59 protein-coding genes and 1 tRNA gene (2 of these 60 only partly in view) are annotated in these 54,994 nt (G+C 65.2%); 39 read left to right on the top strand and 21 right to left on the bottom strand.

Annotation, left to right across the window (positions count from 1 at the left end):
* A protein-coding gene (locus AC1ROK_RS10905) for a TetR/AcrR family transcriptional regulator C-terminal domain-containing protein (protein ID WP_492846709.1) crosses the window boundary here: on the top strand, positions 1–12 show its 3' end. Its footprint begins 627 nt before the window's first position; the window shows 12 of its 639 coding nt (coding positions 628–639); its start codon lies beyond the left edge, outside the window; it ends in the stop codon at positions 10–12.
* A gap of 44 nt (positions 13–56) precedes the next feature.
* Positions 57–1,076 (top strand): ketol-acid reductoisomerase, encoded by a 1,020-nt coding sequence (ilvC, locus tag AC1ROK_RS10900; protein ID WP_492846707.1) that lies wholly within the window; start codon positions 57–59, stop codon positions 1,074–1,076.
* Positions 1,077–1,293: 217 nt separating this feature from the next.
* On the opposite strand, the gene AC1ROK_RS10895 is transcribed toward ilvC, so the two are convergent.
* From AC1ROK_RS10895 to AC1ROK_RS10880, 4 genes are all read right to left on the bottom strand, one after another.
* Complete coding sequence (locus AC1ROK_RS10895; RefSeq protein WP_492846705.1) at positions 1,294–1,926, bottom strand: LysE family translocator; 633 nt, start codon at positions 1,924–1,926, stop codon at positions 1,294–1,296.
* Between the two features lie 62 nt (positions 1,927–1,988).
* Positions 1,989–2,471 carry a DUF1003 domain-containing protein gene (locus tag AC1ROK_RS10890; RefSeq protein ID WP_492846703.1) on the bottom strand — a complete coding sequence of 161 codons (483 nt, stop codon included), beginning with the start codon at positions 2,469–2,471 and terminating at the stop codon, positions 1,989–1,991.
* 207 nt (positions 2,472–2,678) lie between these two features.
* Entirely contained in the window at positions 2,679–2,849 is a 171-nt protein-coding gene (locus tag AC1ROK_RS10885) for a YjiS-like domain-containing protein (protein ID WP_082528055.1), read from the bottom strand.
* A 150-nt stretch (positions 2,850–2,999) separates the two neighbouring features.
* Positions 3,000–3,146, bottom strand: coding sequence for a hypothetical protein (locus tag AC1ROK_RS10880; protein WP_492846701.1), 147 nt, complete (start codon positions 3,144–3,146; stop codon positions 3,000–3,002).
* A gap of 102 nt (positions 3,147–3,248) precedes the next feature.
* Between AC1ROK_RS10880 and AC1ROK_RS10875 the strand changes: the two genes are divergently transcribed.
* On the top strand, positions 3,249–3,722 hold the full coding sequence (locus tag AC1ROK_RS10875; protein WP_492846699.1) for a GFA family protein: 474 nt from the start codon (positions 3,249–3,251) through the stop codon (positions 3,720–3,722).
* On the opposite strand, the gene AC1ROK_RS10870 is transcribed toward AC1ROK_RS10875, so the two are convergent.
* The gene (locus AC1ROK_RS10870) at positions 3,719–4,459 is read right to left on the bottom strand and encodes a DUF8692 domain-containing protein (RefSeq protein WP_492846697.1); all 741 of its coding nucleotides are present in this window, start codon (positions 4,457–4,459) and stop codon (positions 3,719–3,721) included. The two genes, AC1ROK_RS10875 and AC1ROK_RS10870, sit on opposite strands and share 4 nt — an antisense overlap.
* A gap of 199 nt (positions 4,460–4,658) precedes the next feature.
* Here AC1ROK_RS10870 and AC1ROK_RS10865 point away from each other — a divergent pair, with 199 nt between their 5' ends.
* The 12 genes from AC1ROK_RS10865 (at position 4,659) to AC1ROK_RS10810 (ending at position 13,824) form a co-directional block, all read left to right on the top strand.
* Positions 4,659–5,156, top strand: a complete 498-nt coding sequence (locus AC1ROK_RS10865) for a heme-degrading domain-containing protein (RefSeq protein ID WP_492846695.1) — start codon at positions 4,659–4,661, stop codon at positions 5,154–5,156.
* Positions 5,157–5,231: 75 nt separating this feature from the next.
* On the top strand, positions 5,232–6,119 hold the full coding sequence (locus tag AC1ROK_RS10860; protein WP_492846693.1) for a PhzF family phenazine biosynthesis protein: 888 nt from the start codon (positions 5,232–5,234) through the stop codon (positions 6,117–6,119).
* An 82-nt stretch (positions 6,120–6,201) separates the two neighbouring features.
* A complete protein-coding gene (locus AC1ROK_RS10855) occupies positions 6,202–7,200 on the top strand; it encodes an aldo/keto reductase (protein WP_492846691.1) in 999 nt (332 codons plus the stop codon).
* Positions 7,200–7,778, top strand: a complete 579-nt coding sequence (locus AC1ROK_RS10850) for a TetR/AcrR family transcriptional regulator (protein ID WP_492846689.1) — start codon at positions 7,200–7,202, stop codon at positions 7,776–7,778. The genes AC1ROK_RS10855 and AC1ROK_RS10850 overlap by 1 nt, the downstream gene beginning before the upstream one ends.
* Positions 7,779–7,895: 117 nt before the next feature.
* Positions 7,896–8,321, top strand: a complete 426-nt coding sequence (locus AC1ROK_RS10845; RefSeq protein ID WP_492846687.1) for a hypothetical protein — start codon at positions 7,896–7,898, stop codon at positions 8,319–8,321.
* A gap of 7 nt (positions 8,322–8,328) precedes the next feature.
* Entirely contained in the window at positions 8,329–8,733 is a 405-nt protein-coding gene (locus tag AC1ROK_RS10840; RefSeq protein WP_492846685.1) for a hypothetical protein, read from the top strand.
* Entirely contained in the window at positions 8,733–9,110 is a 378-nt protein-coding gene (locus AC1ROK_RS10835) for a VOC family protein (RefSeq protein ID WP_492846683.1), read from the top strand. The genes AC1ROK_RS10840 and AC1ROK_RS10835 overlap by 1 nt, the downstream gene beginning before the upstream one ends.
* Before the next feature lie 97 nt (positions 9,111–9,207).
* Positions 9,208–9,333 carry a hypothetical protein gene (locus tag AC1ROK_RS10830; protein ID WP_274532685.1) on the top strand — a complete coding sequence of 42 codons (126 nt, stop codon included), beginning with the start codon at positions 9,208–9,210 and terminating at the stop codon, positions 9,331–9,333.
* 114 nt (positions 9,334–9,447) lie between these two features.
* Positions 9,448–11,043, top strand: coding sequence for a 2-isopropylmalate synthase (locus tag AC1ROK_RS10825; RefSeq protein ID WP_492846679.1), 1,596 nt, complete (start codon positions 9,448–9,450; stop codon positions 11,041–11,043).
* A 114-nt stretch (positions 11,044–11,157) separates the two neighbouring features.
* Positions 11,158–11,610, top strand: a complete 453-nt coding sequence (locus AC1ROK_RS10820; protein WP_492846677.1) for a GNAT family N-acetyltransferase — start codon at positions 11,158–11,160, stop codon at positions 11,608–11,610.
* Positions 11,611–11,640: 30 nt separating this feature from the next.
* Positions 11,641–12,597, top strand: a complete 957-nt coding sequence (locus tag AC1ROK_RS10815; protein WP_492846675.1) for an endonuclease/exonuclease/phosphatase family protein — start codon at positions 11,641–11,643, stop codon at positions 12,595–12,597.
* Positions 12,598–12,879: 282 nt separating this feature from the next.
* The gene (locus AC1ROK_RS10810; RefSeq protein WP_492846674.1) at positions 12,880–13,824 is read left to right on the top strand and encodes a glycosyltransferase family 61 protein; all 945 of its coding nucleotides are present in this window, start codon (positions 12,880–12,882) and stop codon (positions 13,822–13,824) included.
* On the opposite strand, the gene ocd is transcribed toward AC1ROK_RS10810, so the two are convergent.
* Together ocd and rocF are read right to left on the bottom strand one after the other, a co-directional pair.
* A complete protein-coding gene (gene ocd / locus AC1ROK_RS10805; RefSeq protein WP_492846672.1) occupies positions 13,716–14,828 on the bottom strand; it encodes an ornithine cyclodeaminase in 1,113 nt (370 codons plus the stop codon). The two genes, AC1ROK_RS10810 and ocd, sit on opposite strands and share 109 nt — an antisense overlap.
* 43 nt (positions 14,829–14,871) lie before the next feature.
* Positions 14,872–15,822 carry an arginase gene (gene rocF, locus AC1ROK_RS10800; protein ID WP_492846670.1) on the bottom strand — a complete coding sequence of 317 codons (951 nt, stop codon included), beginning with the start codon at positions 15,820–15,822 and terminating at the stop codon, positions 14,872–14,874.
* A gap of 112 nt (positions 15,823–15,934) precedes the next feature.
* On the opposite strand from rocF, the gene AC1ROK_RS10795 reads away from it, so the two are divergent.
* Positions 15,935–16,384, top strand: coding sequence for an Lrp/AsnC family transcriptional regulator (locus tag AC1ROK_RS10795; RefSeq protein ID WP_492846668.1), 450 nt, complete (start codon positions 15,935–15,937; stop codon positions 16,382–16,384).
* Between the two features lie 84 nt (positions 16,385–16,468).
* Here AC1ROK_RS10795 and AC1ROK_RS10790 read toward each other — a convergent pair whose 3' ends face one another.
* The 3 genes from AC1ROK_RS10790 to AC1ROK_RS10780 form a co-directional block, all read right to left on the bottom strand.
* Positions 16,469–17,380, bottom strand: a complete 912-nt coding sequence (locus tag AC1ROK_RS10790) for a S8/S53 family peptidase (protein WP_492846666.1) — start codon at positions 17,378–17,380, stop codon at positions 16,469–16,471.
* An 18-nt stretch (positions 17,381–17,398) separates the two neighbouring features.
* Positions 17,399–18,025 (bottom strand): hypothetical protein, encoded by a 627-nt coding sequence (locus AC1ROK_RS10785; RefSeq protein ID WP_492846665.1) that lies wholly within the window; start codon positions 18,023–18,025, stop codon positions 17,399–17,401.
* A 119-nt stretch (positions 18,026–18,144) separates the two neighbouring features.
* A complete protein-coding gene (locus AC1ROK_RS10780; RefSeq protein WP_492846663.1) occupies positions 18,145–19,245 on the bottom strand; it encodes a pyridoxal phosphate-dependent aminotransferase in 1,101 nt (366 codons plus the stop codon).
* Positions 19,246–19,405: 160 nt separating this feature from the next.
* Here AC1ROK_RS10780 and msrA point away from each other — a divergent pair, with 160 nt between their 5' ends.
* The gene (gene msrA, locus AC1ROK_RS10775) at positions 19,406–20,050 is read left to right on the top strand and encodes a peptide-methionine (S)-S-oxide reductase MsrA (RefSeq protein ID WP_492846661.1); all 645 of its coding nucleotides are present in this window, start codon (positions 19,406–19,408) and stop codon (positions 20,048–20,050) included.
* A gap of 73 nt (positions 20,051–20,123) precedes the next feature.
* On the opposite strand, the gene AC1ROK_RS10770 is transcribed toward msrA, so the two are convergent.
* On the bottom strand, positions 20,124–20,993 hold the full coding sequence (locus AC1ROK_RS10770; RefSeq protein ID WP_492846659.1) for a mechanosensitive ion channel family protein: 870 nt from the start codon (positions 20,991–20,993) through the stop codon (positions 20,124–20,126).
* Positions 20,994–21,119: 126 nt separating this feature from the next.
* On the opposite strand from AC1ROK_RS10770, the gene AC1ROK_RS10765 reads away from it, so the two are divergent.
* The 4 genes from AC1ROK_RS10765 (at position 21,120) to AC1ROK_RS10750 (ending at position 24,760) form a co-directional block, all read left to right on the top strand.
* Positions 21,120–21,195: transfer RNA gene (locus tag AC1ROK_RS10765), tRNA-Lys, on the top strand.
* Positions 21,196–21,467: 272 nt separating this feature from the next.
* Entirely contained in the window at positions 21,468–22,169 is a 702-nt protein-coding gene (locus AC1ROK_RS10760; RefSeq protein WP_492846657.1) for a TerC family protein, read from the top strand.
* Positions 22,170–22,277: 108 nt separating this feature from the next.
* Entirely contained in the window at positions 22,278–23,435 is a 1,158-nt protein-coding gene (locus AC1ROK_RS10755) for a lipid II:glycine glycyltransferase FemX (RefSeq protein WP_492846655.1), read from the top strand.
* A complete protein-coding gene (locus tag AC1ROK_RS10750) occupies positions 23,432–24,760 on the top strand; it encodes a lipopolysaccharide biosynthesis protein (RefSeq protein WP_492846653.1) in 1,329 nt (442 codons plus the stop codon). The genes AC1ROK_RS10755 and AC1ROK_RS10750 overlap by 4 nt, the downstream gene beginning before the upstream one ends.
* 26 nt (positions 24,761–24,786) lie before the next feature.
* On the opposite strand, the gene AC1ROK_RS10745 is transcribed toward AC1ROK_RS10750, so the two are convergent.
* Positions 24,787–25,353, bottom strand: a complete 567-nt coding sequence (locus AC1ROK_RS10745; protein ID WP_069910506.1) for a hypothetical protein — start codon at positions 25,351–25,353, stop codon at positions 24,787–24,789.
* Between the two features lie 175 nt (positions 25,354–25,528).
* Here AC1ROK_RS10745 and acs point away from each other — a divergent pair, with 175 nt between their 5' ends.
* The 8 genes from acs (at position 25,529) to AC1ROK_RS10705 (ending at position 34,373) form a co-directional block, all read left to right on the top strand.
* Complete coding sequence (gene acs / locus AC1ROK_RS10740) at positions 25,529–27,472, top strand: acetate--CoA ligase (RefSeq protein WP_492846651.1); 1,944 nt, start codon at positions 25,529–25,531, stop codon at positions 27,470–27,472.
* A 226-nt stretch (positions 27,473–27,698) separates the two neighbouring features.
* Positions 27,699–28,802 (top strand): glycoside hydrolase family 3 protein, encoded by a 1,104-nt coding sequence (locus AC1ROK_RS10735; protein ID WP_492846649.1) that lies wholly within the window; start codon positions 27,699–27,701, stop codon positions 28,800–28,802.
* A complete protein-coding gene (locus AC1ROK_RS10730) occupies positions 28,786–29,286 on the top strand; it encodes a cupin domain-containing protein (protein ID WP_492846647.1) in 501 nt (166 codons plus the stop codon). Before AC1ROK_RS10735 ends, AC1ROK_RS10730 begins: the two co-directional genes overlap by 17 nt.
* A 136-nt stretch (positions 29,287–29,422) precedes the next feature.
* Positions 29,423–30,238: a UDP-2,3-diacylglucosamine diphosphatase gene (locus tag AC1ROK_RS10725; RefSeq protein ID WP_492846645.1), complete on the top strand. Its 816-nt coding sequence runs from the start codon at positions 29,423–29,425 to the stop codon at positions 30,236–30,238.
* Between the two features lie 146 nt (positions 30,239–30,384).
* The gene (locus AC1ROK_RS10720) at positions 30,385–31,410 is read left to right on the top strand and encodes a glycosyltransferase family 4 protein (RefSeq protein ID WP_492846643.1); all 1,026 of its coding nucleotides are present in this window, start codon (positions 30,385–30,387) and stop codon (positions 31,408–31,410) included.
* 104 nt (positions 31,411–31,514) lie between these two features.
* Entirely contained in the window at positions 31,515–32,732 is a 1,218-nt protein-coding gene (locus tag AC1ROK_RS10715; RefSeq protein ID WP_492846641.1) for an MFS transporter, read from the top strand.
* 8 nt (positions 32,733–32,740) lie between these two features.
* Complete coding sequence (locus tag AC1ROK_RS10710) at positions 32,741–33,940, top strand: MFS transporter (protein ID WP_492846639.1); 1,200 nt, start codon at positions 32,741–32,743, stop codon at positions 33,938–33,940.
* A 52-nt stretch (positions 33,941–33,992) separates the two neighbouring features.
* The gene (locus AC1ROK_RS10705; RefSeq protein WP_492846637.1) at positions 33,993–34,373 is read left to right on the top strand and encodes a cupin domain-containing protein; all 381 of its coding nucleotides are present in this window, start codon (positions 33,993–33,995) and stop codon (positions 34,371–34,373) included.
* Between the two features lie 61 nt (positions 34,374–34,434).
* On the opposite strand, the gene AC1ROK_RS10700 is transcribed toward AC1ROK_RS10705, so the two are convergent.
* Positions 34,435–39,726: an apolipoprotein A-IV repeat region-like domain-containing protein gene (locus tag AC1ROK_RS10700; RefSeq protein ID WP_492846635.1), complete on the bottom strand. Its 5,292-nt coding sequence runs from the start codon at positions 39,724–39,726 to the stop codon at positions 34,435–34,437.
* A 410-nt stretch (positions 39,727–40,136) separates the two neighbouring features.
* Between AC1ROK_RS10700 and AC1ROK_RS10695 the strand changes: the two genes are divergently transcribed.
* From AC1ROK_RS10695 to AC1ROK_RS10660, 8 genes are all read left to right on the top strand, one after another.
* Positions 40,137–40,457: an Hpt domain-containing protein gene (locus AC1ROK_RS10695; protein WP_492846634.1), complete on the top strand. Its 321-nt coding sequence runs from the start codon at positions 40,137–40,139 to the stop codon at positions 40,455–40,457.
* A gap of 88 nt (positions 40,458–40,545) precedes the next feature.
* On the top strand, positions 40,546–40,866 hold the full coding sequence (locus tag AC1ROK_RS10690; RefSeq protein ID WP_492846632.1) for a 2Fe-2S iron-sulfur cluster-binding protein: 321 nt from the start codon (positions 40,546–40,548) through the stop codon (positions 40,864–40,866).
* A 197-nt stretch (positions 40,867–41,063) separates the two neighbouring features.
* Positions 41,064–42,455, top strand: a complete 1,392-nt coding sequence (gene cysG / locus AC1ROK_RS10685; protein WP_492846630.1) for a siroheme synthase CysG — start codon at positions 41,064–41,066, stop codon at positions 42,453–42,455.
* A gap of 8 nt (positions 42,456–42,463) precedes the next feature.
* On the top strand, positions 42,464–42,769 hold the full coding sequence (locus AC1ROK_RS10680) for a DUF2849 domain-containing protein (RefSeq protein WP_492846628.1): 306 nt from the start codon (positions 42,464–42,466) through the stop codon (positions 42,767–42,769).
* The gene (locus AC1ROK_RS10675) at positions 42,756–44,414 is read left to right on the top strand and encodes a nitrite/sulfite reductase (protein WP_492846626.1); all 1,659 of its coding nucleotides are present in this window, start codon (positions 42,756–42,758) and stop codon (positions 44,412–44,414) included. Before AC1ROK_RS10680 ends, AC1ROK_RS10675 begins: the two co-directional genes overlap by 14 nt.
* Before the next feature lie 38 nt (positions 44,415–44,452).
* Entirely contained in the window at positions 44,453–45,736 is a 1,284-nt protein-coding gene (locus AC1ROK_RS10670; RefSeq protein WP_492846624.1) for a phosphoadenylyl-sulfate reductase, read from the top strand.
* A 124-nt stretch (positions 45,737–45,860) separates the two neighbouring features.
* A complete protein-coding gene (locus AC1ROK_RS10665) occupies positions 45,861–46,886 on the top strand; it encodes an NAD(P)/FAD-dependent oxidoreductase (RefSeq protein ID WP_492846622.1) in 1,026 nt (341 codons plus the stop codon).
* A 3-nt stretch (positions 46,887–46,889) separates the two neighbouring features.
* On the top strand, positions 46,890–47,222 hold the full coding sequence (locus AC1ROK_RS10660; protein ID WP_055878313.1) for a 2Fe-2S iron-sulfur cluster-binding protein: 333 nt from the start codon (positions 46,890–46,892) through the stop codon (positions 47,220–47,222).
* A 112-nt stretch (positions 47,223–47,334) separates the two neighbouring features.
* On the opposite strand, the gene AC1ROK_RS10655 is transcribed toward AC1ROK_RS10660, so the two are convergent.
* Positions 47,335–47,805 (bottom strand): SH3 domain-containing protein, encoded by a 471-nt coding sequence (locus AC1ROK_RS10655; protein WP_492846620.1) that lies wholly within the window; start codon positions 47,803–47,805, stop codon positions 47,335–47,337.
* Between the two features lie 151 nt (positions 47,806–47,956).
* On the bottom strand, positions 47,957–48,556 hold the full coding sequence (locus AC1ROK_RS10650; protein WP_492846618.1) for an NADPH-dependent FMN reductase: 600 nt from the start codon (positions 48,554–48,556) through the stop codon (positions 47,957–47,959).
* Between the two features lie 131 nt (positions 48,557–48,687).
* Here AC1ROK_RS10650 and AC1ROK_RS10645 point away from each other — a divergent pair, with 131 nt between their 5' ends.
* Entirely contained in the window at positions 48,688–49,161 is a 474-nt protein-coding gene (locus tag AC1ROK_RS10645; protein WP_492846616.1) for a winged helix-turn-helix transcriptional regulator, read from the top strand.
* Here AC1ROK_RS10645 and AC1ROK_RS10640 read toward each other — a convergent pair whose 3' ends face one another.
* The gene (locus tag AC1ROK_RS10640; RefSeq protein WP_492846614.1) at positions 49,162–50,034 is read right to left on the bottom strand and encodes an EamA family transporter; all 873 of its coding nucleotides are present in this window, start codon (positions 50,032–50,034) and stop codon (positions 49,162–49,164) included. It lies immediately after the preceding gene.
* 346 nt (positions 50,035–50,380) lie between these two features.
* On the opposite strand from AC1ROK_RS10640, the gene AC1ROK_RS10635 reads away from it, so the two are divergent.
* Positions 50,381–50,932, top strand: coding sequence for a DUF2269 family protein (locus AC1ROK_RS10635; RefSeq protein ID WP_492846612.1), 552 nt, complete (start codon positions 50,381–50,383; stop codon positions 50,930–50,932).
* A gap of 152 nt (positions 50,933–51,084) precedes the next feature.
* Here AC1ROK_RS10635 and AC1ROK_RS10630 read toward each other — a convergent pair whose 3' ends face one another.
* The 5 genes from AC1ROK_RS10630 to AC1ROK_RS10610 all read right to left on the bottom strand — a co-directional run.
* Entirely contained in the window at positions 51,085–51,447 is a 363-nt protein-coding gene (locus AC1ROK_RS10630) for a YciI family protein (protein WP_492846610.1), read from the bottom strand.
* Between the two features lie 180 nt (positions 51,448–51,627).
* Positions 51,628–52,215 (bottom strand): NADPH-dependent FMN reductase, encoded by a 588-nt coding sequence (locus AC1ROK_RS10625; RefSeq protein WP_492846608.1) that lies wholly within the window; start codon positions 52,213–52,215, stop codon positions 51,628–51,630.
* 155 nt (positions 52,216–52,370) lie between these two features.
* Complete coding sequence (locus tag AC1ROK_RS10620; RefSeq protein ID WP_492846606.1) at positions 52,371–53,207, bottom strand: alpha/beta hydrolase family protein; 837 nt, start codon at positions 53,205–53,207, stop codon at positions 52,371–52,373.
* A 113-nt stretch (positions 53,208–53,320) separates the two neighbouring features.
* Positions 53,321–54,343 (bottom strand): YcjF family protein, encoded by a 1,023-nt coding sequence (locus AC1ROK_RS10615; RefSeq protein WP_492846604.1) that lies wholly within the window; start codon positions 54,341–54,343, stop codon positions 53,321–53,323.
* Positions 54,340–54,994, bottom strand: the 3' portion of a protein-coding gene (locus tag AC1ROK_RS10610) for a YcjX family GTP-binding protein (protein ID WP_492846602.1). Its footprint extends 800 nt past the window's final position; the window shows 655 of its 1,455 coding nt (coding positions 801–1,455); its start codon lies off the right edge, out of view; it ends in the stop codon at positions 54,340–54,342. The genes AC1ROK_RS10615 and AC1ROK_RS10610 overlap by 4 nt, the downstream gene beginning before the upstream one ends.

Raw genomic sequence — 54,994 nt, 5'->3', positions numbered from 1 at the left:
CAGACCGCGTGACCTCAATCGGGCGCAACCGCCCAACGCACAAAAGGGAGACTTCCATGCGCGTCTATTACGATCGGGATGCCGATCTCAACATCATCAAATCCAAGAAGGTCGCGATCGTCGGCTATGGCTCGCAGGGCCATGCGCACACGCTGAACCTGCGCGATTCCGGCGTGAAGGACATCGTCGTGGCGCTGCGTCCGAACTCCCCTTCGGCCAAGAAGGCCGAGGGCGAGGGCCTCAAGGTCATGTCCGTCGCCGATGCCGCCAAGTGGGCCGACGTCATCATGATGTTGACCCCTGATGAACTGCAGGCCGACATCTACAAGAAGGACATCGAGCCCAACATTCGTGACGGCGCCGCGATTGCCTTCGCGCACGGCCTCAACGTGCACTTCAACCTGATCGAGCCCAAGAAGACCGTCGACGTGATCATGATCGCGCCGAAGGGCCCGGGCCACACCGTGCGCGGCGAATACCAGAAGGGCGGCGGCGTGCCGTGCCTGATCGCCGTCCATCAGGACGCCTCGGGCAATGCCCAGGACATCGCGCTGGCCTACGCCTCGGGCGTCGGCGGCGGCCGTTCGGGCATCATCGAGACCAACTTCCGCGAGGAATGTGAGACCGATCTGTTCGGTGAGCAGGTCGTGCTCTGCGGCGGCCTGGTCGAACTGATCCGCGCCGGTTTCGAGACGCTGGTGGAAGCCGGCTACGCTCCGGAAATGGCCTATTTTGAGTGCCTGCACGAAGTGAAGCTGATCGTCGACCTGATCTACCAGGGTGGCATCGCCAACATGAACTACTCGATCTCGAACACCGCCGAGTGGGGCGAGTACGTCTCGGGTCCGCGCATCATCACCTCGGAGACCAAGGCCGAGATGAAGCGCGTCCTCAAGGACATCCAGTCCGGCAAGTTCACCTCCGAGTGGATGCAGGAATACAAGGGCGGCGCTTCGCGCTTCAAGGCGACCCGTCGCCTCGCCGACGAGCATCAGATCGAGGAAGTCGGCGAGAAGCTCCGCGGCATGATGCCGTGGATCAAGGCCGGCGCCCTGGTCGACAAGGCCAAGAACTAAGCAATCCAAGTATCCTTCGCAGGATGTATGCGCAGAGGGGCCTCCGGGCCCCTTTGTCGTTTCTGGGTGTTTGACCGAGGAACAGCCCAGCCACGATGTCATCCCTGCGAAAGCAGGGAGCCATTCATCCACTTGCGCTGGGGGCCCCTGCTTTCGCTGGGATGACGGCCGGTGGGGCGGGCAGAAGAGCTAGCGACGACGTGCGGCCCTGTTGGATCTACCGGCTGGTGTCCGTGGCCATGCGAATGGCGAGCAAGCCGAGCACCGTGCCCATCAGCCAGCGCTGCAGGCGGGCCCAGAACGGCCGGCCGGTGAGGAACAACGCCACCGTCCCCGCAGTGATGATGAAGGTCGCATTGACCGTCATGCTCACCGCAATCTGTGTTGCACCAAGCACCAAGGTCTGGCCGAGCACATTGCCGGCCGATTTGTCGATGAACTGCGGCAGCAGCGACAGATAGAGCGCCGCAACCTTGGGGTTCAAGAGGCTGGTGAACAGTCCCATCGCATAGAGCCGCTTCGGCGAATCCGGCGCCAGTGCGCGCAGCTCGAACGGCGAATGCCCGCCGGGCCGCAGCGCATTCCAGGCCAGCCAACCGAGGTAAAGCGCCCCGGCGATGCGGATCGCGTCATAGGCGAACGGCACCGCGAACAGCAGGGCAGTCAGGCCGAGTGCTGCCGCGAGCATGTAGATGATGAAGCCCGTAGCAACGCCGAGCAGCGAAATCAGCCCGGCGGCACGACCCTGCGCTATCGAGCGCGAGACCAGATAGGCCATGTTCGGGCCGGGTGCGATGACCATGGCGAACGCGACGCCGGCGAAGCCGAGAAGGGTGGTGAACGAGGGCACGATGGATCCACGATTGGCTATGCACCTCCATGCCACGGCCTATGAACTTGTGCCAGCGCCGCCTACGGCTTGCCATCGCCCTTCCCGATGCGCTCCCGGGTAAGCAGTTCGAGCAGGCCGACCAGCCGGGTGATGTCCTCCTGTCGGAGCAGGTCGATCTTTTCGTGCAGCGCCTCGATATCGAGTTCGGCCCGCAGGTTCACGTCGTAATCGAGTTGCGCCTTCTGGCGGTCGATGTCGGACTGTCGGTTCTGCGCCATCATCAGGATGGGGGCGGTGAAGGCGGCCTGGAAGCTCAGCACCAGATTGAGCAGGATGAACGGGTAGGGGTCCCAGTGCTGGATCCAGGCGACGACGTTCAAGACGATCCACAGCACCAGGATCGCCGACTGCGCCATGATGAAACGCCACGAGCCGACGATGGCCGCGATGCGGTCGGCCAGATACTCGCCATAGGTGCGCGGCAGCACGATCGGCTTGGCGTGCCTGAGGGTGAAGGCCCGCGCGGCCTCGGCCGTCGGATGGTGGGGTTTTGGATCGCTCATCTGTCGCCTCGTCGGCCAGTTCCGACGACAGGTGTAGCAGTTTCGCCTCGACGCTCCGAGTATCGTGCGGACCATCGGGCTGCTGCGGCCGGACGCTTGTGAGCCGGGGCTAGCGCCGCCGTGGCGCAAGACGGCGCTCCAGAAACAAGAAGGGCTCCGGCGGTGTCGCTCGGAGCCCTTCAGTTTGGTATATCGCCTAGTGCGAGGTCACTCATGGCCGCGGGAAGGCGTGCTGTGATGGCGGCCGGCGCGCATTGCGGCGAGGTCGCCGCGAGTGAGGCCGATATCACGCAGCAGATGGTCGTCGAACTTCATCAGGTCGGTGAAGACCCGCTTACGCTCTGCACGACGGAACATGGACGTCAGGCTGAAAGCCATTTTGTCATCTCGTCAGTTTGGGTGGTGCCGGGATCGGCGGAGCGGGCTTATGCCCACAAGGCGATGAATGCCTGATGAACCGTTTTGGCCCTGGAGCGCTTTCAGGAAAAGTTGCACACTTTTCCGGTTCGAAAGCGCGCCAAACCAACCCTAGCGGGACTTGCGGCCGAACCAGGTCTTCTGCTTCCTGAGGTCTGCGCGCGTCAGCCCGATATCGGCCAGCAGGCGGTCTTCGATCTGCTGGTTGGGCGTACGGGAACGCAGGTGGTCGGATAGCAGCAGCAGCTCGGGGATCATGGTTCGATTTCCTTGTCTGGGTGCCGGCTCGTCCGGCGTTGCGGCGCTCAATGACAAAGGCCGGTTGAACCGGTTCTGAACGAAGGATTCAGGGAGAGACCAATGTCTGAGATCGCGTTGCCGGTATTCCCGGTGGAAGGCGGCTGCGTCTGCGGCGCGGTGCGCTATCGGATCACCGGCGCGCCACTTGCGGTCTACAACTGCCACTGCCGCGACTGCCAGCGCCTGAGCGGCGCCACGCACTCCATGTCGATGCCGATCGCGCGCGAGCGGCTCGAGCATCTGCGCGGCGAACTGGTCGCGTACGACAAGCCGGCCGACAGCGGCCGGACCGTACGGATGCTCGGTTGCGCCAACTGTGGCACCAAGCTCTGGAACGAACCGTTGGCTTCGCCCGCGATGTCCGTGGTCAAGCCCGGTACCCTAGACGATCCCAGCTGGGCCATCCCGATCGGCAACATCTGGATCGCCAGCCGGTTGCCATGGGCAGTGATCGACGAGTTGCAGGTCAACTTCCCTGGCCAGCCCCTCGACCGCCAGCCGCTCTATGACGCCTGGAGCGCGGCGACGGCCTAGCGCATCCGCAGGAGCCAGCCCTGCCGCTCGCGATGCGCATGCAGCAGCAGCGCTGTGAGGAACAATGAGACCCCGAAGATCTCAAGGGTTTCCTCGAGCACGACTATCGCCACGTATTGCGGTGCATTGACGCCACCCGCTTCGAACACCGGACCTCCGAGCATCTCCAGCCCGACGGCCCCAAGAACATACACTGCGCCAGAGGCGAGAAACAAAGCCCGCGAGGCACCCGGCAGCCGGACGATGAACCTCGCCAGCAGAACGGCCACGAACACCAGCACCGGCAGGGCGACCAACACCCAGCCGAAGGCGAAAAATCCGGTCGTGTGAAGTGCGTCCTTCAGCTTGCTGCCGATGGTCTCGTGGATCGTCGCTATTTCATCGACGGACATGAACATGAAGCCAATGGCCAGCACCAACCACCCCATCCACTGCTTGGACCTCGCCGCAATGGCGTGCCATGCCTCAAGAAACAGAAGCACGCTGCACAACAACAGCTGCATCGATGAGTACCAGGTGGGAATAGTCGCTTCGTCGTCGAGGCGTAGGAGCTTGAGGGAGAAGTCTTGGCTTGGCATGCCCGAGGCGAAGGCAAGGAGCTCCCTGATCACACCGCCTGTAATGATTGCGACGCTGGCGCACCAGATCAACAGAACGGCGCCGTAGAGTGGAATGGCGGTATCTGTAGGTGAGGTCGAGTGTTCGTCCGGTGTTCGCCCTGTGCTTGCTGTGGTCATCACGGCACCAATCCTTTGATAGTCAACGACTACGATGACGGCGGGTGGTGGTCAAATGGCAGGTTTTTTGGTGGCAGGTATTCTGCGTGATGAATGACCTGCGGTTTTGCCTTCTGCCTCAACCCGTCCCTGCTGAGAGCGGCTTGCCGCCACGCCACACCGTTGGCTATACCGCCCGCAACCACAGGGAGCGGACGGCATGGCTACGGCAGACGACATCGCCAAGATCATCGAGCAGGAGCGGGGGCTCGAGTTCAGCGAGTTCAACGAGAACGTAGCGTTCTCGATCGGCGTAAGGGTGCGGGAGCGCGCCTTGCGCGAGAGGCTCGGGCTGGTGGTTGACGTTCGCACCTGGGATCGGCAGATGTTCTACGCCGCCATGCCCGGGACCACAGCCGACAACCCGAACTGGGTGCGCCGCAAGATCAACACCGTGCAGCGCCTGCTCAAGTCGAGCTATCGCGTGGCGCTGGAGCAGAACCGCGAAGATCGGTTGTTCGCTCCGAATCGAGCGCTCGACGGTGCGGACTTCGTCCTCGCCGGCGGCGCTTTTCCGATCCGCATGAAGGGCTTCGGTCCCATCGGCTGTGTCACCATTTCCGGACTGCACGAGCGCGATGACCACCAGGTTGGAGTGGACGCCGTGGCCGAGGAACTCGGGCTCGACAAGGCGGCTTTCGCGCTCGCCAAGATTTAGTTCGAGGCGTCGCGGAGGCGGCTTGACACTGTGGACGGGGCTGCCGCAACTGCTGCCCGGTTGCGGAGCCCGATCATGAAACTCAACTACGTGCTGCTTGATGTCTTCACCACCGAGCGGCTGCAGGGCAATCCCCTGGCCGTCGTGCTCAAGGCCGACGGTTTGCTCGACGATCGGATGCAGGCAATCGCTGCCGAGTTCAATCTGTCCGAGACGGTGTTCATCCAGAAGGCACAGTCCGAGCGCCACGCCGCGGCCGTGCGCATCTTCACTCCGACCGTGGAGCTCCCATTCGCCGGGCACCCGACCGTGGGCGCCGCTGTCGTGCTCGGATTGCAGAATCGCAGTACCGCCGTGCGGCTCGAGGAGAAGGTCGGCGTCATCACCTGCGTGATCGAGCGCGTCGAAAAGGACGTCGGGCTCGCTCGGTTTGCGCTGCCCCGGCTGCCCGAGGAGGTTGGCAAGGCGCCATCCGCAGAAGCCATTGCTGCCACGCTCGGGCTCGACGCTGGCGATATCGGCTGCGGTCCTTACCAGCCGGCCCTGTTCTCGGCCGGTGTGCCGTACTATTTGCTACCGGTCCGCGATGCGGCGGCGCTGAAGCGTGTCCGCCTCGAGCGGCGCGGCTGGGATCAGACCTATCCGGAGGGACGCGGCTCCATCTACGTCTTCACCCAGACGCCGGAAGAACGCGGCAACGACTTCGCGGCGCGCATGTTTTCTCCCGGCATGGGCCACGTAGAGGATCCGGCGACCGGCTCGGCCGCGGCTGCGCTTATCGGCCTGGTGGCGCGCTACGCCGATAATGGCCAGCACGAGTACCGCCTGCGGCAGGGGCACGAGATGGGCCGCCCCAGCCTCATCATGCTGCAATTGCGGAAGGACGAGGACAAGCTCACTCATGGCGGCATCGGCGGTCACGCTGTGATCGTCGGGGAAGGGACGCTCAACCTCGGGGATTAGCGCCTTACAAATATCAGGTGACAGACTTGCAATTCTGTCAGTCGTTGGCCACATGAGCAGTCTCACCACAAGGAGACTGGTCATGGATCATCGTACGCTTGGAACATCGGGCCCCGTCGTTTCCGCCCTCGGCCTTGGCGCCATGGGGATGTCGGGCGCCTATGGGCCGTCCGATCGCAGCGAGAGCATCGCCACCGTGCATGCCGCGCTCGAGGCCGGCGTCACTCTGCTCGACACCGGCGATTTCTACGGCATGGGCCATAACGAGATGCTGCTCGGCGAGGCGTTAAAGGGCCGGCGCGACAACGCCGTGCTCAGCGTCAAGTTCGGCGCGCAGCGCGGCCCGGACGGGCAGTGGTTCGGCTTCGATGGCCGGCCGTCAGCGGTGAAGACCGCGCTCGCCTACACGCTCGAGCGCCTTGGCGTCGAGCACATCGACATCTACCGGCCGGCGCGGCTCGATCCGAACGTGCCGATCGAAGAGACGGTCGGTGCCGTCAAGGACATGATCGACGCTGGCTATGTTCGCCACCTCGGTCTCTCCGAGGTCGGGCCGGAGACGATCCGCCGCGCCAATGCGGTGCACCCGGTGGTCGACCTGCAGATCGAGTACTCGCTGATCTCGCGCAATCTCGAGCGGGCGATCCTGCCGGTGACGCGGGAACTCGGTATCGGCATCACCGCTTATGGCGTGTTGTCGCGCGGCCTGATCAGTGGCCACTGGAGCAAGGATGGTCTCGCGGCCGGCGATTTCCGCGGTCACAGTCCGCGTTTCAGCGCCGAGAATGTCGATCACAACCTGCAACTGGTCGAAAGGCTGCGCGATATCGCAGCCGGCAAGGGCATCAGCGTCGCTCAGCTGGCGATCGCCTGGGTGCTGGCGCAGGGTGGGGACATCGTCCCGGTGATCGGTGCACGCCGCCGGGATCGGTTGACCGAAGCGCTTGGTGCGCTCGATGTGGTGTTGACGGAGGCCGATCTGTCGGCCATCGAAGGAGCGGTGCCACCGAACGCCGCGCGCGGTGAGCGCTACCTGCCGGCGCAGATGGCAATGCTCGACAGCGAGCGAACTGGAGCCTGATGAACGAGGTCTTGACCCGCGAACGCATTCTCGAGGCGGCGGAACAGGTGTTTCGCCGCTTTGGTCCGCATAAGACCACGGTGGTCGACGTGGCGCGGCTGCTCGGGGTCAGCCACGGCAGCGTCTATCGGCATTTCGACAGCAAGATTGCGCTGCGCGACGCAGTGGTCGAGGGCTGGTTGAAGCGCACGTCGGATCCCCTCGCGGCTATCGCGAATTCCGGGGAGGCGCCGGCGAAGCGGCTGCGGCTATGGTTCAGCACGCTGCTCAAGCTGAAGCGCGAGAAGGTCACGGGCGATCCGGAACTGTTCTCGGTATCGCGCACCATCTTCGCCGAAGCGAGTGAGGTGGTGGCCCGGCACGTCGACAACCTCGTGGGCCAACTGGAGACCATTCTCAGGGACGGTATCGCGAGCGGCGATTTCCGGCCGGTCGACCCGCATGCCACCGCGCAGGCCATGTTCGACGCCACCGCCCGCTTCCATGACCCCGCCCATGGTGCGGAGTGGAGCGCGCCGGACGTCGACGCCGGTTTCGACCGCGTCTATGCGCTCATCACCGCCGGCATAGGGGCATAGGTCTCGCACACCTGCTGCCTGCGATCGGTATTCACAATTGCACCGCGTCACCCGCCGGTGCTAGTGCGGCGCAGCCAACTCAGCTAGCCTTGCCGAGGGCATTTGGAGGGCTAAGCCGTGTACGTTGTCACGCTACTGATCTTCTTCATTCACATCGTCGCTTTCATCGCCGGCGGCGCCAATCTGGTGCTGATGCCGATCGCCGGGGCCAAGCTGCCGACGGCCACGCCGGAGCAGCGCGGCCTCTTGTTCTCGATCATCGAGGGGTTCGCCAAGGTCGGCAAATACGCCTTCGCTACGCTGCTGGTCACCGGCATCGTGACGCTGTGGCTGAAGTGGAACTGGGTTGTCCCCAACGCCTGGTTCTGGGTCAAGATGCTGGGCATCCTCGGGATGATCGTGTTCATCAGCCTCAACGAGGTGAACCGCAAGAAAGCCACCCAGGGCGATGCCGAAGCCGGCAAGCGTTCGAAGATGTTCGGCCAGTTGACCGGCATCGCCTTCCTTGTCGTGGTGTTCTCCGCCGTATTCGCCTTCAACTGAGGTTACCTTGGTCGTCGCCTTTTCGCTTCTGCTTATCGCGCACCTCGTCGGTCTCATGCTGGTGGCGGCGGCCTTCCTGCCGCTACTCGGCATGATGGGGCAGGGTGGGGTGGCGCCCCAGACCAATCGGTTGCTCACCCGTTTCGGGCACTACGGCATCATCGTGCTGTTGCTCAGCGGGCCATTGATGATCTGGGTCCGCTACGGCAGCCTCGACGGCGTCAGCCACTGGTTCTGGGCCAAGATGGCGTTCGTCGTGCTCCTGGCCGCCGGCGTTGTCATGTCGGCGGTCTCGGCACGCAAGATGCGCGCCGGCGATTCGTCGGCCACAGCGCGGGTGCGGTTGGGCCGCATCGTCGCCGTCGCGTCGCTGCTGGCGATCGTGGTGTTCGCCGTCCTGGCGTTCAACTGATGCCTCGGCTCGATCACATCAATATCGACGTGTCGGACGGCGCCTGGATGGTGCGGTTCTTCGCCGAGGTGCTTGGCGCTGAGGATGGCTTTCGTCCGCCGTTCGACTTTCCCGGCCATTGGATCTACGTCGATGGTCACCCCGCCATTCACTTGAACGTCACGCCCAGAGAGCGCGATTTCCCGCGCGGCATGGTCAATCACGTGGCCTTCGGGGTCTACGAGTTCGAGCCGACCAGAGCCCGCATTGAGGCGGCCGGGTGGCCATACCGGGTTACCAGCATCCCCAGTTCCGAGATCGGGCAGTTCTTCGTCGATGGTCCGGAAGGGCTGCTGCTCGAGGTGCAGTTTCGCCGTGATCGGCCGGCGGGCGGGTAGGGCCGCTTCATCTTCCGTTATCCGCTGCTGCGCAAAGGCTTGCGCAAGCGCGGGAATTCGCGCAGTATTTGCTTCGTAGCTAGTTTTGGTCTGACGAATGCAGCGCAACCGCGCCATTGCCATAGCCGCCGCCCAGCAGAAGGCTCGTGAGAGCCGGCTGATGATTGCGGCCGCTCTGCTGCTGCTTCCGGCCGCCCTGCTTCTCCTTCTTATCAGCCCCTGATAGCCGACAGCTCGCTAGCGAGCGGGTGGTCAGGGGAGCGCGCAGAATCACCGAACAACGATTTGTCCGGTCGCGACGGTTTTCGAACCCCGGCCGTTTGATAGGAAAACAGCAATGAGCACCCAGGCAGCGGCAGCGAGCAACAAAGCAAGCTCTTCCAACAAGGACCGCGTCTTCATCTTCGATACGACGTTGCGTGACGGCGAGCAGAGCCCTGGCGCGACCATGACGCTGGAGGAGAAACTCCAGGTCGCCGAGGCCCTCGACGAGATGGGCGTCGACATCATCGAGGCCGGTTTCCCCATTGCCAGCAATGGTGATTTCGAAGCTGTGGTGGCCGTTGCCAAGCAGGTGAAGAACTCGGTGGTCGCCGGCCTCGCACGCGCCATCCCGGGCGACATCGCCCGCGCCGGCGAAGCGGTGCGCCACGCCAGGCAGGGCCGCATCCACACTTTCGTTTCCACTTCGCCGATCCATCTGGCCCACCAGATGAAGAAGACCGAAGAGCAGGTGCTGGAGATCATCTCGGCCACCGTGGCGCAGGCCCGCAACCTCATCGACAATGTCGAGTGGAGCGCGATGGACGCGACCCGCACCCCGATCGATTACCTGGCACGCTGCGTCGAGCTCGCCATCAAGGCCGGCGCAACCACCATCAACCTGCCCGATACGGTCGGCTACGCCATCCCGGCCGAGCACGAGGCGATGTTCCGCTCGATCATCGAGCGGGTTCCGGGCGCCGACAAGGTGATCTTCTCGGCCCATTGCCACAACGATCTCGGCCTCGCCGTCGCCAACTCGCTGGCCGCCGTCCGGGGCGGTGCGCGACAGATCGAGTGCACCATCAACGGGCTGGGCGAGCGTGCCGGCAACGCGGCGCTCGAGGAAGTGGTGATGGCGCTGCGCACGCGTGGCGACGCCATGCCCTATGACACCGAGATCGACTCGACCCATTTGAGCCGCGCCAGCAGGATCGTCTCGGCGGCAGCCAATTTCCCGGTACAATACAACAAGGCGATCGTCGGCAAGAATGCCTTCGCACACGAGAGCGGCATCCACCAGGATGGCATGCTGAAGAACGCGCAGACCTATGAGATCATGACGCCGGCCTCGGTCGGCATCAAGGAAACCACCCTGGTGATGGGTAAGCACTCGGGTCGCGCCGCCTTCAAGGATAAGTTGAAGGAACTGGGCTACGACCTTGGCGATAATGCCTTCCAGGAAGCATTTGTCCGCTTCAAGGATCTGGCTGACCGCAAGAAGCACGTCTACGACGCCGACATCGTGGCGCTGGTCGATGACGAAGCCGGGTCGGTCGATGATCGCATCAAGCTGGTGGATATGGAGGTGATCTCCAAGACCGGCGGCGTGCACCATTGCGACCTCGTCATCACCATAGACGGCGTCGAGGTGAAGGCCTCGTTCGACGGCACTGGCTCGGTGGATGCGATCTTCAACGCCATCAAGCAGGCCGTGGGCAAGGATCCGCATCTGGTGCTCTATGCCATCGACGGCGTCACAGGCGGCACCGACGCGCAGGCGAGCGCCCATGTGCGGCTCGAAATGAACGGCCGAATCGTCTCCGGCAACGCCGCCGAGCCTGACACCCTCGTCGCCTCGGCCCGCGCCTACATCAACGCCTATAACCGCCTGCTGCTCGAACGCGGCGCGGCGGCGCAGGGCGCCACGGAAGCCGCAGCGGCAAGCTGATCCGCGCCGCCGCCGACACCTTCGGAGCCGCCCTCGGGGCGGCTCTTTCTCATCGGGCCCCTCGGAGCCGCCTCTCGGGCGGCTCTTTTCTGATCGGAACAAGGAAGGCGACGAATGACCTACGAACTGCGGGAGCTGGCTTCACCTGCGGATTGGGAGGCGATGCATCGGATCCGGCTCGAAGTGCTGTTCACCGAGGAACGTCATCCCGGGCTCGTCTACGACCGAGCGCATCCGCACGATACGGAGCCGACGCACAGCAAGTTCATACTCATCAACGACGGTGTTCCGATCGGCACGGCTCGGCTCGATCCGCGTGGCGAAGGCGGCATCGTCCGCCTGGTCGCGATCGTGGCGCAGCTGCAGCGGCAGGGACACGGTTCGGTGCTCGAGGCCTTGCTCATCGATTTCGCCAGGGCGCGCGGCATGAAGCGGCTGTGGCTCAACGCCGCCCGCGACGCCGTCGGCTTCTACCAGAAGCTCGGCTGGACGGCTGAAGTTTGGGACGAGGAAGAGCTTGCGACTTTCGCCCGCAACTGCGTGCAGATGACTAGGCCGATCGGCTAGGCTGTGCCGACTCGAACAGCTGGAGCCTACATGCTGCGAGAACTCCGGGGTGGGCTTACCGCCCTGGCCCTGGTGGTTGCCGGTGTGCTGTTCGCCGTGAGCGTTGACCTCGGGATTCCGGGCCAGGCCCTGCTGCAGTCGCTGCGTTTCCACATCGCCGCGGCGCTGCTCGGCCTGGCGGTGCTGTTGTTCATCGGCGGCGCCTGGCGTCGAGCTTGGGTCTTGGCGCTCGTCTTCGCGATCAGTGCCGGGCAGGGCGTGGCGATCATCTACCATCAGCAGGAGCCGCGCATCGCGCTTGCCGCCACTCAGAGCAAGCCGCTGCTCAAGCTGCTGAGCTTCAACCTGCTGTCGAACAACCAGAACGGCGAGAACATCGCCCGCTTCATCGCAGGGTCGGACGCTGATGTGGCCGTGCTGATGGAGGCGGCGCCGATCGCCAGCCACGTTGAAATCCTGCGCGCGGCCTATCCATACTTCGTCGGCTGCGGCGACGGTTCACGCTGCGGTGGCGTGGTGATCCTGTCGCGGACGCCGCTTGGCGATATCACCGTGCAGTCGATGAGCGGGGCGTGGCAGAATCGCCTGGTGACCGCCAGCACGACGATCGACGGGCAAAAGCTCAATATCGTCGCGGCACACTTGGTGAAGCCCTATTTCGATGACTTTGCCGCCGAGGAGTTTGCCAAGCTCGGCGCGGTCATCGGCCGGCTCGACGGCCCGCTGGTGCTGGCCGGCGATTTCAACGCTGCAGCCTGGTCCGCCAGCATCGACGGGCTGCTCCGCCGGCGGAGCCTGGTGCCCGGCCCGTCTTACCCCGCCACCTGGCCGGTCCGTCTCGGCCCGCTGGGCGTCCCGATCGACAACATCTTCACCCGGGCGCCGCTGATGATCACCGAGGTGAACGCGCTGGACGACGCCATGGGCTCCAACCACCGCGGGCTGTTGGCCGAGATCGCGCTGGCCGGAAACGAGCTGCCGCAATGACCCATCATCGCACCGTGACTTGCCAGATCAGGCATTTCGAGTGCATCTCCAGGGCTCAGCTTTGCGGGGGCAGGCATGAGGTGGCGGGACTTTCGGCGCAGCGCGCTCGAGCGGGTGCGACAGGCAGGTCGCTTGGGGCGCTGGTGGCTTTTCGGTCTGTGGGGCTTCGCTCGACCGCAGCGCTTGCGTTTTCGCCCTCCACCGTGGCGGCGTCCCTCGCCACTGCCTGCGCAGCCAGCGACCATCACCGTCCCCGTCGCCCGCCCCGTGGTCTACGGGAGTGTGCTCCCTGAAAAGTTCGACGACTTGCCGACCCACGCGAGCGGCGGGGAGCCCGGCGTCACGATTGCCGACGATGTTGTGCTTGTACCCGGACACCTGTTCGTGGACCGACGAACTGCTGTCGTGTTGCCGCAGAGCCGGGGCGTGATCATCGATCAGAAGGCGCTCAGCGGGCTGAGGTCGCGCCCACCTCGAGCGTTTCGATCTCCGGCTGAAGCCGAAGAAGTCTTCGTGGTGGACTGCTACTTCACCGACAACTATGGCCACAACTTACTTGAGGCTTTGACGCGGCTTATGCTGCTCGACAAGGTTCCTGCTGGCATCGAGATTGCGACCTCCATTCCGAAGTCGGCGACCGTCAGTGCGCTATTCGAGGGACTGGGCGTCGCCCAGTCGCGCGTTCGCTACTATCGCGAACCGCTGTTCTGCCGCAGGGCGTACCTGCCCGACCGGCTTGTCTACCTTGAGCAGTTCATCAACCCGCTGGCGCGCGACGTGTTCGCTCGGCTGGCCGCGCTTGGAAGCGCGTCACGGGGCGAGCGCGCCGAACGCATCTTCATATCCCGCTCGCGGCTACGCCGACGTCGTCTCATAAATGAGGTCGAGATCGAGGCGCTGTTCGAGCGGTATCGCTTTCGCATCGTCCATCCGGAGACGCTGCCGGTCGAGGCCCAGATTGCCTTGTTCAGCGAAGCCAAGATGATTGCCGGGCTGGGTGGGGCCGCTATGCACAGCACCGTGTTCAGTCGTCCCGAAACCAGGATACTGATGGTCAGCTCAAGGGCATGGTTCATGCGTACCGACGTGCTGATCAATGAGCGCGAGGGCCAGCTTGGCTATGTGTTCGGCGAGCCGGAGGGCGTCGCTAGTGGCTTTGGAGACTGGGATTGGCGCGTCGATCCTGCTGCGGTCGAGGCCGCGATCGTCGCCCACTTTGGACTCTGAGGCGCCACCAGCCCGAATAAATCCTTCGGGTCTTCGAGATCCGGGATCAGGTCGATGTCACGGTTGTCGGCCTGGCTCAGGTCGCGGACGTGGCGGAGCGCCGAGAAATCCTCGATGGCGAAGCCGACCGAGTCGAACAGCGTGACTTCCCCGGCCGAGCGACGTCCGGGCGCCTTGCCGGCAAGTACCTGCCAAAGCTCGGTGACCGCGAAGGCCGCCGGCAGTTGCTGGATCTCTCCCTCGATCCGGGTCTGCGGCGTGTACTCGGTGAACACCGCGGCATTGGCGACGATATCGGGGTGGAGCTCGGTCTTGCCCGGACAGTCGCCGCCGATGGCGTTGAGATGCATGCCGGGTACCACGAGGTCCGGCGTCAGCACCTGTGCCTGTGTCTTGTCGGCAGTGCAGGTGGTGATGATGTCTGCGCCGCCCACGGCTTCCGCGACAGAACTGGCCCGGATGATGCGTAGGCCGCTGGTGGCGAGGTTGAGGCAGAACTTGTCCATCGCCTCGGCGTCGATATCGAACAGCCGCACTTCCTCGATTCCCAGCAGCGCCTTGAAGGCGAGGGCCTGGAATTCCGACTGCGCGCCGGCGCCGATTAGGGCCAGTACCCGGCTATCCGCTCGAGCCAGGGCGCGCGCCGCGACAGCAGAGGTCGCCGCGGTGCGGAGCGCAGTGAGGATGGTCATTTCCGACACCAGAACCGGATATCCCGTTGCCACATCAGCGAGAACCCCGAAGGCGGTGACGGTCAGCCTGCCGGCCGCCGTGTTGCCGGGGTGCCCGTTGACGAACTTCATGGCGTAGAGCTCGCCATCGGAGGCCGGCATCAGCTCGATCACGCCGTTGCGGCTGTGGCTGGCAAGGCGCGCGGCTTTCTCGAAACTCTCCCAGCGGCGGAAATCGGCCTCGATGTAACCGGCGAGACCGGTGAGGAAGGGCTCGATACCGGTACGCCGGAGCAGGGCGCGGATGTCGCTGGTGCCGATGAACTGGGTCATTTGGGCCTCTTACTTTGGGAAGCAGTCAGGCTTCGGTCGGGTGTCAGGCTGTCGCTAAGTCACGAAGGTCCGGCGCCCGCGGCATTGGCGAACCTTCGCCGAACAGGCGGGCGGCGAGGTCGACCATCAGATCGGCGCTCCCGCCATGGCGGTCGAGAATGGGGTTGAGTTCGACCAGGTCGAGCGAACCGACGCGGCCGCTGCGGTGCAGCATGTCCATCACCAACTGACCCTCGGCGAGCGTCAGGCCGCCGGGCACTGTAGTGCCGACACCGGGTGCGAGACTCGGGTCCATGGCATCGACGTCGAGCGACAGATGCAGGTGGCCGTTCGCGGCCTCGACGCGGTCGAGGAAGCGACGGAGCGGGGCGGCGACGCCAGCGACGCGGACAACGTCCATGTCCACCACTTGCACGCCGCGTTCGTCAATCAGCTGAGCCTCTTCGCAGTCGAGCGCGCGGGCGCCAAGGATCATGACGTTGTCCGGATCGACAGGTGCGAACCAGCTGTCGTCATTGGAAAAGCCCGGCTCGCCGCAGAGGCGCGCCAGCGACATGCCATGGATATTGCCGGTCTCGGTGGTGGCCCAGGTGTTGAAATCGCCATGCGCATCGAACCACAGCACGAACAGCGGCCGGCCGGCGTCGCGGCAATGCCGGGCGACACCGGCGACCGAACCCATGGAGATCGAGTGATCGCCGCCGAGGAATACCGGCCGAGCACCGTTCTCGAGGCTGCGATAGCCGGCCTGGCTGGCGCCTGCCGCGAGGGCCTCGATCTCCGCCGCGGGCGACAGCCTGCGGTCCACATTGACGTCGCCGAGGTCGGCCACGGCATAGCCGAGGCTGGCCAGCCGCTCCGCCAATCCCGCCGTACGCAGGTCGTCGGGCCCGAGCGCGGCGCCGCGGCATGATGCGCCGGCGTCGGTCGGCACCCCGATCAGGTCGATGCGGTTGCCGGTAGAAGGGCGGCGGGCGCGGGCGTCGTGGAGCATCTCGGGATCCTCGATAGCGATGGTTCCCATTATGTGGGGGCTGAGCGATGCTGACGAAAAGCCGAACAAGTGATAAGAATGCGCAGTGCACTGTACAAAATGCGAGCCACAAGTGACGAATGGTACAGCCAGCCTTGATGATCTTGACTACCGTCTGATCGCCTTGCTGCGCACCGACGGACGGATGGCCGTCGCCAAGCTGGCATCGCAGCTCGGCGTTTCGCGAGCCACGGTGACGGCGCGGATGGAACGGTTGGAGCGATCCGGCGCCATCGCCGGGTACACTGTGGTGGTGCAGACCCAGGGGCGCGCCGATGCAGTGCGCGCCGTTACCATGGTCGAGGTCGACGGCAAGAACTCCGAGCAGATCATCCGCCGCCTTGCCGGCTTTCCGGAAATCCGCAGGCTCTACACCACCAATGGCCGATGGGACGTGGTGGCCGAAACAGAGACGCCGACGCTTCGTGAGTTCGACGAGTTGCTGCGCAAGGTCCGCCAGATTGACGGTATCGCCAATACCGAGACGAGCATCCTGCTGGGAACGCGGAAGGAACTGGGCTGAGAGGCGCCTCGGTAATGGTGGCGCCTGCGCGTGTGGGTGACATCCCCGGGCAGGGATGTCACGAGGCAGCGCGCCAGCCTCATCCTAACGGATCGTCAGCGGCGCCAGCGCACGGCTGAGGCTGGCCTCGCCCATGCCGAAGGTCGCCGCGTTGTAGTTGAGCAGCGTGTCCTTGCGCGCCGTGTTCAGCAGCTGGTTGGTGATCTGGGTCGGTGTCGCCGTGGTGAACTTGCTGCCCAGGATCGAGGCGTAGCCCGAAATGATCGGCGCGGCGAACGACGTGCCGGCGAGACCGGTCTTGCTGCTCTCGACCCCGACCACCAGGAAGTGGCTCTGCACCGCGGTGTTGGTACCGGCCTTGTTCGAATAGGAAGCAAGGCTGGCGGGCTTCGCCAGGGTGCCATTGGTGGTGAGCGCCCCGACATAGAGCGCCGACGGCGCGCCGACCAGTGCGAGGTTCAGGAAGTCCTTGTTGCCGGCCGCGTTGGTCGATCCGATGGCGATGCCGTCATTGCCCGCAGCTTTGACAACCACCGCCTTGCCGTACTTGGCATAACTGATGATCGAGGATTCCTGCGCACTCCATCCCAGCTGGCCGAGGCTGTAGGTGCCCTTGGCATACATGCCATAGCTGAGGTTGAGTACGTTGAGGCCGCTCGCAAGCGGAACTGTCGTGCCGGAATAGAAGCTCTGCGATTTGATCGTCGCCAGCGGCGCGATCATGCTGGCTTCCAGCCGGGTCCATTCGCCGTGCCGGTAGAGCAGCGAACCGGTTCCGAGGTTGCCGGTGAACTTCGATCCGCTGGTGAAATCGTCGACGATGGTGATGGTGGTCTTCTGGCCTTTGTAGCCCTTGGTCCACGCGTCGGCGATGTCGGGGCTCATCCAGCTCCTGAGCACCGGCGAGGTGGTCTGGGCGATGGAGGTGGAAGCCCCGCCCAACAGGGCAAGACCGGCGATGGCTGTGACTACGAGAGACTTGAGACGGGAAGTCATGGCGTGCACTCCTGTACGCTAGAAACTGGCGCTGTAGCTGAGCGAAATGTGGAGCCGGTTGGGTTCGGCATGGGCGAGGTACTGCAGCGTTTCCTCGGGGGCGAGGAACGTTGCGGCGAGCCGGCAGTTGACGGTCTGGATGCCGCCGATGTCGCCGTAGTCGCCCTCGCAGGGCTGTTCGTTGAGATCACCCCAGGCGACCGCCCGCACGGTGAGCGACAGCACTGAGTTGGCGGCCGGATGAGCCTGGGCGACGAAGCCGATGCGAATGCTGGGATCGATCGTGTATTTCTCGCCCCGCTCGCCGGTGCTGAAGCCCCAGAGCAGGCCGAAGTCGTCACCGAACTGCGTCAACAGGTCGACGCGGGTATCTGGCCAGTCGCTGTGATACCAGCCGGCAAACGACACCGGAGTGCCGTCGGAAAGCTCGTAGCCAGACACCCGACTGTTCACCGAGGCGTCGTACCATCCGTCGGCGAGGCTTGTCGCGGTCGCGGACAGCTCCGAGTCCTGCGCCATGTCGATCAGGTGGATCGCGACGCCTTGCTCCTGGGCGACCACGGGCGAGAACCATGTCGCGAGCAGCACAGCAGCGAGAACCAGACCGGCGGCGATTCCGCCCTGCCAATGCTCCCGCCCGCGCAAGCCTTTTCGTCGATCAACCTCAGCGAGCGCTCTGCCCATGAGATGGCCCCATTATCGAGCCGCCAATAGAGCGCAGTTTCGCTAAGGAAGTGTTCGGAACCAGAACTAAATAAGTGTAATCAGCCGGCGTCGCGCAGCGCGCGGGGCAGTTCCGCCGCCACGACATCGAGCTCCTCCGGTCGCCCGACGCTGATGCGGATGTGGCGATCGAGCCCGGGTGCCGTTGGTTTACGCACGAACACGCCGCGGGCTTCCAGCGCCCTCAGCACCCGCATGGCGTAGTCCCCGTCTCGGCCGCAATCGACAGCGACGAAGTTGGTGGCGGAGGGCACCGGGGTGAGGCCATTCTCAGTTGCGATGGCGCAAACCCGCTCTCGTCCGGCAGCGACGCTCGCCACTACATGCGCGAGCCAGTCCTGGTCCGCCAGCGCGGCCATCGCAGCAACCTGGCTCAGCCGGGTGACGCCGAAGTGGTTGCGCACCTTGTCGAAGGCCTTGATGAAGTTGGCTTCGCCGATGGCATAGCCGACCCGCATGCCGGCGAGCCCATAGGCCTTGGAGAAGGTGCGGGTACGGATCAGGTTGGGACGGGCGATGTCGAGCGCGGGCAGGGTGCCCGCGGGGGCCGTCTCGCAATAGGCCTCGTCGAGCAGGATCAGCGTCTCCTCCGGGACCTCGGCGATGAAGCGTTCGATCTCGGAGGCGCCCCACCATGTGCCCATCGGATTGTCGGGGTTGGAGAGGTAGATCACTTTCGCCCGCTCGCGCCGGGCCGCCTCGGCGAGGTCGCCCAGGTCCTCGTGGTGACCGGCATACGGCACTGCGACGATCCGGCCGCCGAAGCCGGCCACGTGATAGTTGAAGGTCGGATACGCCCCGAGCGAGGTCACCGCGACATCATCGTGCCCAGTGATCAGCCTGGCGATCAACCCATGCAGCCCGTCGATGCCTTCGCCGACCGCGACATTGACGGTGGGGATGCCGAGATGCGCAGCGAGCGCCGCCTTCAGCTCATGCACCTCGGGGTCGCCGTACATCCACACCTCGCTCGCTGCCCCAGCGATTGCGTCGATCACCTTCGGCGAGGGGCCAAAGCCGCTCTCGTTGGCCCCGACCCGCGCTCGGAATGGCACACCGGTCCGCCGCTCCAGTGCTTCGGGACCGGTGAACGGCACGGTGGAGGGCAGGGACTGGGCAAGGGGGGTAAGGATGGGGCGCATGGTGCGGCGAACTTATCCTGACCTGAGCGCGCTGCAACTCCATCCATTCGCACCACGTATCTCAATGGTTACATCGCCAAGCCGCACGTTAGTTTGTGTTGTGCGTGACGCGGGCGCGGGACAATCATCGACCCAACCAAAACCTTCGGGGTGGACTTCAATGATCAAGAACAAGCTGGCGCTCGCGGTGGCAATCGTGGGTGCGCTGGGGATGACCGGCGCGCAGGGCGCCGAGACGGCAACGGCGATCTTCGCCGGCGGTTGCTTCTGGTCGATCGAGAGCGACTTCGACCATGCGCCTGGCGTTATCTCCACCACCTCGGGCTACATCGGCGGGCACGTCGACAACCCGAGCTACGAGCAGGTGGTCACCGAAACCACCGGGCATCGCGAGGCGGTCAAGATCGTCTACGACCCCGCGGTCACCAGTTACGACAAGCTGGTCGACACCTTCTTCCACCTGATCGATCCGATCGAGACCCGCGGTCAGTTCTGCGATTTCGGCGAGAGCTACACGACGGCGATCTATGCCGGCACCGACGCCGAGCTGAAGGTCGCCGAAGCCGGCAAGGAGGCGACCGCTGCCGCGCTCGGCAAGCCCGTGGCCACCATCGTCGCCATGGCCCCGGCCTTCTGGCCGGCCGAGGACTATCACCAGGACTTCTGGAAGGGCAGTGAGATGCTGCAGAACGGTCTCACCCGCGCCCAGCACTATGCCCGCTATCGCGCCGGTTGCGGCAAGAACGGCCAGGTCGAAGCCATCTGGGGCAAGGACGCGTTCCGGGGGCTCGACGGGCACGCCTGAAGGATAGCGAGTAGCAAATAGTGGGCGGCGAATAGGGGACTTCTACTCGCTGTTCGCCATTCGCTATTCGCTTCTACGTCAGATCCGGCGTCCGCTCGCCGGCGTTCTGGGTATGCGGATCGGCGGCGAGCTCGACCTGTGCATGCTGGTCGTCGGCAGTGAGCATCTTGTTGATGGCGAGCTTGGCCTTTTCGGTCAGGTCGCGCAGCGTGGGCAGGTATTCCGGCGTCGGCACCCAGGCGCGCAGCTGCAGCATGATCTTGTCGCCGACGAAGCTTTCGACATGCACCGTCGGCGGCGGATCGACCTGCACCCGCTTGTCCGATGTGGCGATCTTCAGCATGGTCCGGCGCGCGGCGGCGACGTTGATCGTATCCGGGACCGTGATGTTCACGTCGATTCGCCGGCGCGGCTCGCGGCTGTGATTGGTGATCGCCGACGACCAGAGCTTCTGATTCGGCGTGAAGATGTAGAGTCCGCTGGTCGAACGGAGGCGCGTGCCGAACAGGCCGATTTCCACCACCACGCCGGCGACGCCGTCGCCGACGATGTATTCGCCGATGGCGATGGGCCGCAGCCACACCAGCATGATTCCCGCCGCGATATTGGCGAGGGTGCCTTGCAGCGCCAGTGCGATGGCGAGGCCGGCGGCGCCGATCACCGCGTAGATCGAGGCGCTGGAGACGCCGAGAAAACTCAGCGCCGTCACCACCGAGAAGATGATGATGCCGTAGCGCGTCACCTGCGCCAGCAGCGGGGCGAAATTCTTGTCGACGCCGTAGGCCCGGGGCAAGAAGTTCCGCACCATGCGCGACAGCATGCGCGCCAGGTACCAGCCCGCGATCAGCACGATGAGCGCGCTCAGCAGCGCCACCGAATTGTCGGCAAGCCAGCGGAGCGGCAGAGAGATGGCTTGGGTCGCATCGGTCGGCAGTTCGTTCATCGGCTCTTCGTGGGCTGTTTCGCTGCGGGCCCTAGCTTACCAATCTGGTAAAAGCAGGAAAGTCCACAGCCACGCGAATAGGTGCTGGACAAGGTGGGGGACCCCTGATAGTCAGCCGCTCGGACAGGGTGCGTAGCTCAGATGGTAGAGCAGCTGACTCTTAATCAGCGGGTCCACGGTTCGAGTCCGTGCGCACCCACCAAGTCCCCTTAAAGCTCTGATATTGCGGCCGGAACAGGCATCGGCCGGCCCTGTTCGGGGCCAAAGGCGGGTGCAGCCGTGTCCGTCCGAGGCTGAAGCGGCGGCTCAAGTCGCCGAGTCGATTTCAAGCGCTCCGCCCCTCCGTTGTGGAACCGGCGATTGCGGGCACACAAAGAGTCGCAGGGCGTGAATTGATCTAACGGCGCTCTTCACAAGGCTCGCCACGCCGCTTACATAGCCCCATCCACATCTTGCTCGCGGAGATACCCCGGAATGCCCTTCGGCCTTGATGCTTCGGCTTTTGCGGCATTCTTTCAGGTTATCATGATCGATCTGGTGCTCGCTGGCGACAACGCAGTCGTCATCGGGCTCGCGGCAGCGGGGCTGCCGGCCGATCTCCGTCGCAAAGCCATCCTCATCGGCATCATCGCAGCGACGATCCTGCGCATCTGTTTCGCGCTGATCACCACCCAGTTGCTGGCGCTCGGCGGCGGCCTGCTGATCGCCGGCGGCCTGCTGCTGCTCTGGGTGTGCTGGAAGATGTACCGCGAGCTGTCGGTGTCGCACGAGGACGAGCACGAGGCGACCGAAGCGCTCGCCGACGCCGACCTCAATGCCGACGGCACGGTTGCCGGCAAGAGCAAGAAGAAGACGCTGAAGGCGGCCGTCTGGCAGATCGTCATCGCCGACGTGTCGATGTCGCTCGACAACGTGCTGGCGGTGGCCGGCGCGGCGCAGCACCACGAGGTGGCGCTGATCTTCGGCCTCGGCCTCTCCGTGCTGCTGATGGGTGTTGCCGCGACGCTGGTGGCTGGTCTCCTTCACCGGTACCGCTGGATCGCCTGGGTCGGCCTCGTGATCATCCTCTACGTGGCGGTGAAGATGCTGTACGAGGGGGCCGACCAGTTGCTCGGCCACACGTTGCCGATGATCCCGCTGATCAAGGGCGCGCCGGCGGTTCCCGCGGTCCACTAACCCTCGCGTAACCACGGCCCGAGTTTCCTCGCATCGCGAGCCGGGCCGTAGGGATTTCCTCACGCGAGAGACGATAGCGTCCGGCAGGTTCCCTGCCGGGTTTCGTCCATGTCCCTTGCCGCCCTCTCGCTCAGTCCCGTCGCGCAGTTCGCTGCGCCATCGCGGCCGGTCACCTCAAGTTTCGCCATGCGGCTGGTCGAGCCGGAAGCCTGGGACGATGCGATCGCCGATTTCGAGGGGGTCTGCCAGGAGCAACTGGCCACCTTCGCACGCGCCCGCTGGCCGGGCGTCGCGCTCGAGCCGCAGCTGTTCACGCTGGCCGATGAGGTGGTCGGTGGTTGCCTGGTGATGGTGCAGCCGCTGCCGTTCGGGCTCGGATCGATCGCGGTGGCCAAATGGGCGCCGATGCTGCGCCATACCGAGACGGCCGACGCCAACGCCATCTATGCCCGCATGGTCGCAGCGCTGTCCGAAGAATACGCGGTCGGCCGCCGGATGATGCTCTCGGTGCTGCCGCGCGCGGCGCTGGGCGCCGCCAACGCCGAATACGAACAACTGCTGCACCGCGGCTTTCGTCAGGGCGCCAAGTTGCTGTTCCCGGATCGCTACATCGTCAACCTGCGGCTGAGCGACGCCGAACAGCGCAAGAGCTTTCACCAGAAATGGCGCTATCACCTGAACAAGGCCGACAAGGCGGGCCTGAGCTTCGAGCACGCCGGAGCCGAACGGCGGGCCGAGTTCGACGCGCTCTACGAGCAGATGGTCGATCGCAAGAAATTCCCCGACCATTCGGCCTACGGCACCGTGCCGGCGCTGATGGCAATGGCGAACACCACGCTGAGGCCCGAGCTGTTCTTCGTGCGCCATGGCGATGCGCTCGTCGCCGGGGCAATCATCTTCAAAGCCGGCGACCGCGCGGTCTACCTCTATGGCGCCACCAGCGCCGCGGCGCTCGAGCTGCGCGCCGGCTACTTCCTCCATTGGCACATCATCCGCTGGCTGCGCGACAATACCGCCGCCCGCTGGTACGACCTCGGCGGCACCGACGGCTTTCAGGGGCTGCACCAGTTCAAGAAGGGCATGGTCGGCGAGCGCGGCGTCATCACGCCGGTGCCGCCCGTCGCCAACTATGCCGCGCACTGGTGGCCGCGCCTCGTCGGCGAAGGCGCCTTCGCAGGCCGCGAGCTTGCACACGCGCTCGGCCGCTATGTCGACCGGCTGCGGCCTGATCGCGCCAAGCCCGACCAGCAGCGGAGCGCCGAATGAGCCTCCGGCAGCGCCTCGTTTCGCAATCGAGCGTGATCTTCGGGGCCCGGCTGTTCGGCGCCGGCGTGATCTTCCTTGCCCAGGCGGCCATCGCCCGGTTCTGGGGCGCCGACATCCTCGGCGAATACCTGCTGATCATTGCCACTGTGAACATCGTCGCCGTGGTCATGCCGCTCGGCTTCGAGACCATCGGCACCTACTTCGCCGCCGAATATCGCTCGAAGGGTGAAGGCCGACTGCTCCGTGGCTTCATGCTGCGCGCCTACGGCCACATCGCGGTGACTTCGCTGATTCTGCTGGTCCTGGGTTATCCGCTGGCCGGATTGTTCGGCGAGCCGGGCAGGGTGCTCGTTGCGCACTGGCTGCCAGCTTGCCTGATGACGCTCGCCACCGCCGTCGTCTATTGCAACAGCGCGCTGCTCGTGGGGCTGAAGCGCCCTTTCGCCGGCTTCTTCGCCGATACGATCTTTCGGCCGCTGCTCATCGTCTTCTGCTTTGCGCTCGCCGCGATGGCGGGCAATGCCGAAGCGAAGATCGCCGAGCTGATCTGGCTCCTCGCCATCGGCTTCGCCGGGATCGCTGCTGCCCAGTTCGCCTGGGTACTGCGCGCCATCAGGCAAGTCCCCGACGCCAGCCCGGTGGTCGCAACCGAGCCGAGGCGCTGGTGGCGCTTCGCCCTGCCATGGGTCGTGATTGCGCTCGCCACCGATTTCTTCTTCGACATCGACCTGTTGATCCTGTCGCATTTCCTCGATCGCGAAAGCCTCGCGGTGTTCGGCGTCTGCACCCGGGTGTTCTCGCTGGTGGCTTTCGGAGTCTCGGCGGTCTATGCGGTGACGCTGCCCGAGATGTTCGAACGCAACGCCGCGGCCGACCGGGCGGGTTTCCTCAAGCAGATCGGCGAGGCCAACCTCGTCGCCTGCGCCATTTCGGTGGCGCTGTTCGCCATCGTGGTGTTGACCGGCCCGCTGCTGCTGATGCTGTTCGGGCCGGAGTTCCAGGCCGGCGTGGTGCCGCTCGCCGTGCTCTGCCTGGCACTCTGCGTGCGCTCGCTGTTCGGCCCGGCGGCTTTGGTGCTGTCGATCCACGACCGCCCGTACGCGACGCTGCCCGCTATCGGGCTCGGCATGGGCGTGCTGGTCGGAGCCAATATCCTGCTTGTGCCGACGCATGGATTGATGGGCGCCGCAGTGGCGGCGCTGGCGGCTCAGACCTTCTGGTCGGCGGCAATGTGGCTGACGGCGAAGCGGATGGCCGGGATCGACGTGTCGATCGGGCCGCGGCTCCGGGACCTGTTGGCAGCGCGGCGGGTGAAGGACGTCTAGGCGCTTGAGGGCGTTCGGTCTCGCCGTCACCGCCCCAGCAGCATATCCACCCGTGCCTTGAACCTGGCGATGCGACCCATGCTCATGCCCGAGTCATAATCCTCGGTGACCTTGGTGTAGAATTTCTCCATCACCACGTAGTCCTGCCCGAAGATCTGCTGGCGCAGCAGCGCCGCCTGCTCGTAGCCGTAGCGGCGGAGCAGGGCGAGGGCGACTTCGTTCTCCGGCCGTACCCAGGTGAAGGCCTTGTGGAATTTGCCGTTGTCCCAGTGCTCGTCGAACACCCGCATGCCGTAGATGCCGAGCCGGCTTTGCCGGTGCGACGGAAAGATCCAGCTCCAGTAGCGGAAAATCGAACCCGTCTCCGGCCCGGAAACGAGACCGCCGCCGGGCACGCCGTCCTGCGTCAGGATGATGACGTGGAAGGGATCGACGCGCTGTAATGCGCGCAGGAACCCCTTGGTCAGGCGAGCTTTCTCATGCTCCTTGAAGCGTTCCGAATAGTGCGGCGACTCGTCGATCACCGCCATGAGCTCGGCATGGATCATGTCGAGTTCGTCCGGTCGCGCGGCGTGATAGCCGAGTTCGGGCATCGAAGCCTCCAAATGGTATTGCCGGCATTGTCGCGTGAAACCGCCGAGAAAGCGTTTACGCCAAGGGTTTCCGAACTGTTTCGGCGCCTTCCACTAGGCCGAAAGGCGGCAAGTGGTCTGCTTGCCCGACCCTCAGGGCTTGGTTAGAACGGTTCGCAAAATCGGAGGACTATCGATGAGCGAGAGTTTGGTGTTCGCCCCCAGCGCGGCGGCGGTTGCCCGGACACGGACCACGGCGGCGCAGTACGAAGAGATGTACGCCCGCTCGCTGAGCGATCCTGAAGGCTTCTGGAGAGAGCAGTCCCAGCGTATCGACTGGATCAAGGCGCCGACCAGGATCAAGAACACCAGCTACACTTACCCCGACATCTCGATCAAATGGTTCGAGGACGGAGTGCTGAACATCTCCGCCAACTGCGTCGATCGCCATCTCGCGACCCGTGCCGATGAGACTGCCATCATCTGGGAAGGCGATATCCCGGGCACTGACGACAAGGTCACCTACCGCCAGTTGCACGAGCGGCTCGGCCGCTTCGCCAATGTGCTGAAGGCCAACGGCGTCAAGAAAGGCGATCGCGTCACCATCTACATGCCGATGATCATCGACACCGCGGTGGCGATGCTGGCCTGCGCCCGCATCGGTGCGGTGCACTCGGTGATCTTCGGCGGCTTCTCGCCCGACTCCATCGCCGGCCGTATCAACGACTGCGATTCGAAGATCGTGCTGACGGCCGACGAAGGCCGCCGTGGCGGCAAGACCATTCCATTGAAGAAGAACGTCGACGAGGCGCTGCTCAAGACCCCAGGTGTTGAGCGCGTCATCGTGGTCAAGAATACCGGCAACGCGGTGGAGATGAAGGCCGGCCGCGACCTCTGGTACGCCGACGAGGCCGCCAAGGTCTCGGCCGATTGCCCGCCCGAGCCGATGAACGCCGAGGATCCGCTGTTCATCCTCTATACCTCGGGCTCCACCGGTAAGCCCAAGGGCGTGCTGCACACCACCGGCGGCTACATCGTCTGGGCCTCGCTCACCCACGAGCGCGTCTTCGACTACCGCCCCGGCGAGGTTTATTGGTGCACCGCGGACGTCGGCTGGGTTACCGGCCACAGCTACATCGTCTATGGGCCGCTCGCCAACGGCGCGACCACGCTGATGTTCGAGGGTATTCCGAGCTATCCCGATGCTGGCCGCTGTTGGCAGGTGGTAGAAAAGCACCAGGTCAACATCTTCTACACTGCGCCTACCGCCATCCGCGCGCTGATGGGCGCCGGCGGTGACATTCCCGACGGATACGCGATGCCGTCGCTGCGGCTGCTGGGCTCGGTAGGCGAACCGATCAATCCGGAGGCCTGGCTCTGGTACCACAAGCATGTGGGCAAGGAGCGCTGCGAGATCGTCGACACCTGGTGGCAGACGGAAACCGGCGGCATCCTGATTTCGGCGCTGCCCGGCGCCATTGCCGCCAAGCCCGGCTCGGCCACCAAGCCGTTCTTCGGCATCAAGCCGATCGTGCTATCGCCCGAGGGCAAGCTCCAGGAGCAGACCAAGGCCGAAGGCGTGCTCTGCATCGCCGACAGCTGGCCAGGCCAGATGCGCACCGTCTATGGCGACCACGCGCGGTTCGTCTCGACCTATTTCGAGACCTACAAGGGCTACTACTTCACCGGCGACGGCTGTCGCCGCGACGAGGACGGCTACTACTGGATCACCGGCCGCGTCGACGACGTGCTCAACGTCTCGGGCCACCGCATCGGCACCGCCGAAGTCGAGAGCGCGCTGGTGGCACACCCCAAGGTCGCCGAGGCGGCCGTGGTCGGCTACCCGCACGACATCAAGGGGCAGGGCATCTACTGCTATGTCACGCTGATGGCCGGCGAGAAGGGCGACGACGCGCTGAAGACCGAGCTCAGGAACTGGGTGCGCAAGGAAATCGGCGCCATCGCTTCGCCCGACCTGATGCAGTTTGCCCCCGGCCTGCCCAAGACCCGCTCCGGCAAGATCATGCGCCGCATCCTGCGCAAGATCGCCGAGAACGACTACGGCGCGCTCGGCGACACGACCACCCTCGCCGATCCGGGCGTGGTGACGGACCTGATCGAGAACCGGCAGAACCGCTGAGGCTCAACCCACCGGCGTCATCCCGGCGAACGCCGGGACCCACCGCTCGGTGGAAGAACCAACGCAGACCTCTCCGGTCCTTCGATGAAGGGTCGGAGAGTATCCCCGTGTTGATCGGCTCGTGCACTGGGCGTTCGCCGGGATGAGGGCCGGTGGATGTGCTCCATCGGGGTTTCGCCGCATTCTCTTGCCAGAAGCCAGTTCCCGATTTCTCGAGACCTCATTCATGCGCCTCGCCACGATGCTTCTCGCGACGCTTCTTCCCCTTGCCGCCTCGCCCGCCTTAGCCCAGTCGCTCGAGCAGATGGCGGGGCAGATGATCGTCGTCGGTTTTGTCGGCAACGGCGTCGACGACAAGGGTGTGGTGGCGCTCAGGGCTGAGATTGCGGCCGGTGACATTGGCGGGGTCATGTACCTCAAGACCAATGTCGCGAGCCGCAAGGCGGTGGAAGCGATGAACACGGCTTTCCGCGATGCGGCCCCATCAGGGCTGCCGCCATTTATCACCCTCGACCAGGAAGGCGGGCTTGTCGAACGGCTCGATGGCGCCGCCGGCTTCAAGGAAATCCCCGATGCGGCTTCGGTCGCGGCGAAGAACACGCCGGCCGAGGCCCGCGCCATTTATGACGGGCTGGCGCAGGGCGTCGCCGCCTGGGGCTTCAACGTCAATTTCGCGCCGGTGGTCGACCTCGCGGTCAACCCGAACAACCAGGTGATCGCCAAGTACGGCCGCGCCTTCGGCAAGGATGGCAAGGTGGTGGCTGAGTACGCCGCCGAGGTGATCGCCGCCCACCACGCGGCCGGGCTGCTGACCTCGCTGAAGCATTTCCCCGGCCACGGCTCATCCACGGCCGACAGCCACGAGGGCTTTGTCGACATCACCAAGACCTGGAAGGACAGCGAACTCGAACCCTATCGCGAGCTGATCTCAGCTGGCTACGAGGACATGGTGATGATCGGTCACCTGATCGACACCAATGTCGACCCGTCCGGCATGCCGTCGAGCCTCTCCAAGCCATGGATCGAGGACAAGCTGCGCGGCGAACTCGGCTTCAAGGGCGTGGTGATCACCGACGATCTCGAGATGGGCGCCATCCGCGACCATTTCAGCCTCAAAGAGACCGTGGTCAACGCGGTGCGGGCCGGCGTCGATGTGCTGCTGTTCTCCAATACCGCCTACCAGCGCGCCACGCTGGGCGACGAGGTCCGCGCCATCCTCCTCGCCGAGGCCGAGGCAGACCCGGCGTTCAAGGCGCGGATCGAAGAAAGCTACAAGCGCATCGTGGCGCTGAAAGCGCGCATCGGAGCCGAGAATGTCCAAGCTCAGTAAAGCCGAGGTCATTGCAGCTCTTGGGCTCGGCGGTCATTTTGAGGGCGGCTACTTCCGCGAGACCTTCCGCCCGACGCATCGCGAGAAGCTGGAAACGGCGCGCGGCCCCCGCGGCACCATGACCAGCATCTACTACATGCTGACCGACGATTCCCCGGTGGATCACTTCCACACCAAACACTCGGACGGCATCCAGTTCCACCATTTCGGCGCGCCGCTGACCTATCACATGATCCACCCCGATGGCCGCTATGAAGCTGTGGTGCTCGGGCCGGACCTGGCGGCGGGGCAGGTGCCGAGCCTTGCGGTCGCCGGCGGCGTCTGGAAAGCGGCCGAACTGCCGGCCGGCGAATATGGGTTGGTCAGCGAGGTCGTGGCGCCGGGCTGGGAAATGGAGGACATGATCCTCGTCACCCGGGCCGAGCTCCTGGCCCGTTTCCCTCAGCATGCTGAGGTGATCACCCGGCTGACCCCGGCGCCGTAAGGCTGGCCACCGGGCCCTGTTTCACATAAGAGGGCCGGAGTTTTCCCCACCTCGCGGCCAGGCGCGTGCCGAAAGCGCTCCCGTCCCATAGGTCTAATGGGCTAAACTCCGGATCCCGAAGGCGAGAGGTTTTGGCATGAGCGAAGAGGGCAGGGAGGTGCGGCGGGTTCGCGCGCTGTTCATCTCCGATGTGCATCTCGGCATGCGCCCCACCCGCATTACCCAGCTGATCGACTTCCTGCGCTGGCACGAAGCCGAGACGATCTACCTGGTCGGCGACATCGTCGATGGCTGGCGGCTGGCCAAGGCCTGGTACTGGCCGCCCGAGTATCACCAGTTGGTCGAGATCTTCCTCGACAAGGCGCTTGCCGGCACGCGCATCGTGGTGCTGCCGGGCAATCATGACGAATTCCTGCGCGAGTATCTCGGCACCTATTTCGGCGAGGTCGAGTTCGTCGATCGCACCGTGCACACCACGGCGCAGGGCAAGACCTACGTGGTCATTCACGGCGACCAGTTCGACGTCGTCGTCGCCCACGCCAAGTGGCTGGCGCATGTCGGCGACTGGGCCTATCGCGCGGCGCTCCGGCTCAATATCGCCGTCAACTGGGTGCGCCGCCGCATGGGCCTGACCTACTGGTCGCTCTCCGCATGGGCCAAGCACAAGGTGAAGAACGCCGTCAGCGTCATCGGCCGCTTCGAGGAAGCGCTGACGCTCGAGGCCCGCGAAAGCGGCGCCGACGGCGTCATCTGCGGCCACATCCACTACGCCGACATGCACGAGCGGCTGGGCATCCATTACGTCAACACCGGCGACTGGGTGGAAAGCTGCACCGCAGTGGCCGAGACGCACGAGGGTGTGCTGGAGCTGGTCCGCTGGACCGAAGCCCCGCTGCCGCGCAAGCCGCGCCGGCTGCGGCTCAGGCGTGCGCCGGCGGTTCCAGGGCAGTAAGCTCACATCGCGGCGGGGGCCCCGCGCTTCGTCATCTCCTGTGTGACACCCGCCCACCCGCCGTCATCCCACCGTCACAGCCCGTTCGCAGCCCTGTCACCCGACTCCCGTAAACCCCACGCATCGCTTGCCGATGGGTGGGGCCGATGCGCAAGGTTCTGATCGTCACTGACGCCTGGTTGCCGCAGACCAATGGCGTCGTCCGCTGCCTCGAGGCAGTCGGCCGGGAGCTGATGGGGCGCGGCCATGAGGTGAGTTATCTCACCCCGGAGGGCTTCTGGACCTTCCCGATGCCGACCTACCCGGAGATCCGGCTGTCGCTGGTGACCCCGATGACCATCGGGCAGGTGATCGCCCGCGAAGCGCCGGACCACATCCACATCGCCACCGAAGGCCCGTTGGGCCTGCTCGCCCGCTTCGTCTGCCTCGAGCAGGGCCTGGCCTTCACCACCAGCTACCACACGCGCTTCCCCGAATATGTCGCGGCCCGCATGCCGATCCCCACGGAGTGGACCTACGGGTTCCTGCGCTGGTTCCACGGCCCGGCCGCCGCGACGCTGGTGCCGACCGTCTCGATGCAGGAGGAGCTCGCCGCGCGTCAGTTCGGCCACGTCCGGCTGTGGACCCGCGGCGTCGACCACTCGCGCTTTTCGCCCGGACCCAAGAGCGAGTTCCTCGATCTGCCTGGCCCGCATCTGCTCTATGTCGGCCGCGTCGCAGTGGAAAAGAACGTCGAGGCGTTCCTCAAGCTCGATGTCCCCGGCACCAAGATCATTGTCGGCGACGGCCCGGCCCGCGCCGAGCTCGCAGCGCGCTACCCCGAAGCTGTCTTCCTCGGCCTGAGGACCGGCGATGAGCTGTCCCGGCTCTACCGTTCGGCCGATGTGTTCGTCTTCCCCAGCCGCACCGACACCTTCGGCAACGTCATGATCGAGGCCCTGGCGTCCGGCGTGCCGGTCGCCGCATATCCCGTCACCGGCCCGCGTGACATCCTGACCGACCCGGCCTGCGGAGCGCTCGATGAGGACCTCGGCTTTGCGGTGATCCGCGCCCTGACCCTCAGCCGTGAAGCAGCGCGGGCCCACGCCCTCGGCTTCACCTGGTCCCGTTGCGCCGACCTCTTCCTCGAGGCGCTGGTGCCGGTCCGCGAGGCGGCGGCGAAGGCGGCATGACTCCGTCACGTAACGCCCGATAACGCCGAGCCCGTTGATCTTTCCGTGGCCGCTCTGCACTGTCGGCCGGTGCGGCGGATTCTCCCGCCCGGAGCACACCCTGGATGTCGTCGACCACTGCCGCGCCGCGCGTCTCGCCAGAGCTGCGCGCCGCCGTCTACCATTTTGCCGTGTTCGGCAGCACCGGCGTCGCGTCGGTCTATTTCGGCATCTGGCTGATCAATCGCGGTATCAGCGCCGAGGAGATCGGCATCATCAACGCCGCGCCGCTGCTGGCGATGCTGCTGGTGAACCAACTGGTGGGGCGCATCGCCGACCGCATGCCGGACTGGCGCGGCGTCATCATCGTGCTGTCACTGATATCAGGGCTGGTGCCGATCGCACTGTTCTTCGTCTCCGGCTTCTGGGGCATCCTGGGCGTCTGGATCTTCTCGGTGATGCCAGCCTTCGCGCTGGTGCCGGTCATTGATGCCGCGACGCTCCGCATGACGCAGCGGCGCGGCACCGATTTCAGCGCCGTGCGGGCCTGGGGCACCGTCGGCTTCATGCTGTCGACGCTGTGCAGTGGCCCGCTGATCGCCTGGCTGGGTGACGGCGCGTTCGTCCCGGTGTTCGTCGCAACGGCGCTGCTCCGCGCTGTGCTGGCGTTCCAGCTGCCGCAGTTCCGTTCCGGCGAGGACCGTACCGCATCGAGGAAAGGCGCCAGCCGGCTGCGCGAGGTGCTGAAGCCGTGGTTCCTGATGGGCCTGCTCGGGCTCGCCATCCTCTATTCGACCCACGGCGTCATCGGCGCCTTCGCGGCGGTGCTGTGGACGGAGCAGGGCATCCCGCAGGGGCTGATCGGGCCACTTACCGCCACCATGGCGGCAGCCGAGGCAGCGATGATGTTCGTCTGGAGCCGGCTGAAGCTCAAGGTTTCGGCGCGCCACGTCATCATCTTCGCCTGCCTCGTCGCCGCTTTCCGCTGGACTGCGATGGCGTTCTCGCCGCCGATCTGGGCGCTGTTCGCGCTGCAGCTGTTGCACTCCATCACCTTCGCCATGGGGTATCTGGGCGGCATCTACTTTATCGCCAACTGGACCAGCGACGACATCGCCGCCGAGGCGCAGGGCTTCTCCTATGTGCTGCAGCAGGCGATGTCCGTGGTGGTGATCCTTGCCATGGGCTGGTTCGTAGCCGCCTTTGGTCCAATGGCGTGGTTGTTCGTCGGGGCCTATTCGGTTCTCGGAGCGCTTTGCGTGGTGCTCTCGCTGAGACTCCAGCCCCCATCCGCGCACCCGATCACGTCGGACCAGCTGACCGTAGCCGATCCGGCCCCCTGAGGTTTGAAATGCCTGCCAAATCGGCCAAAGAGCCGTTCCTCACGCCCGAGCTGCGCGCCACGGCGTTCTACTTTTCCATCTACATGGCGGGGGCGGCGTTCAACGTCTATGGCGGCATCTGGTTCGCCGACAAGGGGCTGAGCTCCGAGCAGATCGGCATCATCAACGCCGTGCCCGTGCTGGTGACGCTGCTCCTCAACATCCTCGTCGGCCGCGTCGCCGACAAGGCCTCGGACTGGCGGCAGGTGATCGTCCTGGGCTGCGGGCTCGGCGCGCTGATCCCCATCGGGCTGTTCTACGTGCACGATTTCTGGGGCATCCTGATCATCTGGACGCTGGCGCTCTTGCCCATCAACGTCATCGGCCCGGTCGTCGATGCCGCCACCATGCGGATGACGCGGCGGCGCGGCACGCAATATGGCCCGATCCGCGCCTGGGGCACGGTCGGCTACATGGTGACGCTGTTCGCAGTCGGCTCGATCATCAGCCAGTTCGGCGGCGGCATCTTCCTGCCGATGTTCGTGGGTCTCTCGATTCTTCGCGGCCTCGTCGCCTTCGGGCTGCCGCGGTTCCGGGGCGGCGAGGGCGAGTTGAAACCGCCGGTGACGGGCGCCACCCATCTCGGCGCGGTGATGAAGCCGTTCTTCCTGTTGCCGCTGGTCGGCTTCTCGATGGTGTACGCCACCCACATCGTGCTCAACGCCTTCCAGGCCTTGCTGTGGATGGAGCAGGGGCTGTCGGCCGACCTGATCGCGCCGCTGCTGGCGCTGGCGGCGTTTGCCGAGGCGGCGATCATGTTCCTGTTCGGCCGGATCGCCCGCCGCTTCTCGGCCCGCAGCCTGATCCTGCTCTCGGCTGCCACGGCGGTGTTCCGCTGGATCTGCATGGGCTTCCAGCCCGGTCTCGAGTTCCTGATCCCGCTGCAGCTGCTGCACGCCTTCACCTTTGCCCTGGGCTTCATGGGCTGCGTCAACTTCATCGCCAACTGGACCAGCGACGAGATCGCCGCCGAGGCGCAGGGCTTTTTCCAGATGCTGCAGCAGGCGATGAGCGTCATCGCGCTGATCGCCTTCGGCTGGCTCACCGGGCTGATGGGTGCCCAGGCCTATTTCGTCGCCGCCGCCTTCGCCTTTGTCGGCGCGGTGCTGATCTGGCTGTCGATCGCCATGCAGGGTCCCAAGCGCCCGGCAGAGGCCCGGCTGGGCTAGCAAAGCCGGCGCGCCGCGCTCTATCTCTGCTGGGTAACTCCAGGAGAGACCGATGAACGATGCGCCCAAATCCTACCAGCCGATCAACTTCGCCCAGAAGTACGAGCTGTTCGCCGAGCAGTGGCAGCCCAAGGTGGTGGCCGAGCTGAACGACTACCAGTTCAAGCTGGTGCGCATCGAGGGTGACTTCGTCTGGCACGACCACCCCGATACCGATGAGGCTTTCATCGTGCTTGAAGGCGAGCTGCGCATCGATTTTCGCGACGGGGCGGTGACGGTGAGGCCCGGCGAGATGTTCGTGGTCAAGCAGGGCGTCGAGCACAAGCCCTATGCGGCTGGGGAAGTGAAGATGATGCTGATCGAGCCGCGCGGCGTCGAGAACACCGGCTCGGCGCCGGGGGAGCGTACCGCTCAGAACGACGTCTGGATCTGACCGCCAAGAAAAAGGCCCGCGGTGTTCCGCGGGCCTCAAGTCGAGGTCAATGTCGTGCGCGTCAGCCAAGGCGGCCGCTGGCATGGGCCAGCATGGTGTAGACGCGGCCGCGATCGCTGAGCAGGTACTCGCGGGTCTCGCCGGCCGGGTTCGATCCGGTGGCGGCGCGCTTCAGCAGCTGCTCGAACTCGGCCATGTAGGTGGCCGACGTCTTGGCGAAGTCGCTGTCGCGCTGGATGCGCTTGCGCACTTCGTCATAAGTCGCCTGGCCGCCCAGGGTGTAAATGCGGCGCGAGAACACGTTCTGCTCACCGGCCTGGTAGCGCTGCCACGCGTCGGCCAGCGCCGAGGGCTCCATCGCCTTGGCGATTTCCTCGGTGAGGGTCGAGAGGTTCTGTGGTGCGGCAGCGGGAGCCGGAGCAGCGGGAGCCGGAGCAGCTGCGGCAGCCGACGGACCCGAAGCGTTGCGCAGCACGTCACGCAGCCAACCGCCACCTTCTTCGGTCTTGGGAGCGGCCGCGGCAGGCTTGGCCTCGGCAACCGGCTGCGGGCGCGGCGCGGTGACCACCGGAGCCGAAACCTCGGGCATGGCCGTGTAGCGTGACGCGGTACGCACCGGCTCGGCCTTCGGCGGCTCGGCGGCGCGCACCGGCTCCGGACGGACCGGTTCCGGACGCGGCTCGGGCCGCGACGGGGCTTCGTCGCGCGCCGGACGGCTCGGCGACGGACGACGCTCGTTGAGGTCGTGAGTTGCCGGCTGGGCGCGGACGATAGCGTTGAGTTCGGCCAGGGCCTCGATCTGCTCGGCCACGACGCGACGCATCGCGGCAGCGCTCGACTTGGTCTCTTCCGGCAGCTCCATCACGCCGCGCGCCAGTTCGGAGCGGGTGTTCTCGAGTTCCGAGCCGACTTCCTTGGCGGTGGCGCGCATGGCGGTCGCCGTCTCGTTGAAGCGCTGGGTCGCGGCCTCGAGGGCTTGCTGCATCTCGAGGATCATCGTCGCCTGCGTCTGACGCAGGGCATCGGCCGCACGCTGACTTTCGTTCGCTGCGGTATCGGTGAACGAGCCCAGCTGGGTCGCGACGCGGCGCGAGGTGCCGTCCAGCGCTTCCTCGAGCAGGTTGGTGCTCTTGCCGAGTACCGACTGCATCTCGGAAGTGGCGCTGGCGAGGGCGCTTTGCACCTTGTCGGTGGTGCCGGTGAGGGCCTGCTCCAACTGACCGGTGGTCTCGCCCAGGGCGGTCTGCACGCGCTCGGCGGTGCTGCTCATCACCGATTCAAGCTGGCTGGTGGTCTCACCCAGGGCGTTGTGCACCTTCTCGGCGGTGCTGTTCATGACCGACTCGAGCTGGCTGGTGGTGGTGCCCAGCGCGTTCTGCACCTTTTCGGCCGTGCTGGTGAGCACGGATTCGAGCTGGCCGGTGGTCTCGCCCAGGGCGGCCTGCACGGTCTCGGCGGTGCTGGTCAGCACGCTGTGCAACTGGCCGGTGGTGTCGGCGAGGGCGGCGTTGATGGTGCCCGAGGTCGCTTCCAGCGTCTCGGCGACGCCGGACGTGGTCGAGGCCAGCAGTTGCTCCATCGACTCGCGGGCGGCGACCAGGCGCTGCTCGGTCTCTTCGACGGTGTCGGAGATCGAGTGGGCGAAGCCGCGCATGCGGGTGTCGATCTCGTCGGCGCGGGCCGTGAAGGCCTGCGCCAGCTCGTCCATCGCCGAGCGGCGCTCGTCGAGGTTGGCAAGGGTCAGTGTGCCCGAAGCCGAGAGGTTCTGCGCCGCGCTGTCGAGGCTCTTGGCCTCGGCGTCGAGGTTGCCGAGCATCGAGCCGAACTCGTTGACCATCGAGGCGATCGAGGCCTGCAGGGCGCCGACATGCTCGGTGACGAGACGGCCGGCTTCTTCGGTCGAGCCGATCGCCTCGCGAACTGTGGTCGAGTAGGTGGCGGTCTGCTGGGCCACCGAGTTCTCGAGGTTGGCGAGGTTCGCCGTCGAGGCGTCGAGCACCTTCTGCAGGAGCATGTTGGAGTCGTTGAGCTTGCCCAGCGCCGTCGTCACATCGGTGAGGATGCGCGAGGTCGACTGGTTCATCAGGTCTTCGGCCTGCGAGGCGTTGGTGATCAGGGCCTGTGCCAGGACATTGCCGTGGTTCTGCAAGCTCATCTCGAGCTGCGCCGAGCTGTCCGAGACCAGCGCCGAGAAGGCGTCGGTCTGCTCGGACACCACGCGGTTGATCTCGGCGACCTTGCCACCGATGGCGTCGGCAGCTGCCACAGCCTTGATCGAGATCAACTCGTCGATATTGCTCGAGGCCTGCTGGATCTGGGCGAGGGCACGGCCCACCGCCACGTCCATGCGGTCGGCGGTCGAGGTGACGTCGTCGGCAATGCCCTGCGTCGCCGAAACGATGCGGCGGGAGATGGTCTCCTCGATACGGTCGGCTCCGGCTTCGAGGTCGGTCATCGACTGCACCAGCGCGGTGTTGATCGCGGTGTTGAGCGAAGCCAGGCGCTCGGCCGTGATGTCGGCGCGGGCAGTGATCGCCTCGGGCAGGGTGCCCAGGCGCTGGTCGACCATGTCGGTGATAGCCTTACGGGCCGAGTTGACGCCGGTCTCGATGATGTCGGCGGCCTTGCGGGCGCTTTCGCCCACCGTGCCGGCTGCACCGTCGATGCGGGCGTTAACGCCGGCCTCGGCGTCGGCCATGCGGAGGATGGCGCTGTCGACGCCACGGCCGAGCCCTTCGCTGACTTCGGCGACCTTGGTCTCGATCAGGGTCGAGACGGCGCCGGCGCGTTCCGACATCACCTCGGTGACGTTGCGCAGGCTCGCATCGATCCGGTCGCGGGCCGTGGTGCCCTGCGCGTCGATGGTGCGGGCCAGCTCGCTGGTGCGCTCGCCGATCGCCGCGGCGATGCCGACGGTGTGGCTGCCGAGCGTTTCGGCCAGCTGCTGGGTGCGGGTATTGAGCGCGTCGGCGAGTTCGGCCGAGCGGGTCGACACCGTCGATGCCAGCGCCTGAGTGCGCTGGTCGAGGCTTTCGCCGATCTGCTGTGCATGCTGCTGCAGCGTCCGGTCGATGGCCTGGCTGCGGCGGTCGAGACTGTCGCCGATCTGGGTGGCGTGCTGCAGCAAAGTCGTGTCGAGGGCGGCAGTCCGCTGGTCGAGGCTCTCGCCGATCTGCTGCGCGTGCTGCAGCATGGCGGCGTCGAGCGTCGCGGTGCGCTGGTCGAGGCTGTCGCCGATCTGCTGTGCATGCTGCTGCAGCGCCAGGTCGATGGCCTGGGTGCGGGTGGCGACCGACTGGTCGAGCGCCTGGGTGCGGCTGGCCACGGCCTGGTCGAGCTCCTTGGCGCGGCCGGTCAGCACGTTGTCGAACTGCTCGACGCGCGAACCCAGCGCCAGGTCGATCGCCTGGGCGTGGGTGATGATGTTGGTGTCCATGGCGCGGGCATGGCCGGCAATGGTCACGTCGAACGCCTTGACGTGCTCGTCGAGTGCGGCGCTCAGCTCGCCGTGGCGGCTGCTCAGCGTTTCGCCCAGGAGCTGCGTGCGGCTGTCCAGCGCGTCGGCGATGATCTGCGTATGGCCTTCGAGCGAGTTCGAGATTTCCTGCGAACGGTTGGCGATCGCTTCGGTGATCTGCTTTGTGCGCTGGCCGAGCGTCTCGGTCATTTCGCGGGTGCGTTGCGAGACGATCTCGTTGAAATGCTCGGACTTCTCGTCGAGCGCCATCTCGAGAACGTTGGCGCGCGCTGCAAAGCTCGCATTGTTCTTGTCGAGTGCGGCGATCAGCTTGTCGCCCTTGTCGCCGATGACGCCATCGAGGCTGGCGAGGCGGTTGTCGATGACCACCGCAATCTCGTCGAGGCGGGCGTCGAACTGCGCGAGGTTCTGCGAACCGGCGCCGGTCAGCGTGACGCGGGCGCGCTCGGTGGTGTCGTCGAGGGCGCCGGAAAGCTCGATCATCGCCGACTGCAGGCGCGATTCCATCGAGTTGACCTGGATCTGCACCTGCTCGTCGAGCTGATGGCTGAGGCCCGAAAGCAGCTGTTCGGCTTCACGGGCGCGGCCGGTGATATCGGACGCGATGCGGGTGCCGATCATATCGAGGGCGCTCGACACTTCATGGCCGCGGTCACGCAACTGGTCGAGCAGGGTAATGCCGCCCTGGCTCAGGAGCTTGGCCAGCGACGAGGTGCGGTTGTCGATGGCGTCCGAGAGGGTCACGGCACGGCTGTCGAGTGCTTCGGTCAGCGACTGCATGCGGCCGTCGATCACCGCGCTCAGTTCCTGCGTGCGGTTCTCGAAGGCGCCCGAGATAGTGCCGGCGCGGTCCTCGAGCGTGATGTTGAGGCGCGAGGCGCTATCGTCGAGGGCGACCAGCAGGTGGCTGGTGCGCTGGTCGATCAACGACACGAAGCTCTCGGTGCGCTCGCCGAACGCGCCGTTCAGTGAGTTGCCGGCGGTTTCGAGCGCCTTGGTCAGGTTGCCACCGCTTTCGACGATGGTGCCGGCGATGCGCTGCGAGATCATGTCGAGGTCAAAGACGAGGCCGGTATGGCTCTCGGTGATCGCTTCGCGCACGCGCTCGGTATTGGTGATCACCGCTTCGCGCTGGCTGGCCAGTTCCTGGATCAGTGCACGCATGCGGGATTCATTGTCGGAATACGTACGCTCGAGCGCGGTGACCTCGTTGTGGATCATCACTTCGAGCTCGCCGGCGCGCGACAGGGCGCGCTCGAGGCCATCGCCCAGCGCGTTCACTTCGCGGCGTACGGCCTGGCCGACCGAGGCGACCTTTTCGGACGCCGTGGTCTCCGGCTCGGCGAGACGGATCGCTGCCTGCGTTACGGCCGCTGCCGCGTTACGCAGATCCTGGGCGCGACGGATCAGGGTCGCAATGGCGAAGATGCCGATCACCGGCACGATGGCGAGCGCCAAGAGGCCGATGAAGTCGTTCGAACCCCAGAACGAGGCGGTGCCCATGTCGGCGCCGTTGCGGATCATCGCCACCAGCGCGATCGCCACCACCCAGCCGAGCGCCACCAGCCCAGCCACCATGGTCGGCGCGCCGGACGATTTCGACTGCAGGCCGTAGAGGATCTTGGAAGAGGGGAAGCGGTCGTCGTTGGCGACCGAACCGGTCTGCGCCGCGAACTTGTCGGCGGTGCGCTGACGCTCGGAACGCGGCGAGTTATCACGCGGCGGGAGCTTCGGCGCGGCCTTTTCGGCCGGCGGCTCTTCCGCTGCTGCGGGCTGGTCAAGGTTGGCGAAAACCGAGTCCTTGAGCGCGTCCTCGACTGCCGAGAATGCCAGAGTTGCTGGATCGTTCTGGGGTGTTGCGGTCTTTTTGGCCATAACTCTTTACAACTCTCGCATCGGCACTTGGCGGTCGATCAGAGCCTGCATTGGACCACCCCGGGGGTTCCGGTTAGTCGTCCAAATTGGGTAAAATGCGATTCAAATGCCCCGCAGTCTGCCCTATGCCCCACGCCGCCGCACGCTAGGTGGACCTCAAACATACATACAATTTGAGGCAAACCGAGCCCATTCTTAATGGAAGGTTAATTTCGGGTCGGAATGCGGCCGGTTAAGGGCATAGATAAGATTGTACCCATTCGTTTTGGCTGCCCTTCACCCGGTCCGGCTAGCTTCCTGCCATAGCCCAGGTCCGGGCGGTAGGAAGGGTTGCGGGGATGGTTAGGAATATTGCAGTCGAAGCCGGGGCAGGGTCGGCCTCCCGGGACCTTTCCCATGCTCCCATCGACATGGATCACCTCGACCAGCAGTCGCTCGGCGATCCTGGGCTGCGCGATGAAGTGCTCCGACTCTATGCCCAGATGTCGGGGGTCTATCTCACCCGCATCGAGGAGAGCACCTCGATCCCGCTGCTGCTCGAACATCTGCATACGCTGAAGAGCGCTGCCGCCGGCATCGGCGCCTGGGGCGTTCGCGATCTCGCCAGGCGCGCCGAAGATGCGTTGCGGGCCGGCGGTTCGGTCAACCCCGAGCACATCCAGGACATCGCCGCGGCCGTCGCCGACTGCCAGGCCTTCATCACCGAGCTGCTCAACGCCGACGAGGCGTGAGCTGGCGGCATGAGCGTGCGCCGTTTGGCGCGCTTGCGAGGCGAGGGCCGCACCGCTATATGCGGCTGATCCTGTCGAGCGAAGTTACATGCCCCACATCACCTATATCGAATCCGACGGCACGCGGCACGAGACCGAGGGCGAAGTCGGTTCGACCGTGATGGAAACCGCCATCATGAATGGCGTGCCCGGCATCGTCGCCGAATGCGGCGGCGCCTGCACCTGCGCCACCTGCCACGTCTATGTCGATGACGCCTGGACCGAGGCGGTCGGCGGCCCCTCGATGATGGAAGAGGATATGCTGGATTTTGCCTACGCGGTGAAGCCGACCAGCCGCCTCAGCTGCCAGATCAAGGTCAAGGACGCTCTCGATGGGCTGGTCGTCCACGTGCCGGAGCGGCAGGGCTGACCTCTCGCGCACGGCGGCAAACAACGCCATCGTTCCATCATAGCTGCCCAGTATGGATTCTTTTGCCGGGGCGGACTGCCACGCCTCAACGCAATTCTAATCCGCACCTGCTACGGGAAACATTAAAGCTATTGAATATCAATAGCTTGTTCCAAAGTCCCGAAGTCAGTATGTATCCGGCTCCGGAAAGGCCGTGAATGGGTGAACTCAACACATTCCCCGTCAGCTACAAAGTCCAGGGTCAGCGCATCGTCATAGTCGGCGGTGGAGAAGAAGCCCTCAACAAAGCCCGGTTGGTTACTAAGACGACTGCTTTGGTCGTCATTGTCTCCCAGAATATCGAAGCCGACTTCTCCGAACTGCCGGTCACCGTGCTGGCGCGTCCGTTCGAGGATGCCGATCTCGCTGATGCGGCATTGGTTTTCGTTGCCGACCACGGCCCGGATGGCGATGCAGCCAAGCGCGCGGCGCGCGCCCGGCGCGTTCCGCTCAACGTCGTCGACGTCCCCGAAGAGTGCGATTTCTATACCCCGTCGATCATCGACCGGGCGCCGGTGACCATTGCCGTCGCCACCGAAGGCGATGCGCCGGTGCTGGCCCGGCTGATCCGGGCTCGGATCGAAGCGGCGCTGTCGCCGAACCTGGGCTCCTTGGCCAAGTTGGCCGGCTCGATGCGCGACAAGGTTGCGGCACTGCTGCCCGGCGCGCGCGCCCGCCGTTATTACGAAGAGCTGGTCACCTCTCCCGAGGTCGAAGTGGCGCTGCTGCGCGGGCAGGGCCATGCGAAGGCCGAGAGCCTCCTCGCCCAGCATGGCGCCGAGGGCGACAGCCCGGGCGTCGTCTGGCTGATCGGTGCCGGTCCCGGCTCCGAGGATCTTCTCACGCTTCGCGCCCAGCGCCTGCTGCAGGAAGCCGACGTGATCGTTCATGATCACCTGGTTCCCGCGGCCGCGGTCGAGATGGGACGGCGCGATGCCGAACGCATCCTCGTGGGCAAGCAGAAGGGGCATCACTCCTTCACCCAGGCCGAGATCAATGCGCTGATCGTGCGGCTCGGCAAGGCTGGTAAGCGGGTGGCACGGCTCAAGGGCGGCGACCCGATGGTGTTCGGCCGCGCTGGCGAGGAGATCGACGCGCTGAAGGCGGCGGGCATCGCCTATCATATCGTGCCCGGCGTCACCTCGGCGCTTGCGGCCGCCGCCGATACGGCGACCCCAGTAACCCTGCGCAGGATTTCGACCGGCTTCGTTCTCGCCACGGCGCATGGCGCCGAGTCCGAGGAACTGAAGCACTGGGCGGCGCTGGCTTCGACCGGGCTGACGCTGGCGCTCTACATGGGCAAGTCGGTCGCCGGGCCGACAGCCAAGCGGCTGATCGCCGAAGGCGCTGCGGCGACCATCCCCGTCGGCGTCGTGGTCAGGGCAGGGCGCAAGGACCGGGTGCTCTATCGCGGCACGCTCGGCACGCTTGCCTCGGGCACCCTGGAGCTCGAGGACGGGCCGGCAATCATTTTCGTGGGCGAAGCGATCGCCCACGGCGACTGGAGCGATGCGATCGAACTCGCCAGCTCCGAATTCAAGGTGGCGTAGGGAAGAGCATGGAAATCCTCACCGGCAACGAGCTGATGAGCGGCGCGACGGTCTATCTGGACCGCGCGGGCAAGTGGGTCGAAGAGCTGCAGCAGGCGCGTGTCTTCCTTATGGAGGAGGCCGAAGCCAAGGATGCAGCGATCGCCGCTACCAAGAAAACCGGACGCATCAACTCCATTGAGGTCGAAACCGTTTCGTTGCGCGACGGGGTGATCCACCCCGACCGCATCCGCGAGCGGATCCGTGCCGAGGGCCCGACGGCCCCGCGCTTCGACCGACAGCATCTCGACGAGGACGGCCATGTATCGATATGACGAGTTCGACGCCGCGTTCGTGAAGGAACGCACGGCGCAGTTTTCCGACCAGGTGGCCCGCCGTCTCACCGGCGAGCTCAACGAGGACCAGTTCCGGCCGCTCAGGCTGATGAACGGGCTCTACCTGCAGCTCCACGCCTATATGCTTCGCATCGCCGTGCCCTACGGTACGATGAGCTCGAAGCAGTTGCGCATGCTGGCGCGGATCGCCCGCGACTACGACCGCGGCTATGGCCATTTCACCACGCGCCAGAACATCCAGTTCAACTGGCCGAAGCTGCGCGACATCCCGAAGATTCTCGCCGACCTCGCTTCGGTCGAGATGCACGCCATCCAGACCTCGGGCAACTGCATTCGCAACATCACCACGGACCAGTTTGCCGGCGCCACCGCCGACGAGATCATCGATCCGCGTCCGGTCGCCGAGATCCTGCGTCAGTGGTCGAGCCTCCATCCGGAGTTCTCGTACTTGCCGCGCAAGTTCAAGATCGCCATGACTGGCTCGACCACCGACCGCGCCGCCATCCGCTTCCACGATATCGGGCTGCAGGCGGCGACCAACGCGTTGGGCGAAATCGGCTGGGAAGTCTGGGTCGGCGGCGGCCTCGGCCGCACCCCGATGATCGGCAAGCAGATCAGCCCGTTCGTTCCGCACGAACACCTGCTCGCCTATCTCGAGAGCATCCTGCGCGTCTACAACCGCTATGGCCGCCGCGACAACAAGTACAAGGCGCGCATCAAGATCCTGGTGCATGAGACCGGCATCGACACCATCCGCGAGCAGGTCGAGGAAGAGTTCGCCCACGTGAAGGGCGGCGTCTTGACCCTGCCGCAGGAAGAGCTCGACCGGATCACCAGGTATTTTGCCCAGCCCGACTACGAGCTGGTCAATGAGACCACTGTCGACGTGGCCAGGGAAAAGATCCTCAACCCGCCATATGGCCGCTGGCTCGAGCGCAACCTCAACGCGCACCGGCAGCCGGGTTATGTGTCGGTCACCATCTCGCTAAAGCCGACCGGCGGCGCGCCGGGCGATGCCACCGACAAGCAGATGGAGGTCGTCGCCGACCTCGCCGAACGCTACTCTTTCGACGAGCTGCGCGTCAGCCACGAACAGAACCTGGTGCTGCCGCATGTCAGGATCACCGACCTGCCGGCGGTCTACGCCAAGCTGGTCGAGCACGGGCTGGCCGAAGGCAATGCCGGGCAGATCACCGACATCATCTGCTGCCCGGGCCTCGATTTCTGCGCGCTCGCCAATGCCCGTTCGATCCCGCTGGCGCAGGAGCTCAGCCGCAAGTTCGCCTCGCCCGAGCGGCAGGCCGAGATCGGCGACCTGAAGATCAAGATCTCGGGCTGCATCAACGCCTGCGGCCACCACCACGTCGGCCACATCGGCATTCTCGGGGTCGAGAAGAAGGGCACCGAGCTCTACCAGATCACCGTCGGCGGCGACGCCACCGAGAATGCGGCGATCGGCAACATCCTCGGCCACGGTTTTGTGGTCGAAGAGGTGCCCGCTGCCATCGAGCGGCTGGTCGATCTTTACATCTCGAAGCGCGAGAGCGCCGACGAGCCGTTCATCGCTGCCTACCGGCGGCTGGGCGACGCGCCGTTCAAGGAGGCGCTGTACGGCAATGCTTAAGTTGAGAGCCGTGTGGCCCGACGCCAAGGAGCGCGGCAATGCTTGATACCGCTGTCGCCGGTGTGCGTGCGCACAAGCCGGACAAGCTGCGTGAACTCGGCATCATGTCGCTCAACGGCATGTTCGACGAGATGGACGGGGTCGGCGTGCTGCGCCAGGCCGTCGAGGAGCTGCTGGTCGATGACATCGCCATCGTCTCGTCGTTCGGCGCCGATTCCTCGGTGCTGCTGCACATGGTCTCCGAGGTGAACAAGGACCTGCCGGTCTATTTCCTCGAAACCGGCAAGCATTTCCCCGAGACGCTCGACTATGTCGAGACGCTGAAGCGGCAGCTCGGGCTCACCAATGTCATTGCACTCTATCCGGATGCAAAGGACATCGGGCGCTTCGACCCCAAGGGCGACCTGTGGGAGACCGATCCGGATTCGTGCTGCCATATCAGGAAGACCGAGCCGCTCGATGCCACGGTTTCCGGCTTCGGCGGCTGGGTCACCGGTCGCAAGCGCTTCCAGACGGCCGAGCGCGGCGTGCTGCCGCATTTCGAGCTGACCAGCGATGACCGCATCAAGGTCAACCCGCTGGCCTATTTCTCCGACGCTGATATCACGACCTACAAGCTCAAGTATGGGTTGCCCGAGCACCCGCTCTACAATAAGGGCTACAAGTCGATCGGTTGCGCGCCGTGCACGAGCGTGGTGGCTGAAGGCGAAGATCCGCGTGCCGGCCGCTGGCGCGGACTGAACAAGAAAGAGTGCGGCATCCATTTCGATTTCAACGGAGCCATCGCCAAACCCATGGCCGCTCAGGAATTGAACCTCTTCAAGGACGGCGCCTTCATCGCCGACCCGTTCCGCGCCTGGGCGGACGGCGATGACGCGGCCAGCGTGCGCTATACGCACATCCCGCTGCCGGTGTTCCTCGAGCACCGCGAAGCCGTGCTGGCCAACCCCCATCCGGTCGGGCTGCTGGTTTCGCCGGGCGATAATGTCGAGCTGGTTAAGGGCGATCTCGATCGCTTCAGCTCCATCGCCATCAACTTCCCGGCTTTCGGCGATGGTCGCGGCTATTCGTCGTCGCGCCTGATCGCCGAGCGCTATGGCTACAAGGGCGAACTGCGCGCCGTGGGCGATGTGCTGCACGACCAGATATCGCACATGCGCCGCTGCGGCATGAACGCCTTCGTGGTCAAGCACGAGCCGACCAGGAAGGCGCTCGAAGAGGGTAAGCTCGCGACGGTCGACCTGTTCTACCAGCCGGTCGGACTGACCGAGGTCCCGGTGGGCACCCGTCCGTTCCTCCGCCGCGCGCTCGAGAACGCCTGACCGAAAGTTTCACGGCAGCTGCCGCCGGCGGCGGGGGCTGTCGTTTCGCCGCGCCTAGCGTGACAGGCTGCGCACCACCTGAGACCTGGAAGGCCGGAGCGGCCTTCAGCCAAATGAGAAGCGAATGTCGAACGAAATCGTCACGGATGTGGTCATCATCGGCGCCGGCCCTGTGGGCCTGTTTGCCGTATTCGAGCTGGGCCTGCTCGATATCAAATGCCACCTCATCGACATTCTCGACCGCCCGGGCGGACAGTGCGCCGAGCTCTATCCGGAAAAGCCGATCTACGACATTCCGGGCTTCCCGATGGTCACCGGGCAGGGGCTCACCGACAACCTGATGCAGCAGATCGCGCCGTTCGGGCCCGAGTTCCATTTCAGCCGCATGGTCACCAAGCTGGAAAAGCTCGAGGACGGCACGTTCCGCCTTGAGACCGACGCCGACGAAGTGTTCCTGTGCAAGGTGGTGGTGGTCGCGGCCGGCGGTGGCTCTTTCCAGCCCAAGCGCCCGCCGGTCGAAGGCATCGAGCAGTACGAGAACAAGTCGGTATTCTACGCCGTCCGCAAGATGGACGATTTCCGTGACCAGGACGTGGTGATCGTCGGTGGCGGCGACTCGGCACTGGACTGGACGCTGAACCTGCAGCCGATCGTCCGCTCGCTGACCCTTGTCCACCGTCGCGATGCCTTCAAGGCCGCGCCGGCTTCGGTCAACAAGATGAAAGAGCTGGTCATGGAAGGGAAGATCAACTTCCTCATGGGTCAGATCGGCAAGCTCGAAGGCAAGGACGGCCAGATCGACCACGTCCACATCACCATGGATTCGGGCGATACCCCACTGCCGGCGACGCGCCTGCTACCGTTCTTCGGCCTCACCATGAAGCTGGGGCCCGTCGCCGACTGGGGGCTCGAGCTCAACGACAACCTGATCACCGTCGACACCGAGAAGTTCGAAAGCTCGGTTCCCGGCATCTTCGCCATCGGCGACATCAACCACTATCCGGGCAAGCTCAAGCTCATCCTCTCGGGCTTCCACGAAGCCGCCCTGATGGCGCAGGCGGCCAAGGCCGTGGTGTCGCCGGGCGAACGCGTGGTGTTCCAGTACACCACCAGTTCCACCAAGCTGCAGAAGAAGCTCGGCGTCGTCTGATCGATGAAGATTCTCGTCACTGACCAATCCGGTGTCGAACACGAGCTCGAAGGGCTCGATGGTTGGCGGACGATGGAAGTGATCCGCGACTGGGGCCTCAACATCAAGGCCGAGTGCGGTGGCGCCTGTTCCTGCGCCACCTGCCACGTCTATGTCGAGGACGGTTGGTTCGAAAAGCTCCCCGACCCGAGCGATGACGAGGAAGATCTCCTCTACTCGACGCTCGACAAGAAGCCGAACTCACGCCTCAGCTGCCAGATCCTGCTCAGCGAGGAGCTCGACGGCATGCGCGTCACCTTGGCGCCAAGCGCCGCCAAGGACTCCGAAGCGGCCTGACCGTCATTCGAGATGCAAACAGCGGGCGTCCGGAGGTCAAGCTGGACGCCCGCTGCGCGAATGCTCCCGTGCGGCGCGTCAGGGAGCATCGTCCGGGCTCTGAGACGGCCCGTTACTCCAGCTGCGTCTCTTGACGCGGCTCAGGCGTCGCTGGACGCAGCAAACTTCCATAGACCCAGCCACTCTGGCCGGCCTGGTTGGTGATCCGCACCCAGCCCTCGATAGTGTCGCTGATATTGACCCAGCTTCCGCCCTTGAGCGTGAACACCTGCGGCTCGATCGCTTTCGGTCCGGCGCGGACCTTGAGCGCCTCGACGGCAACGCTGTGGGTGAAGCCCGGCGGCGCCATTCTGGTCGGGGAGCTCGCCTTGCCGGTGATCACCGGTACCGATCTCGCGACGTTGAGGTCGTCGGCCCGGGCAACTGTCGGGCGGGCGATGTAGCCAGGTCTGAGGTTGGTGGTCTTGACCGGCGTGGCAGCGGCCATCTGTCCGATCATGTCGGTGCTGTACTTGAGGCCGGTAGCGGTGAGGACGAGGGAGACGAGCGCAACTGTCGAAAACAGCGCGAGTGAGGTCAGCATACGGCTCAGCTTCAGCTCCCATATCCCGAGAACCAGTGGCGTCCGCGGCGCATGGTTCTCGTGGAGGAATGAAAGCTCCAAACCGCCTTCGGGTTCCCTGAGCCCTGCAGAATCATTGGCCGATGGCAGCAATCGCCATCGGCCGATTGTGTCAGGCCGCTTCGGCCAGCCCGACGTCGTTGCGGCCGGCCTTCAGCACATTGGTCCACCACAGCAGCTCGTCGAGCATCGGGGCGACGGAGGCGCCGAGATAGTCGTAGTCGCCGAAATCCTTGCCGTTGCGCAGCATGCCCAGCATCGGCTCCATGCCGATATGCACGGCAGCGCGGGTCGCCGCCATCTGCATCTCCACCAGAATCAGCCGCAGCTGCTCCACCGCCCGCGCGCCTCCGACCCCACCATAGCCGACGAAGGCGGCCGGCTTGTGCTTTGTCTCATTGTAGACGTGGTCGAGCGCGTTCTTCAGCGCGCCGCTGATCGAGTGATTGTACTCGGCGGTAATGAAGATGTAGCCGTCGAGTTCGCTGATCTTGGCGGCCCAACGCTTGGTGACGTCGTGCTCGATCGGTGCGTAGGCGGGCGACATTGCCGCCTCGAACAGCGGCATCGGATAGTCGCGAAGGTCGACGATCTCGTACTCGGCGTCGCCGCGGGCTTTGGCGATGTCTAGCACCCACTGCGCCGGTCGGTCGGCAAAACGGGCTTCGCGGGTGGTGGAAAGGATGATGCCGATGCGTGGCTTGCTGCTCATTCGGGTGTCTGCCTTGTCAGGAGTGCATGGGTGGCCACCAACGGAGACCTAGTCACCGTCAGTAACTGGCGCTATGTTGGTGACTACCTCAGAGGTGCACAAGACGGCACCGTTTCGAGACGGAGTTACCCATGGACGACCTGGTCACCCACACGGAACCGCAACCGGCCCACCCTTCCGGCGCCGCAAGTTGGGGTCCCCGGCATGATCCGAAGGACCCCGAGACCTTTGCCGAGTGCACCCAGGCGATGCTGCCGGTGCACGAGGTGCTGGCGCAGATCAGCGGCAAGTGGACCATCCTCGTGGTGCAGGTGCTGAGCGCAGGCCCGCGGCGATTCTCCGAGATCAAGCGGCATATCGACGGCGTCTCGCAGAAGATGCTCACCGCCACGCTGCGCGACCTCGAAAAGGACGGCTTCGTCTCCCGCAAGGTGACGCCCAGCATTCCACCGCGCGTCGACTATGCGCTGACCGAGATGGGCCGGGAGCTGCAGGAGCCACTGCGCGTCATCGGCAACTGGGCCCACGCCAACCGGCATCGCGTCGAGGAAGCCCGCGAGCGCTTCGCCCAGCGCGAGGAAGAAGCCAAGCGTCTCGCCTGGTGATCAGGCGGGCTTGCCGGCAGTAGATCTAGCCACTCTGGTGCCGGCCCACTGGTTGACGATCAGCCCGGCCATCACCAGCGCCACGCCGACCAATTGCAGCGGGCTCGGCACCACGTGACGGATCACCGCGTCGAGGATGAAGGCGACCACCGGCGTCACCAGCACGAACGGGATCACCGAGGCGGCGCCCAGCGCCACGATGGCGCGGAACCACAGGATGAAGGGCAGGGCGGTGAGCACCACCGCGAGGATCATGAGCCCCAGCGCATTGGTCCAGGTGATCGCCGTGGGCACATCGCCGATGATCAACGCCAGCACTGCGAGCTCGGCGCCGCCGATCAGCAACTGCCAGGCGGTGAAGCTCACCAGCGACATCTCCGCCGGCCGGCCCCAGCGATTGATCAGGATGCCACCGAGCGAGCCGGCGACGACGCTGCAGAGCGCTGCTGCAACGCCGATCATGTCGATGCCGGCATCGGCACGGAGGATCACCAGCGTCACGCCTACCGCGCCGATCAGGATCGAGACGATCTTCATCAAGGTCGGCGGCTGGCTCAGCAGCGCCCAGGCGAGGAGGATGGTGATCAACGGCCCCAACGTCTGGAACGTGCCGGCAACGCCGCCCGGCAGACGGATCGCTGAAACGAACAGCAGGGCGAAGAACGCTCCGAAATTCAATGTGCCGAGGACGATCAGCTTCGGCCAATAACCCTGCGGTACCAGCTGTCGGGCAAACGCCAGCAGCAGCAACCCACCCCCCAGCGCCCGCACCGAGCCGATGAAGATCGGGTTATGCGGCAGCATGGTGGTGGTGATGATGTAAGTAAACCCCCACAGGATCGCGGCGCCGAGGGCTGCCAGTTTCAGGTTCATTTCGCGGGGCCTGGGGAATCACAAGTGGGAGGGCTGGATAGTGCCACAGCGCATCTCCCCTTGGCGGGGGAGAAGGCGAAAACTTAGCGCAGCTAAGTCCCTAGTTTTCGCGAAAGGGGGCGTCGTAGCCGCGGTGCCTCTGGCCCCACCCCCTCCCAGCCTCCCCCATCAAGGGGGAGGTGTGGATCGAATGTGTGGCGCGATCGTGCCCTTCGCACTGGCGGGCACCTCCCCCTTGATGGGGGAGGCTGGGAGGGGGTGGGGCAGCGTCCCCGATGCTGTTCATCCCCCGTTCACCCGGCCAGCCCTACCCAGCGCGCCTTCGCGGGGGGCACGCGAGGGATCGATGGATTTCTATACAATCTTCAAGTTTCTGCATGTGCTCGCCGCCATGGCCTGGTTCGGCGGCGGCGCGGTTATGCTGTTGCAGGCCATCCTGGCGATGCGTCAGGGCGATGACGAAAGCCTGATGCGGGTCACCGGGAGCCTGGGCAGTCTTGCCATGCTGTGGTTCCTGCCGGCCTCGGGCCTGACGCTGCTGTTCGGCCTCGTCGTCGTGCTGCTCGGTAGCCTCTGGGGCGAAGCCTGGGTCATCCTCGGCCTTGTCGGCGCGCTCGCCAGCTTCGTTGGCGGCCACTTCTTCCTGCGTCCGATGGGCGAAGCGGCGGCCCGGCTTATCGCCGACGGCAAGATCGCCGAGGCCGCCGAATTCGGCAGCCGGATGATCCGCATCGCCATGGTCGACTATGCCAGCATCATCGCCATCGTGGCGCTGATGGTGCTGAAGCCCAACTGGACCGACATCCTGGCGCTCGTGCTGATCTATGGCGCGCTCGGTATCGCGGCTTTTCTGATCCTCGGCGGCAAGGCGCGGCTGCACCCGCTTCGCGCCGAGTGAGCCCCTCCAGCGCTTTCAGGAAAAGTTGCAGACTTTTTCCGGTTCGAAAGCGCTGGAAACCAAAGACTTCGAACATGTAACCGTTTCAACGAAACGGTGGCATGTGGTGATCGCGGCGCCGCTTGGGGGCGCGCCGCGATCACCAGCGGGTTTCAGTCGTCTTCGTCTTCATCCTCGTCGTCGTCATCGTCCTCGTCGTCGAACTCCATGTCGACGAGTTCGGATACTTCGACGCTGCCGCCATCGGTCAGCACCGGGCAGCCCTTGGCGATCTCAAGGGCGGCGTCCATGTCGTCGGCCTCGATGATCGAATAGCCGCTGACCGGATCAGCCGGCGCGGGGCCCACCGAGCCGTCCGGGCCGACCGTCATCGTCGCGCCGACCGGGCTGCCCAGATCCAGCATCGCTTCGCCGGTCGCCTCGAGCCACTCGTTCCAGGCAAGCATCACGGCCGCCTGCGCCTCTTCGCTCTCGGGTTCGCCACCGCCATGGTAGGCCAAGAGATAGTTGGGCATCGCGCATCTCCACATCGCCGGCGACGTGCCGGATAGGCAAACGCGTAGCCCGCCGATGCGACTCTTGTGTGAAGGTGCCCGGAGCGCCTTCGGGAGAAGTTGCAGGCTTTTCCGGTTCGAAAGCGCGACAGAATCGACGACCTCAAGTGTTTCGGCGTTTCATCGAAACGGTGAAGCACTTTAGGCGGTTTTGCGCTCGATTTCTTCCACCGCCTGCTGCGGCCTCGTGAACATGCCGATCCAGTCGGTGAAGCGCTCGACCCAGATGTTGAGGTTGGTTCTCAGCCGCTCGTCGGTGATGTTGTTGTCATCGTCGATCGCCCCCGGCCGCGACTGGAAGTAGATCTCCGGTCGGCCCATCAGCGCCACGCCCACCACCGGCAGGATTGAGCGCAGGTGCGCCTGTGCCGCTGCGGTTCCGCTGACCCCACCAGTGGCGCCGGCAATGGCGCCCGGCTTGTCGGTCCAGACGCTCTCGCCGAACGGCCGCGACGGCCAGTCGATGGCGTTCTTGAGGATGCCGGGAATCGAGCGGTTGTATTCGGGCGTCACGAACAGCACGGCATCCGCCGCTGCGATCTCGCGCTTCAACCGCATCACCTCGGCCGGCGGATCGTTCCACAGCGCGTCGTCGTAGAACGGCAGGTTGTCGATCTTGATGTACTGGAACTGCAGCTTGCCGGCGGCCAGCTTTTCCAGCGCCTTGGCGAGCTTGAGGTTCGAAGAGGTCGGGCGCGTGCTCCCGACGAATACGGCGACCCGGTACATTGATGCCCCCTGGTTACTAGATGTGACTGGGGGTGGATATGTGCCTATGGTCACCAAGGCACAAGACGGCACATGCATGTAACCGGCGAACGCACCGTTCACTGCGCGCCGCGGGCCGGGTCTAGCCCGGCCCGTGGCTTCGATCGGGATGGCTGTTACAGCGTGTCCTTCAGCCAGGCGGTGGTCTTGTCGATCACCTGCTTGCCGATCTCGGGCTGCTCGCTGAACACGCCCAGCATGTGATCGGCACCTGGGATGCTGAGCGACTCGGTCTTGCCTTCGGCGAGACCCAGGTATTGTTCGAAGTAGCCGGTGGCCGGGTCGGCTTCGCCGGCGATGGTGAGGAAGGGGCCGGCATAGCCGGAGAACCGCGCCGCGAGGTCATGCTGGGCAAGGCTGTCGAAGAAGCTCTGCTTCAGCGTCACCACGCGCCAGCCGAGATCGTCGCTTGCCGAGCCCTCGGCCTTCGCCTTGTCGTAGAAATCCTGGCCAAGAAACTCGTGGAACTCCTTCTGCAGATCACCCATCTGTCCCCACACCACCACTGACTTGAAGTCGTCGGGCTCGAGCATGGCGACCGCAGCGCCGAAGCTGTAGCCGATGACGCCGACCCGGGTCGCATCGACCCCCTCGACGCCGCCGAGGTAGGTGCGGGCCTCGGCGGCGTCTGCCACCAGCCCTTCGAGCGTTGTGTCCGCCATGTCGCCGGTGCTTTCGCCGTAGCCGCGGAAGTCGATGCGCAGCGAAGCGATGCCTTGGGCGGCGAGCGCTGCCGCCTGCTGGGCGAACAGCCCGCCCACTTCATCGCGGGAGCTGCCGAAGCCGTGCAGCATCACCACGGCCTGGCCGGTCGCGCCGCTATCGGGAGTGGAGAGCGTGCCCTTCACGCCGCTCGGCAGGTCGACGACCGTCTCTGCCGCAAGGGAAACGCTGGTCAGCAGCGCGAAGGTGAGGGTGGCGACGGTCTTGATGCTGGTGCTGAGGATCGACATCGACGTTCTCCGTTGTTGGCCCGAGGCCTCGTGTTGATGTCCACAGTTCTAGCGAGGGGGCGTGGAGCGAGATTGGAGAAATCCGACAATGTGGGGGCGAAGAGGCTGCTGACCTACTTCTTCTCCGCGTTCAGCACGTTGGCCAGCTCGGGGATGAAATCCTTGACCATCGGCTGCTTCACCACCTCGAACGGCAGCGGGCGGACCACGCGCATGGCGGCAATGCCGACCCGTACCGTCATCAACCCGTTGACCACGCCCTCGCCGAGCCGGGCCGAGAGTTTTGCCGCCAGCCCCTGGCCGACCAGTTGCTCGACCACGCCATCGGTCAACACCAACCCGCCGGTGACCGCGAGGTGCGCGAGGATGGCGCCGATCAGCCGCCAGGTGCCGATGAAGCCGGGGCGTGCCCCATAGAGCCGGGCGATGTCGCCGCCGAGCCGCACGCTCTCGAAGATGACGAAGGCGATATCGATCAGCGCCCGCGGCGAGACCGCTGTCACCAGCGCCACACGCCGCGCCGAAGCTGCCGTCAACGCCCGCGCCCGCGTGTCGAGCGGCGCCATCAGCAGCCGTTCACCCAGCCGCACATGCTCAGCACCGTCGAAGATGTGGCGCGCATTGCTCTCCAGTTCGTCGCGCGGCCGCGCCAGGTCCGGCCGGCGGGCGTAGATCTCGAGCAGCTCGCGGGTGATCGCCGCACCATCCTTGTTGCGGTCGCTGCTGAGTGCCGCCATCGCGGCGTGCCGTAGCCGATCGAGGGCGCGCAGCCGCATCAGCGAAGCCACCTCGCGCACGATAATGACCAGCAGCGCGATCACCAGCACGGCCAGCACACCGAGCCCGACCCAGCCAAGCCAGGGCTGTGCCGCGAAGAGCTCGGCGATCAGCCGCTCAGCGGCAAGGCCCAGCGCCAGAGTGACGAGGATACCGCCGGCCGTCCAGGCGACGCGCCCGACCCAACCGAGCAGCCGCGGCGGTCGCACCGTGTCATCCAGTGGTACCTCGATGTCGGTGATCGGCTCGATGCTCTCGGGCAGGGCAACGGCCTGCGCCGGCTCGAACACGCGCGGACGGCGCGGCTCCTCGGCGGTATTGCCGCCGGACGAGACGGGGCGGGCGAAGGGTGGTTTCATCGCAGCCAGTCTCCGATCAGGTAGTCGAGCGCTCGGTCGAAACGGATATGCGGCAGCACCACGTCGCCTTCGGCGTTCTTTTCCAGCCGCTGCGGCGGCTGAAAGCGAAGGAAATTCAGAGCGACTGGGCGGCCATCCTCAAACAGCGCATCAGGATGCTCGGGCAAGTCCCCGGGAAACAGCGCGATTTCGGTCCTGCCGTCATAGGTCTTGCCGTCCAGCACCTCGCCCGCCTGCGGCGTACCGACGATCACCTCGTGCTTGTCGCCGCCTTCTTCGATGACGCTCTCGCGCGTTGCACGGATCGCCGCAATCGCCATCGAGCGGGTCTCGGCGCCTGCAAACCTCGCCTTGCGCGCCGCATCGGCGACCAGCCGGTTCATCACCGCCTCCAGCCGATCATGGCTCGAGGAGTGGATGTGGTCGGCCTTGGTGGCCGCGAACAGGATGCGGTCGATGCGTCGCGCCACCAGGCGAGTGATCGGGTTGTTGTCGCCCTGCCGGAAGCAGGAGAGGATATCGGTCAGGGCCGTCTCGAGGTCGGCCACTGCGGCCGGGCCGGCGTTCAGCGCCCTGAGCGTATCGACCAGCACCACCTGCCGATCGAGCCGCGCGAAATGATCACGGAAGAATGGCCGCACCACGATCGCC

The organism is Devosia sp. GW821-FHT12F11, from assembly GCF_058806655.1.
Note: the sequence above shows the minus strand (reverse complement) of the source record. Positions and strands in the feature narration are given on the sequence as shown.

Bases quoted from the DNA above. Each gene is read 5' to 3' on its own strand.
- ilvC (WP_492846707.1), top strand. From the start codon at position 57: ATGCGCGTCTATTACGATCGGGATGCCGATCTCAACATCATCAAATCC.
- AC1ROK_RS10890 (WP_492846703.1), bottom strand. From the start codon at position 2,471: ATGAGCGATCCAAAACCCCACCATCCGACGGCCGAGGCCGCGCGGGCC.
- AC1ROK_RS10885 (WP_082528055.1), bottom strand. From the start codon at position 2,849: ATGGCTTTCAGCCTGACGTCCATGTTCCGTCGTGCAGAGCGTAAGCGG.
- AC1ROK_RS10880 (WP_492846701.1), bottom strand. From the start codon at position 3,146: ATGATCCCCGAGCTGCTGCTGCTATCCGACCACCTGCGTTCCCGTACG.
- AC1ROK_RS10875 (WP_492846699.1), top strand. From the start codon at position 3,249: ATGTCTGAGATCGCGTTGCCGGTATTCCCGGTGGAAGGCGGCTGCGTC.
- AC1ROK_RS10870 (WP_492846697.1), bottom strand. From the start codon at position 4,459: ATGACCACAGCAAGCACAGGGCGAACACCGGACGAACACTCGACCTCA.
- AC1ROK_RS10865 (WP_492846695.1), top strand. From the start codon at position 4,659: ATGGCTACGGCAGACGACATCGCCAAGATCATCGAGCAGGAGCGGGGG.
- AC1ROK_RS10860 (WP_492846693.1), top strand. From the start codon at position 5,232: ATGAAACTCAACTACGTGCTGCTTGATGTCTTCACCACCGAGCGGCTG.
- AC1ROK_RS10855 (WP_492846691.1), top strand. From the start codon at position 6,202: ATGGATCATCGTACGCTTGGAACATCGGGCCCCGTCGTTTCCGCCCTC.
- AC1ROK_RS10850 (WP_492846689.1), top strand. From the start codon at position 7,200: ATGAACGAGGTCTTGACCCGCGAACGCATTCTCGAGGCGGCGGAACAG.
- AC1ROK_RS10835 (WP_492846683.1), top strand. From the start codon at position 8,733: ATGCCTCGGCTCGATCACATCAATATCGACGTGTCGGACGGCGCCTGG.
- AC1ROK_RS10830 (WP_274532685.1), top strand. From the start codon at position 9,208: ATGCAGCGCAACCGCGCCATTGCCATAGCCGCCGCCCAGCAGAAGGCT.
- AC1ROK_RS10825 (WP_492846679.1), top strand. From the start codon at position 9,448: ATGAGCACCCAGGCAGCGGCAGCGAGCAACAAAGCAAGCTCTTCCAAC.
- AC1ROK_RS10820 (WP_492846677.1), top strand. From the start codon at position 11,158: ATGACCTACGAACTGCGGGAGCTGGCTTCACCTGCGGATTGGGAGGCG.
- AC1ROK_RS10815 (WP_492846675.1), top strand. From the start codon at position 11,641: ATGCTGCGAGAACTCCGGGGTGGGCTTACCGCCCTGGCCCTGGTGGTT.
- ocd (WP_492846672.1), bottom strand. From the start codon at position 14,828: ATGACCCAGTTCATCGGCACCAGCGACATCCGCGCCCTGCTCCGGCGT.
- rocF (WP_492846670.1), bottom strand. From the start codon at position 15,822: ATGCTCCACGACGCCCGCGCCCGCCGCCCTTCTACCGGCAACCGCATC.
- AC1ROK_RS10790 (WP_492846666.1), bottom strand. From the start codon at position 17,380: ATGACTTCCCGTCTCAAGTCTCTCGTAGTCACAGCCATCGCCGGTCTT.
- AC1ROK_RS10780 (WP_492846663.1), bottom strand. From the start codon at position 19,245: ATGCGCCCCATCCTTACCCCCCTTGCCCAGTCCCTGCCCTCCACCGTG.
- msrA (WP_492846661.1), top strand. From the start codon at position 19,406: ATGATCAAGAACAAGCTGGCGCTCGCGGTGGCAATCGTGGGTGCGCTG.
- AC1ROK_RS10770 (WP_492846659.1), bottom strand. From the start codon at position 20,993: ATGAACGAACTGCCGACCGATGCGACCCAAGCCATCTCTCTGCCGCTC.
- AC1ROK_RS10760 (WP_492846657.1), top strand. From the start codon at position 21,468: ATGCCCTTCGGCCTTGATGCTTCGGCTTTTGCGGCATTCTTTCAGGTT.
- AC1ROK_RS10755 (WP_492846655.1), top strand. From the start codon at position 22,278: ATGTCCCTTGCCGCCCTCTCGCTCAGTCCCGTCGCGCAGTTCGCTGCG.
- AC1ROK_RS10750 (WP_492846653.1), top strand. From the start codon at position 23,432: ATGAGCCTCCGGCAGCGCCTCGTTTCGCAATCGAGCGTGATCTTCGGG.
- AC1ROK_RS10745 (WP_069910506.1), bottom strand. From the start codon at position 25,353: ATGCCCGAACTCGGCTATCACGCCGCGCGACCGGACGAACTCGACATG.
- acs (WP_492846651.1), top strand. From the start codon at position 25,529: ATGAGCGAGAGTTTGGTGTTCGCCCCCAGCGCGGCGGCGGTTGCCCGG.
- AC1ROK_RS10735 (WP_492846649.1), top strand. From the start codon at position 27,699: ATGCGCCTCGCCACGATGCTTCTCGCGACGCTTCTTCCCCTTGCCGCC.
- AC1ROK_RS10730 (WP_492846647.1), top strand. From the start codon at position 28,786: ATGTCCAAGCTCAGTAAAGCCGAGGTCATTGCAGCTCTTGGGCTCGGC.
- AC1ROK_RS10725 (WP_492846645.1), top strand. From the start codon at position 29,423: ATGAGCGAAGAGGGCAGGGAGGTGCGGCGGGTTCGCGCGCTGTTCATC.
- AC1ROK_RS10720 (WP_492846643.1), top strand. From the start codon at position 30,385: ATGCGCAAGGTTCTGATCGTCACTGACGCCTGGTTGCCGCAGACCAAT.
- AC1ROK_RS10715 (WP_492846641.1), top strand. From the start codon at position 31,515: ATGTCGTCGACCACTGCCGCGCCGCGCGTCTCGCCAGAGCTGCGCGCC.
- AC1ROK_RS10710 (WP_492846639.1), top strand. From the start codon at position 32,741: ATGCCTGCCAAATCGGCCAAAGAGCCGTTCCTCACGCCCGAGCTGCGC.
- AC1ROK_RS10705 (WP_492846637.1), top strand. From the start codon at position 33,993: ATGAACGATGCGCCCAAATCCTACCAGCCGATCAACTTCGCCCAGAAG.
- AC1ROK_RS10700 (WP_492846635.1), bottom strand. From the start codon at position 39,726: ATGGCCAAAAAGACCGCAACACCCCAGAACGATCCAGCAACTCTGGCA.
- AC1ROK_RS10695 (WP_492846634.1), top strand. From the start codon at position 40,137: ATGGATCACCTCGACCAGCAGTCGCTCGGCGATCCTGGGCTGCGCGAT.
- AC1ROK_RS10690 (WP_492846632.1), top strand. From the start codon at position 40,546: ATGCCCCACATCACCTATATCGAATCCGACGGCACGCGGCACGAGACC.
- cysG (WP_492846630.1), top strand. From the start codon at position 41,064: ATGGGTGAACTCAACACATTCCCCGTCAGCTACAAAGTCCAGGGTCAG.
- AC1ROK_RS10680 (WP_492846628.1), top strand. From the start codon at position 42,464: ATGGAAATCCTCACCGGCAACGAGCTGATGAGCGGCGCGACGGTCTAT.
- AC1ROK_RS10675 (WP_492846626.1), top strand. From the start codon at position 42,756: ATGTATCGATATGACGAGTTCGACGCCGCGTTCGTGAAGGAACGCACG.
- AC1ROK_RS10670 (WP_492846624.1), top strand. From the start codon at position 44,453: ATGCTTGATACCGCTGTCGCCGGTGTGCGTGCGCACAAGCCGGACAAG.
- AC1ROK_RS10665 (WP_492846622.1), top strand. From the start codon at position 45,861: ATGTCGAACGAAATCGTCACGGATGTGGTCATCATCGGCGCCGGCCCT.
- AC1ROK_RS10660 (WP_055878313.1), top strand. From the start codon at position 46,890: ATGAAGATTCTCGTCACTGACCAATCCGGTGTCGAACACGAGCTCGAA.
- AC1ROK_RS10655 (WP_492846620.1), bottom strand. From the start codon at position 47,805: ATGCTGACCTCACTCGCGCTGTTTTCGACAGTTGCGCTCGTCTCCCTC.
- AC1ROK_RS10650 (WP_492846618.1), bottom strand. From the start codon at position 48,556: ATGAGCAGCAAGCCACGCATCGGCATCATCCTTTCCACCACCCGCGAA.
- AC1ROK_RS10645 (WP_492846616.1), top strand. From the start codon at position 48,688: ATGGACGACCTGGTCACCCACACGGAACCGCAACCGGCCCACCCTTCC.
- AC1ROK_RS10640 (WP_492846614.1), bottom strand. From the start codon at position 50,034: ATGAACCTGAAACTGGCAGCCCTCGGCGCCGCGATCCTGTGGGGGTTT.
- AC1ROK_RS10635 (WP_492846612.1), top strand. From the start codon at position 50,381: ATGGATTTCTATACAATCTTCAAGTTTCTGCATGTGCTCGCCGCCATG.
- AC1ROK_RS10630 (WP_492846610.1), bottom strand. From the start codon at position 51,447: ATGCCCAACTATCTCTTGGCCTACCATGGCGGTGGCGAACCCGAGAGC.
- AC1ROK_RS10625 (WP_492846608.1), bottom strand. From the start codon at position 52,215: ATGTACCGGGTCGCCGTATTCGTCGGGAGCACGCGCCCGACCTCTTCG.
- AC1ROK_RS10620 (WP_492846606.1), bottom strand. From the start codon at position 53,207: ATGTCGATCCTCAGCACCAGCATCAAGACCGTCGCCACCCTCACCTTC.
- AC1ROK_RS10615 (WP_492846604.1), bottom strand. From the start codon at position 54,343: ATGAAACCACCCTTCGCCCGCCCCGTCTCGTCCGGCGGCAATACCGCC.